A 57,671-nucleotide genomic window follows, 5' to 3' on the forward strand; every position below is an offset into this window, starting at 1 on the left:
ACCCTTGCCTCTGGCTAACACTTCCCCTTGCCGGGTGTGTAGAGGACTTTCACCTCCAAGTCACCAGCGAGGCCACCACAGCCAAGCTGGTTGCGCTTCGCGCAACGCGCCATGCCTGGCGCACATAAAAAAAGGACTCCGAAGAGTCCTTTTTTTCAGCGTAAAGCCAGCGGGTGATTAAACGCCCGAAGCCTTGGCTGCTGCTACGTCCTTGATGGACAGCTTGATACGGCCGCGGTTGTCCACGTCCAGTACCAGCACTTCCACTTCCTGGCCTTCTTTCAGAATGTCGGTCACTTTCTCAACGCGAGCGTCGCTCAGCATGGAGATGTGTACCAGACCGTCTTTGCCCGGCAGGATGTTGACGAATGCGCCGAAGTCGACGATGCGCTCAACCTTACCCACGTAGATCTTGCCGATTTCGGCTTCAGCGGTGATGCCCAGAACGCGCTGACGTGCAGCTTCAGCCGCTTCCTTGGTTTCGCCGAAGATCTTGATCGAGCCGTCGTCTTCGATGTCGATCGAAGCCTTGGTTTCTTCACAGATCGCACGGATAGTCGCGCCGCCTTTACCGATAACATCACGGATTTTGTCGGTGTCGATTTTCATCGCGATCATGGTCGGAGCATTTTCCGACAGTTCGGTGCGGGACTGACCAATGATCTGGTTCATCTGACCGAGGATGTTCAGGCGCGCTTCCAGGGCTTGGCCCAGAGCGATTTCCATGATTTCTTCGGTGATGCCCTTGATCTTGATGTCCATCTGCAGCGCGGTAACACCTTTAGCGGTACCGGCTACTTTGAAGTCCATGTCGCCCAGGTGGTCTTCGTCGCCCAGGATGTCGGTCAGGATGGCGAACTTCTCGCCTTCTTTAACCAGGCCCATGGCGATACCGGCAACCGGTGCCTTCATCGGTACACCAGCGTCCATCAGTGCCAAGGAAGCACCGCAAACGGAAGCCATGGAGCTGGAACCGTTGGACTCAGTGATTTCCGACACAACACGGATGGTGTACGGGAACACGTCGGCAGCAGGCAGCATCGCAGCGATCGAACGACGAGCCAGGCGGCCGTGACCGATTTCGCGACGACCAGCGCCACCCATGCGACCACACTCGCCCACCGAGAACGGAGGGAAGTTGTAGTGCAGCATGAACGGGTCTTTTTTCTCGCCTTCCAGGGTGTCCAGCAGTTGTGCATCACGGGCAGTACCCAGTGTTGCAACGACCAGAGCCTGGGTTTCGCCACGGGTGAACAGCGCCGAACCGTGAGTCTTCGGCAGAACGCCGACTTCGATGTTCAGTGGGCGCACGGTGCGAGTGTCGCGACCGTCGATACGTGGCTTGCCGTTAACGATGTTTTCGCGAACGGTGCGGTATTCGATTTCGCCGAAGGCCGCTTTGACTTCGCTGGAAGAAGGCTGGCCTTCTTCACCGGACAGCTTGGCTACAACCTGATCCTTCAGCTCGCCCAGGCGCGCGTAACGGTCGGCCTTGACGGTGATGGTGTAGGCGTCGGAGATGGCAGCACCGAACTCGGAGCGGATAGCGCCCAGCAGTTCAGTCGCTTCAGCTTGTGGAGCCCAGGCCCATGTTGGCTTGGCAGCTTCGGCAGCCAACTCTTTAACGGCCTTGATCACCGACTGGAACTCGTCGTGAGCAAACAGTACGGCGCCCAGCATCTGGTCTTCGGTCAGCTCTTTGGCTTCCGACTCAACCATCAATACGGCTTCAGAAGTACCGGCAACGACCATGTCCAGGCTCGATGCTTTCTGCTGCTCGTAAGTCGGGTTCAGCAGGTAGCCGGTGCTTTCGTGGAAAGCCACGCGCGCAGCGCCGATCGGGCCATCAAAAGGAATGCCGGAGATAGCCAGGGCCGCCGAGGTACCGATCATCGCAGCGATGTCCGGATCGGTCTTCTTGCTGGTGGAAACGACGGTGCAGACAACCTGCACTTCGTTCATGAAGCCTTCTGGGAACAGCGGACGGATCGGACGGTCGATCAGTCGGGAAGTCAGGGTTTCTTTCTCGGAAGGACGGCCTTCACGCTTGAAGAAACCGCCAGGGATCTTACCGGCAGCGTAAGTCTTTTCCTGGTAGTGAACGGAAAGAGGGAAGAAGCCTTTGCTTGGGTCAGCGGTCTTGGCGCCAACAACGGTCACCAATACGGTAACGTCGTCGTCAACGGTAACCAGCACTGCGCCGGAGGCTTGACGGGCGATACGGCCTGTCTCGAGGGTAACGGTCGACTGACCGAACTGGAATTTTTTGATAACCGGGTTCACGGTGTCCTACCTTCTTTGTGGCTCTTGGGGGAACTTGTCTTCTTGCGAAATTCTTGGGCAATGCCGGGAATCGGCCCGACGCTCGTCCAGGGTAAAACGTGTATCCAGATAAAACTTGAGGCTGGGAGCCTGCCATGGGCCAGCGGGAATCCCACTGACACACGGCAGACAACCAACCTCTAGCGCAATCGCTTATTAGCGACGCAGACCCAGGCGACCGATCAGAGCCTGATAACGACCCAGATCCTTGCCTTTCAGGTAGTCCAGCAGCTTACGGCGCTGGTTTACCATGCGGATCAGACCACGACGGGAGTGGTGATCTTTACCGTTGGCCTTGAAGTGACCTTGCAGCTTGTTGATGTTGTGGGTCAGCAGTGCAACTTGCACTTCTGGCGAACCAGTGTCACCAACAGCTTGCTGATAGTCAGCAACGATTTGTGCTTTTTCTTGAACGTCGAGAGCCATGAGGCAATCCTTTTTTCGGGAAACCACCCAGAGGGTGATCTCAATAGGCCAGGGACAAATCCCTGTATCTAAAAATGAGTAGTGACCGTGCCTATTAACAGCCACCCTCGTCCCAGTTTGCGTAAAAGCTACTGCGCTCGGTAATCCTGCGTCAAAAACCGGCTCGGAATGCTCATTAACAGCAGTTAACTCCGCTTCCTCGCCTGTTTTTTCCTTGTCTTACCTTCGCTCGCTACGCTTTTACCACAAACTGGTTCCGGTCATTCTGACCGAATCAGTCGACGCGGCGCGATGCGCCCGTCTTCGCTCACTTCACCGATACCGATAAAGCGACCGTTATGATCCTGTACCCGCACCATACCGAACTTTGGAGCGTCCGGGGCACGTACCGGTTGGCCGTTGAGCCAGTAAAACGCGCTGTGCTCCGAGAAGTGCAGCAATGGCCAATCCAGCAAACCGCTGTCCGATGGCATCAGGAAGCGATCAACTGCTTCATTGCCGCCTTCGGCGTGTACCGCTTCCAACTCTTCCAGCGTGACCGTCTGGGCCAGGGTGAAAGGTCCGGCTTGAGTACGTCGCAACTCTGCAACGTATGCACCACAGCCCAGTTGCTCACCGATATCCTCCACAAGGGTACGAATATAGGTGCCTTTGCTGCAGTCCACCGACAATCGTGCGGTGTCGCCTTCACTGGCGAGCAATTCAAGCCGCGCAATAGTAACAGAACGCGGTTCGCGCTCCACTACTTCGCCCGCACGTGCCAGCTTGTAAAGAGGCTGGCCATCACGCTTGAGCGCCGAGTACATCGGCGGTATCTGACTGATTTGCCCACGAAAAGCGGGTAAAACGGCCTCGATATCAGCACGACCAACGGTCACGTCGCGAACCTGCAGAACATCACCTTCGGCATCCGCCGTGGTGGTGGTTTTGCCCAGTTGCATGAGGGTTTCGTAACCCTTGTCGGAATCGAGCAGGTATTGCGAGAACTTGGTGGCCTCGCCAAAGCACAACGGCAGCACGCCGGTGGCCAATGGGTCGAGGCTGCCGGTGTGCCCGGCCTTCTCGGCATTGAGCAGCCAGCGAACCTTCTGCAGCGCGGCATTGGAGGTAAAGCCAATGGGCTTGTCGAGCAGAATGATGCCGCTGACGTTGCGACGGATACGTTTGACCTGAGCCACCGCTTACTCCTTGGCGTCTTCAGGTGTGGACGGGTGCTGGCTGTCTTCAGCCACGGCGCGCTCGATCAATGCTGACAGGTGCGCACCACGCACGACGCTTTCGTCGTAGTGGAAGTGCAACTGGGGAACACTGCGCAGCTTCATTTCACGGGCCAACTGCATGCGCAGGAAGCCTGCAGCCGAGTTGAGCACTTTGATGCTTTGCGCGATTTCTTCGCTGTTGTCCTGCCCCATCACGGTGATGAAGATCTTGGCGTGACCCACGTCACGGCTCACTTCAACGGCGGTGATGGTGACCAGGCCAACGCGCGGGTCTTTGACTTCGCGACGGATCAGTTGGGCCAGCTCACGCTGCATCTGATCGCCGATACGTTGGGTACGGCTGTATTCTTTTGCCATGTCTTGTTACCTGTTACTGCCACACGGTGAAACCCGTGGGGTCTGAAAGCGGCAAACGCCCGGCCTGACAAAAGCCAGACCGGGCGTTGCGTTTAGAGTCCGTACGCTGCGCGGGGCATTTGCATGCCCACACGCGGCGTGGCTCCGGAAGTGCGCGAGTTAGAGGCTGCGAGCAACCTGGACCTTCTCGTAGACTTCGATCTTGTCGCCAGCCTTGACGTCGTTGTAGCTCTTGACGCCGATACCGCATTCCATGCCGGCACGTACTTCGGAAGCGTCATCCTTGAAGCGGCGCAGGGATTCCAGCTCGCCTTCGAAGATAACGATGTCTTCACGCAGTACACGGATCGGACGGTTACGGTACACAGTACCTTCGATAACCATGCAACCGGCGATCGCACCGAATTTCGGCGAGCGGAACACGTCACGCACCTCGGCAACACCCAGGATGTTCTCCCGGACATCGCTGCCAAGCATGCCGGTAAGGGCTTTCTTGACGTCTTCGATGATGTCGTAGATGACGTTGTAGTAACGCATGTCCAGGCCTTCCTGCTCGACGATCTTGCGAGCGCCAGCATCGGCACGCACGTTGAAACCGAACAGTACAGCGTTGGAAGCCAGTGCCAGGTTGGCGTCGGATTCGGTGATACCACCGACACCGCCACCGACAACGCGCACTTGCACTTCGTCGTTACCCAGGCCGTTCAAGGCGCCGTTCAACGCTTCGAGGGAACCACGAACGTCAGATTTGAGGACGATATTAAGCGTCTTCTTCTCTGCCTGGCCCATGTTCTCGAAGATGTTTTCCAGCTTGCCGGCGTGAGCACGAGCCAGTTTGACTTCGCGGAACTTGCCTTGGCGGAACAGAGCCACTTCACGGGCTTTCTTCTCGTCAGACAGCACGCTCATCTCGTCGCCAGCGTCCGGTGTACCGTCCAGGCCGAGAATTTCGACCGGGATGGAAGGACCGGCTTCCTTGATTGGCTTGCCGTTCTCGTCGAGCATGGCACGTACACGGCCATAGTTCGAACCGACCAGGACCATGTCGCCTTGGCGCAGGGTACCGTCTTGAACCAGAACGGTTGCAACCGGGCCACGACCTTTGTCGAGACGCGATTCAACCACAACACCGCGACCAGGGGCCGATGGCGTTGCTTTGAGTTCGAGTACTTCAGCCTGCAACAGGACTGCTTCGAGCAGTTCGTCTACGCCAGTACCGACTTTCGCCGACACCGAGACGAATGGCGTATCACCGCCCCACTCTTCGGAAGTCACGCCGTGCACCGACAGTTCGCTACGGATGCGATCGAGATCGGCGCCCGGCTTGTCGATTTTGTTCACTGCAACTACCAGTGGAACACCAGCGGCCTTGGCGTGCTGAACAGCTTCAATGGTCTGCGGCATCACGCCGTCGTCCGCTGCAACTACCAGGATCACGATGTCAGTCGCCTTGGCACCACGAGCTCGCATTGCGGTAAACGCAGCGTGGCCAGGGGTGTCCAGGAAGGTGACCATGCCGCGCTCGGTTTCAACGTGGTATGCACCGATGTGCTGGGTGATACCGCCGGCTTCGCCAGCAGCTACCTTGGCACGACGGATGTAGTCGAGCAGCGACGTCTTACCATGGTCAACGTGACCCATTACGGTCACAACTGGCGCACGGGAGAACGTCTCACCTTCAAACTTCAGGGACTCGGCCAGGGAATCTTCCAGGGCGGTGTCGCTGACCAGGGTCACTTTGTGGCCCAGTTCTTCGGCTACCAGCTGAGCAGTTTCCTGATCAAGCACCTGGTTGATGGTCGCTGGAGTACCCAGTTTGAACATGAACTTGATGATTTCAGCTGCCTTGACCGACATCTGATTGGCGAGATCGCCAACAGAAATGGTCTCGCCGATCTGCACATCACGCACGACAGGGCCGGTTGGGCTCTGGAAACCGTGGGCGTTGCGCTTTTTCAGCTTGGCCTTGCCGCGACCACCACGACGGAAGCTATCGCTTTCTTCGTCGGTAGTACGTGGGGCAACGCGTGGAGCAGGCGCCTTCTCTTTGACCGAAGCGCGATGCGGAGCGTTTTTACGCTCGCCATCACCGCCGCCACTGCGACGATTGTTGTCGTCGGCACGTGGTTTGTCCGGACGACGAGGTTCGTCGCGCTTGCGATCAGCTGCTGGAGCCGGTGCGGCGGCAACCGGAGCGGCCTCACGCACAGCCTCTACAGGAGCGCTAGGCGTGGCGACCGCTTCAGTACCAGCAGGTTGCGCAGCAGCAGGCTGGCGACGCGCTTCTTCTTCGGCGCGACGCTTGGCTTCTTCTTCAGCCTTCTGGCGAGCAGCATTTTCTACTGCGCGACGTTCTTCCAGCTCGCGTTTGCGCTCGGCTTCGATTTCTTCCGGGCTGCGCTGTACGAAGACTTTCTTCTTGCGTACTTCAACGCTGATGCTCTTGCTACCAGCAACACGCAGGGTGCTGGTGGTTTTGCGCTGCAATGTAATCTTGCGCGGTTCTTCCACTTTCGCCTTGTGGCTGCTCTTCAAGTGAGTCAGCAAAGACTGCTTCTCACTATCGCTCACACCTTCATCGGCGGCGGTGTGCGGCAGACCTGCCTCACGCATCTGCTGCAACAGGCGCTCTACCGGTGTTTTGACCTCATCGGCCAGTTGTTTCACCGTGACTTGCGTCATGCACTTCTCTCCTCAGGCCGCGCCTAGTTACTCGAACCAATGGGCTCGGGCGGCCATGATCAACTTGCCGGCACGATCATCGTCAATGCCGTCGATGTCGAGCAGATCGTCAATAGACTGCTCGGCCAGGTCTTCGCGGGTAATTACGCCGCGCACCGCCAGTTCCATCGCCAAATCCTTGTCCATACCCTCAAGCGAGAGCAGGTCTTCGGCCGGATGGGCGTCTGCCAGCTTTTCCTCAGTAGCGATGGCTTTAGTCAACAAGCGATCCTTGGCCCGAGCGCGAAGCTCGTTGACGGTGTCTTCGTCAAAGCCGTCGATGTTGAGCATTTCTTCCAACGGTACGTAGGCAATCTCTTCCAGGCTGGTGAAGCCTTCATCTACCAGCACCTGCGCCAGGTCTTCGTCGACTTCCAGCTCGTCGATGAAGTTGCGCAGGATGTCACCGGTTTCAGCTTGCTGCTTAGCCTGGATGTCCGATTCGGTCATCACGTTCAGGGTCCAGCCGGTCAGTTGGCTGGCCAGACGCACGTTCTGACCACCACGACCAATGGCCTGAGCCAGATTGTCTGCGCCAACGGCGATGTCCATTGCATGGGCATCTTCGTCAACGATAATTGCCGCCACTTCAGCTGGCGACATGGCGTTGATCACAAACTGCGCCGGGTTATCGTCCCACAGAACGATGTCGACACGCTCACCGCCCAATTCGCCCGACACTGCCTGGACGCGCGAACCGCGCATACCAATGCAAGCACCTTGCGGGTCGATGCGTTTGTCCTTGGAGCGGACCGCGATCTTGGCGCGCGAACCCGGGTCGCGGGACGCAGCCATGACTTCGATCAGGCCTTCGGCGATTTCCGGCACTTCGATGCGGAACAGCTCGATCAGCATTTCCGGCGCGGTACGCGACAGGATCAACTGAGGGCCGCGGTTCTCGGTGCGGATTTCCTTGAGTAGCGCACGCAGACGCACGCCGACACGGAAGGTTTCGCGAGAGATGATGTCTTCGCGGGCCAGCAACGCTTCGGCGTTGTTGCCCAGGTCGACGATCACGTTGTCGCGGGTCACTTTTTTCACGGTGCCGGAGATGATCTCACCCAGGCGTTCGCGATAAGCGTCAACGACTTGAGCGCGCTCAGCTTCGCGAACCTTCTGCACGATGACCTGCTTGGCGGTCTGTGCAGCAATACGGCCGAACTCGATCGACTCGATCTTTTCTTCGACGACATCACCGACCTGGGCGCCCGGATGCGTTTGCGCAACCTTGCTCGGCCAGGTTTCGATGGCCGGATCATCAAGATCGGCTTCTTCGACGACCGTCCAGCGACGGAAAGTCTCATAGGCACCGGTGTGGCGGTTGATTTCCACACGCAGATCAACTTCGTCTTCAAAACGCTTTTTGGTAGCAGTGGCCAGGGCCAGCTCCAGCGCTTCAAAAATCACGTTTGCCGGTACGCCCTTTTCATTGGATACCGACTCAACAACCAGCAGTACTTCTTTGCTCATCGTACGCCTCGCCTTTCGCAAGCCATTGGATCCGCGGGATCCGCGTCTCAGTCAAAACTGGGAATAATGTTGGCCTTGTCGATCATATCGATCGGCAACAGGAACTCATGGTCTTCTACCTGCACCACGACATCCTGTTCTTCTACACCGCGCAGAAGGCCCTGAAAGTTGCGTCGCCCTTCAAAGGGAGAGCGCAGCTTGATCTTCACTTGTTCACCGGCAAATTTTGCAAACTGATCAATAGTGAACAGTGGGCGTTCCATGCCTGGCGAGGAAACTTCGAGGGTGTATTCAACGGCGATTGGATCTGCAACATCCAGCACACCGCTGATCTGACGGCTGACAATGGCACAATCGTCCACCAGCACGCCGCCCTCTTGATCAATATAAACGCGCAACATTGAGTGGCGACCTTGAGCCGAAAACTCAATACCCCAGCATTCATAGCCTAGGGCCACGACCACCGGGGCCAGCAAGGCCTGCAACTCTTCTAGCTTGCTCGACACCTGAACCCCCTCGTGCATGTATGTGCATGCTGTGCAAAATAAAAAAATGGGCGAAACGCCCATCCTTGAAACGCCGTCGAACAGCGGCGTTGAAAGTGTCCAGCTAACAAAAAGCCCCTTAAAAGGGGCTCCGCTAAAACTGGTTGCGGGGGCCGGATTTGAACCGACGACCTTCGGGTTATGAGCCCGACGAGCTACCAGACTGCTCCACCCCGCGACAAAGCTGGGGCGGAAGTATACGACCGATCCCTTCCAGGGTCAATGTAACCTTCCACCTACAAGAAAGCCCGCAACAGCGGGCTCTCCTGATAATTGGTACCGAGAAGGGGACTCGAACCCCTACACCCTATGGGCACAACCACCTCAAGGTTGCGTGTCTACCAATTCCACCACCTCGGCAATACAGCGTTTACAACCCTTCTTACTTCTGCTCTTGAGCTGGAGGTACGTCAGTCGCTGGAGTAGCCGACTTTTGCTCTTGAAGCACCGGGACATCATCAGAAGCCGGTTTTGCTTTTGGTACTTCCAACACTGCTGGGTTTGGGAGACCTACTTGAGTCAGCACATGAGCTTTCTCTTTAGCAAAGTAACCTAACCCCAAGCTGGTCATGAAGAAACCGGCGGCAAGTATAGCAGTAAACTTACTAAGAAAGGTAGAGGAACCTTGGCTTCCGAACACAGTATTTGAAGCACCTGCACCGAAAGACGCACCAGCATCCGCACCTTTACCCTGTTGCAACAAAACCAGGGCAACTACGCCCAGGGCAGCCAACAGATGAAAAACGACTACGACTGTTTCCAGCATTTTTTCAGTTTCCCGCGGCGCGACAAATCGCACCGAACTCATCTGCATTCAGGGAAGCTCCACCAATGAGCCCCCCATCGATATCCGGCATGCCGAACAGTTCGACCGCATTGGCCGCCTTCACGCTGCCGCCGTATAGAAGCCGCACACCTTGCGCGACTTCAGAATTCTCTGCCGCTAACTGAGCGCGAATGGCTGCATGCACATCCTGCGCTTGTTGCGGTGTAGCAGTCAGCCCGGTACCAATGGCCCAGACCGGCTCGTAAGCGATTACTGCCTTTGCAAACGCACCAACACCCAGCTCCTCGATGATGCTGCCCAACTGACGCGAGACAACTTCAAGAGTCTTGCCCGATTCACGCTGCTCCAGGGTCTCCCCTATGCACAACACCGGAATCAAGCCACAAGCCTGTGCCGCTGCGAACTTGCGATTGAGTGTCCCATCACGCTCGCCCATCATCTGACGACGCTCGGAGTGCCCGACAAGCACATAGGAACAACCCGCATCAACCAGCTGACTCGGTGAAATCTCACCGGTCAACGCACCTTGCATGGGTTCCACCGCAGAGTTCTGCGCGCCGACCTGAATCGACTTGCCTTTCAAGCCATCAACCACTTGGTTGATATGCAAGCAAGGCGGGAAAACCGCAACATCAACACCGCCAGGCAAGGCCAAGTGACGAAGGCCATTGATCAGCTCAGCGACACTGGCGCGGGTACCGTGCATCTTCCAGTTACCAGCTACCATAGTGCGACGCATGCTGTACCTCGTCGGTCAAAGTGGGCGCAGATGTTACCCAACCACATCATCACTGGCAAGCCGAATTCAGGCGCAAATTTCAGTTACCAGTTTTGCCAGGTCTTCGGCATGGCCGCGAACCTGTGTTTCGTCCTCGCCTTCGACCATGACACGCACCAGCGGCTCTGTGCCGGACTTGCGCAGCAACACGCGGCCACGACCCGCCATTGCGAGGGTCACACGCTCGCAGGCGTCTTTGACAGCAGGGTGCTCGATGGGGTTTTCGCCACCGGCAAAGCGTACGTTCAGCAAAACTTGCGGGCATTTGCGCAGCGCCTGGCGTGCTTGCGCAAGACTCTCTTTGCGACGACGCAAGGACAGCAATACCTGCAGCGCAGCAATAATGGCATCGCCCGTGGTGGTGTGCTGGAAGCAAACCACATGCCCCGAGTTCTCACCGCCCACCAGCCAGTTACGCTCCAACAGTTCGGCGATGACATAGCGGTCACCGACATTGGCGCGTACAAACGGAATCCCCAGCTCGGCCAAAGCCAACTCAAGCCCAAGATTGCTCATCAGCGTGCCAACCACACCGCCTTGCAGCTTGTTACGCTCATGCAGGTCGCGAGCAATGATGAACAACAGCTCATCACCATCCACCACCGCACCGGTGTGGTCGACCATCAACACCCGATCACCATCGCCATCGAAGGCAATACCGAGGTCGGCGTGCTCGGCCAGGACAGCAGCCTGCAGCTGCTCCATATGCGTCGAGCCGCAGTTATGGTTGATATTCAAACCATTTGGCTGGGCCGAGAGTACCGTCACATCGGCACCCAGCTCCTTGAATACACTGGGCGCCACCTTGTAGGTTGCACCGTGAGCGCAGTCGACAACAATTTTGAGACCGGCAAAATTGGTGCTGGTCGGCACGCTGCTCTTGCAGAACTCGATGTAACGGCCCGAGGCGTCATTGATACGCGAGACCTTGCCCAGCTTGCTGGACTCAACCACCGTCATCGGCGCATCCAGCAACTCTTCGATCATCAGCTCGATCTCGTCCGGTAGCTTGGTGCCCTGGCCCGAGAAGAACTTGATGCCGTTGTCATCATGGGGATTGTGCGAGGCACTGATCACGATACCGGCTTCAGCGTGGAACGTACGCGTCAGGTAAGCGATTGCCGGTGTCGGCATTGGCCCCAGCAGCATCACATCGGCGCCTGCAGCAGACAGACCCGCCTCCAGCGCAGACTCGAACATGTAACCCGAGATGCGGGTGTCTTTGCCCACCAGGATGCGGCAAGCGCCCATGCTGCGGAACGCCATACCGGCCGCCCAACCCAGCTTGAGCATGAAATCAGGAGTAATCGGGAATTCGCCGACCCGACCACGAATACCGTCGGTGCCAAAATATTTTTTAGTCATAAGTGCTCCATCATTCTTATTCGGCTGATTCTACCGCGGCCAGCATGCGCACCACATCAACCGTCTCGGCGACGTCATGCACCCGCAAAATACGCGCGCCCTTGGTCACGGCAAGTGCCGCCAACGCCAGGCCACCGTACAGCCGCTCACCCACCGGGCGATTCAGGGCCAGCCCTATCATGCTCTTGCGCGACACGCCGACCAACAGGGGTCGACCAAGTGCGTGCAAGGCTTCCATATGCTTGAACAGGCTCAAGTTGTGTTGCAGGGTCTTGGCGAAGCCAAACCCGGGATCCAGGATAATTTTTTCGGCGGCGATGCCCACCTTGATGCACTCAGCCATTCTTTGCGCAAGAAAACCACTCACCTCACCCACGAGATCATCGTAGTGGGGGCTGTCCTGCATATTGCCGGGCTCACCCAACATATGCATAAGACATACCGGCAGCCCGGTTGCCGCCGCCGCATCCAGGGCACCATCACGCTGAAGCGAGCGCACATCGTTGATCAGCCCGGCACCGAGGCGTGCCGTCTCGCGCATTACAGCGGGAGTGGAGGTATCCACCGAGATGATCACATCCAGTTCACGGGCAATCCGCTCGACGACTGGCGCGACCCGCTCAAGCTCCTCCAACGGGGAAACTACGCGAGCGCCGGGCCGGGTTGACTCACCACCGACATCAATCAAGGTCGCGCCAGCCGCTACCATCGCCTCGGCATGACGCAACGCGGCATCCTGCTGGCTAAAGCGGCCGCCATCAGAAAAAGAATCGGGGGTTACATTAAGAATGCCCATGACATGTGTATGGGCCAAATCAAGAACCCGGTTGCCGCAAGGCAACCGGGTGGAGGACAGCGCAGAAGTCATTTCAAACCTTAGTGGTCAGCTGCCGGGCCGCCGATCGGGGCTTCAGGACGTTCGTTCTGCACCACAGGCGGGGTGCCCGAAGTGCCCGAACCACCTTCCCAATCACGAGGCTCACGCGGTGCGCGACCCGCCATGATGTCGTCGATCTGATCCGCATCAATGGTTTCGTACTTCATCAGCGCATCAGCCATTGCATCCAGCTTGTCGCGGTTATCCGTCAGGATCTGCTTGGCCGTGCCGTAGCACTGATCAATGATGCTGCGCACTTCGGAGTCGATCAGCTTGGCCGTCTCACCCGAGAAGCTGGCAGCTTGACCGCCACCACCACGACCCAGGAACACTTCACCTTCTTCCTCGGCATACATCAAAGGACCGAGTTTCTCCGACAAGCCCCACTTGGTCACCATGTTCCGTGCAATCTGGCTGGCACGCATGATGTCGTTGGAAGCACCGGTGGTCACACCGTCAAAGCCAAGCGTCATTTCTTCAGCAATCCGGCCGCCATACAGAGAACAGATCTGGCTGATCAGTGCACGCTTGGAGAGGCTGTAACGATCCTCTTCCGGCAGGAACATGGTCACACCCAGTGCACGGCCACGCGGAATGATCGACACTTTGTAAACCGGGTCATGCTCAGGCACAACGCGACCAACAATGGCGTGACCAGCCTCGTGATAAGCGGTGTTCTGCTTCTCTTTCTCCGACATGACCATGGATTTGCGCTCGGCACCCATCATGATCTTGTCTTTGGCCAGTTCGAACTCTTTCATTTCAACAATGCGCTTGCCGGTACGGGCAGCGAACAACGAAGCCTCGTTGACCAGGTTGGCCAGGTCGGCACCGGAGAAGCCTGGCGTACCACGGGCAATCACGGCCGGAGCCACGTCATCACCCATTGGCACTTTGCGCATGTGCACTTTCAGGATCTGTTCGCGACCGCGGATATCCGGCAGGCCAACCACAACCTGACGGTCGAAACGGCCTGGACGCAGCAACGCTGGGTCAAGCACGTCCGGACGGTTAGTCGCGGCAATGACGATGATGCCGTCATTCATTTCAAAGCCGTCCATCTCAACCAGCAATTGGTTGAGGGTCTGCTCACGTTCATCATGACCGCCACCCATACCGGCACCACGATGGCGACCCACGGCATCGATTTCGTCGATGAAGATGATGCACGGTGCGTGCTTCTTGGCCTGTTCGAACATATCGCGAACACGGCTGGCGCCGACACCAACGAACATCTCGACGAAGTCAGAACCGGAAATGGTAAAGAACGGCACCTTGGCTTCACCGGCAATCGCCTTGGCAAGCAAGGTTTTACCGGTACCCGGAGGACCGACCATCAGCACGCCGCGAGGAATGCGGCCACCCAGGCGCTGGAACTTGCCCGGATCGCGCAGGAATTCAACCAGTTCGCCGACTTCTTCCTTGGCTTCATCACAACCTGCGACGTCAGCCAGGGTGGTTTTCACCTGGTCTTCAGACAGCAGGCGCGCCTTGCTCTTGCCGAAGCTCATCGGCCCGCCCTTGCCTCCCGCACCACCTTGCATCTGGCGCATGAAGAACATGAACACGGCGATAATCACCAGGATCGGGAAGCTCGCTACCAATAGCTGAGTCCAGATGCTCTGCTGTTCAGGCTGTTTGCCTTCAACCACTACGTGGTTATCCACCAAGTCGCCGATCAGACCGTTGTCCTGAATTGCCGGACGAATGGTCTTGAAGCTGTCGCCATCGTTGCGCTTGCCGGTAATCACGTAGCCATCAACCGCTACGCGCTCGACCTTGCCATCCTTAACTTGCTGGATGAAGTCGGAATAGTTGAGGGTCTGCGGCTCGTTAGGGCTGGAGAAGTTGTTCATCACCGTCACCAGGACAGCCGCGATGATCAACCACAGGATCAGATTCTTTGCCATATCGTTCAATTAACTACCCTCTGAAGCAAGCTCCGCTACTGGCGCGCGCTTCGCATGATATTCACCGGCCTAACTTACTACATTACCTACAACTCTGGCAGGCGCCGTCTGTAACCCTTTGTGAAACTTTGACTACACAATATTCGTAAAGCTTCGTGACGAAAGCGATATAAAAAAACCTATCGCCCTCCTCGAATTCCTCAAAAACGCTCTTCGCTCTCCGCACCTTCGACACCACGGAAGCCGCGGCACAGCAGGTATTGCTCGCGTGACCGGTCTCGCGAAGAGTCAGGTTTGCGCGTTTGTACCTTGTCGAACAATTTGCGAATGTTCTTGTGGTACTCGTCAAAACCTTCGCCCTGGAAGACTTTCACCAGGAAATCACCGCCCGGACGCAAAACCCGACCCGCCAGATCAAGTGCCAACTCGCACAGGAACATGGCTCGCGGCATATCAACGGCCGGTAATCCACTCATATTGGGGGCCATGTCGGAAATCACAAGGTCTACCTGCGAATTTCCCACAGCCTCGAGGATCTCGGCCAATACCGTGTCCTGGGTGAAGTCCCCGTGTACAAAGGTCACATCCGGGATGCTGTCCATCTCAAGGATGTCGGACGCGATTAACCGACCTTGCCCACCAATCAGACGACTGGTCACTTGGGACCAGCCACCAGGGGCTGCGCCAAGATCAATAACGCTCATGCCTGGACGAATCAATTTGTCCTTGTCCTGGATCTCCAGCAGTTTGTAGCTGGCCCGCGAACGGTAGCCGTCCTTTTGCGCCTTTTTGACGTAAGGATCGTTGAAATGTTCTTGTAGCCACTTAAGGCTGGTTTTGGAACGGGCCACGGGCCACCTCGAAAAATAAAACGGGTCGTGATTAACTGGGCGGTCCCGGACTCGCTCGGGTAAACTGGCCGCCGCTTTTTACAAGATCAGACGCAGGGGTCAGATTATGCCGCTCACTCAAGAGCAGAAGAAACAGTACAAATCCATTGGCCACCATCTGAAACCAGTTCTGATTGTGGCAGACAACGGTTTGACTGAAGGGGTGTTAGCCGAACTGGAACGCGCATTGGGCGATCACGAACTGATCAAGATCAAGGTCAACATCCTTGACCGCGAAGCGCGTTTGGCCGCCATTGCAGAACTGTGCAAGGTCGGCAAAGCAGACCTGGTACAGGTCATCGGCAAGATGGCACTGCTGTATCGCAAGAACTTCAGCGTCAACAAGCAGCTGTCGAACGTACACCGCTTCAAGTAATACAAGGGTCACGGGCGTGCTTCGCGCGCCCTGCCGCTCCATCCCGGTGCCGGCTGTATAACCAGCACCAGGCCGGAGAACCCTAGCACAAGATAGCTGAATAGCTGCCAGCGCAACGCTTGCGGCAGCCAAACATGCACCACGCAAAACATTGCGCACGCATACAGCGCCATCAACAGCAGTTGGCCGCGAATATCCCGCCACAAACTCCCCAAACCCTCAGCCTTGACCAGCACCAATGCCTGGAGCGTCACGCACGCTGCCGCAAAACCCACCAGCAGCGCACTCAGCATTCCGTTGAGCTCATCGATCAGCAGCGGCGCCAGGCCAATCAGACCCAACACCGGCAACACACCGATGTGCAACAACCACAGGCCGCCCACCCACAGCATCTGGGCAAGCTGCCAAAGCATGGCGCCCGCACGAAGCGGGCGCCGTCTTTCAGACGTGGCGAACTTCGACAATCTCGTACTCGATTACGCCACCGGGCGTTTTCACAGCCACCACGTCACCCTCTTCCTTGGCAATCAAGGCGCGGGCCAGCGGGGAGCCAACAGAGATTTTGCCGAGTTTGAAGTCAGCCTCGTCTTCACCGACGATGTGGTAAACCACGCGCTCGTCAGTCTCGACGTTGGCGATTTCCACGGTCGTGCCGAAAATCACTTTGCCGGTCTTCGGGATGGTCGTGACATCAATGATGACCGCATTCTGCATACGACCTTCGATATCACGGATCCGCGCCTCGACCATACCTTGCTGCTCACGAGCAGCGTGGTATTCGGCGTTTTCCTTCAAGTCACCCAGCTCGCGGGCCGTACCGATGTCCTGGCTCAGCTTCGGGCGGACGACCTTGGTCAGATGGGCGTGTTCTTCTTCCAGGGCTTTGGCGCCCTGGACAGTCATTGGGTATTTGGTCATGCCTTCAATCCCGCGTGTAGATCCTGCAAGCGACGCACGGTCTTTTCCGGACCGAACTTGAGCGCTTCGCAGATGGCTTCGCCAGCAGCAATGGTAGTGGTGCAGTAGATCTTGTGCTGCAAGGCATTACGACGAATGGAGTAGGAGTCCGCGATCGACTGGCGACCTTCGGTGGTGTTGATGATCAGGGTGACTTCGTCATTCTTGATCATGTCGACCACGTGCGGACGGCCTTCCGTCACCTTGTTCACGCGACGTACTTTCAGGCCGGCAGCTTCGATCAGCTTGGCGGTCCCGGCAGTAGCCACGACTTCAAAGCCCAAGTTGATCAGATCACGGGCCACGCCTGCAACCAGTGGTTTGTCATCATCACGCACGCTGATAAACGCAGTACCGCCGGTCGGCAGCACTTCGCTGGCGCCCATCTGGGCCTTGGCGAACGCTTCACCGAAGGTATCGCCCACGCCCATCACTTCACCGGTGGACTTCATCTCTGGGCCCAGGATCGGGTCCACGCCAGGGAATTTGGCGAATGGGAACACCGCCTCTTTCACGCTGTAGAAGTTCGGAATGATTTCCTTGGTGAAGCCGATTTCCTTCAGGGTCTTACCCGCCATCACGCGGGCAGCGATCATGGCCAGGGACACACCAATGCACTTGGAAACAAATGGCACGGTACGCGAAGCACGCGGGTTCACTTCGATCACGTAGATGTCTTCGCCTTGCAGCGCCAACTGTACGTTCATCAGGCCGACCACGCCGAGTTCCAGGGCCATTTTCTTGACCTGCTCACGCATCTCGTCCTGGATGTGCGCCGGCAGCGAGTATGGCGGCAGCGAACAAGCGGAGTCACCGGAGTGAACCCCAGCCTGTTCGATGTGCTGCATGATCGCGCCGATCACCACGTCGGTACCGTCGCAGACCGCATCCACGTCCATTTCGATGGCGCAGTTGAGGAAGTGATCCAGCAGCACCGGGCTGTCGTTGGACACTTTCACCGCATCACGCAGGTAGCGCTTGAGTTCTTCTTCTTCGTAGACGATTTCCATCGCCCGGCCGCCCAATACGTAGGACGGACGCACCACCAGCGGGTAGCCGATCTTGCTGGCGGCGCGGATGGCTTCATCTTCGCTGCGCACAGTGGCGTTTGGCGGCTGACGCAGGTTCAGGCGCTCAACCATTTGCTGGAAGCGCTCACGGTCTTCAGCACGGTCGATGGCGTCAGGGCTGGTGCCGATGATCGGCACGCCGGCAGCTTCCAGGGCACGCGCCAGTTTCAGCGGGGTTTGGCCGCCGTACTGCACGATCACGCCTTTTGGCTTCTCGACGCGGCAGATTTCCAGCACGTCTTCCAGGGTTACTGGTTCGAAGTACAGACGGTCGGACGTGTCGTAGTCAGTGGAAACAGTTTCCGGGTTGCAGTTGACCATGATGGTCTCGTACCCGTCTTCGCGCAGAGCGAGGGCGGCGTGTACGCAGCAGTAGTCGAACTCGATGCCCTGGCCGATACGGTTCGGACCGCCACCCAGGATGATGATCTTGTCGCGGCCCGACGGCGCAGCTTCGCACTCTTCCTCGTAGGTGGAGTACAGGTACGCAGTGTCAGTGGCGAACTCGGCCGCGCAGGTGTCAACGCGTTTGTAGACCGGGAAGATATCCAGCTTGTGGCGATGGGTACGCAGGTTCTTCTCGGTCACACCCAACAGCTTGGCCAGGCGCTGATCGGAGAAACCTTTGCGCTTGAGGCGGAACATCAGGTCGCGGTCGATGGAGGACAGACCGAGGGTCTTGACCTTCTCTTCTTCCTTGATCAGATCTTCGATCTGTACCAGGAACCACGGATCGATCATGTTCATGCCGAAGATATCTTCAACGGTCATGCCCGCGCGGAATGCGTCAGCCACGTACCAGATACGCTCGGCGCCCGGCACGGTCAGCTCGCGCTTGAGCACGCTCATGCTTTCCGGGTTGCTCAGGTCAAGCTTCTCGTCCAGGCCGCAAACACCCACTTCCAGGCCGCGCAGTGCTTTCTGCAGGGATTCCTGGAAAGTCCGGCCGATGGCCATGACTTCACCAACAGACTTCATCTGCGTGGTCAGGCGCGCGTCGGCTTTCGGGAATTTCTCGAAAGCAAAGCGCGGCAGCTTGGTCACGACGTAGTCGATAGACGGCTCGAAAGACGCCGGCGTAGCACCGCCCGTGATTTCGTTTTGCAACTCGTCCAGGGTGTAACCGATCGCCAGCTTGGCGGCGATGCGCGCAATCGGGAAACCGGTTGCTTTCGATGCCAGCGCCGAAGAACGCGACACACGCGGGTTCATCTCGATCACGACCATGCGGCCAGTGTCCGGGCAGATGCCGAACTGAACGTTGGAACCGCCGGTTTCAACGCCGATCTCACGCAGTACCGCCAACGAGGCGTTACGCATGATCTGGTATTCCTTGTCCGTCAGGGTCTGCGCCGGAGCAACGGTGATCGAGTCACCGGTGTGCACGCCCATCGGGTCGAAGTTTTCGATGGAGCAGACGATGATGCAGTTGTCCTTTTTGTCGCGGACAACCTCCATTTCGTACTCTTTCCAGCCGATCAGGGATTCGTCGATCAGCAGCTCTTTGGTCGGCGACAGGTCCAGGCCACGGGCGCAGATTTCTTCGAACTCTTCACGGTTGTAAGCGATGCCGCCACCGGTGCCGCCCATGGTGAAGGACGGACGGATAATGCACGGGAAGCCCAGCTTCTCGAGAACCGCGTTGGCCTCTTCCATGCTGTGGGCAATGCCGGAGCGCGGGCAATCAAGGCCGATGGACTTCATGGCCTTGTCGAAACGCGAGCGATCTTCAGCCTTGTCGATGGTGTCGGCGTTAGCGCCGATCATCTCTACGCCGAACTTCTCCAGAACGCCCTCGCGCTCCAGGTCCAGGGCGCAGTTCAGTGCGGTCTGGCCACCCATGGTTGGCAGCAGTGCGTCCGGACGCTCTTTTTCGATGATCTTGGCAACGGTCTGCCACTTGATCGGTTCGATGTAGGTGGCGTCGGCCATGTCCGGGTCGGTCATGATGGTGGCCGGGTTGGAGTTCACCAGGATGACGCGGTAACCCTCTTCGCGCAGGGCTTTACAGGCCTGGGCGCCGGAGTAGTCGAATTCGCAGGCCTGGCCGATCACGATCGGGCCAGCGCCGAGAATCAGGATGCTTTTTATGTCTGTACGTTTTGGCATGGGTTTGTCACTCAAATCCGCAGGTCAGTCGGCAAGCCGTCTTGAACAATCGTTGAAGAGCCTGCGGGGGCCACCGAGGTTCGGGGCCGCCCGCAGGCCACTCAGTCAGCGTCGCTTGGCCATCTCATTGATGAAACGGTCGAACAGCGGCGCTACGTCGTTCGGGCCAGGGCTGGCTTCAGGGTGGCCCTGGAAGCTGAACGCGCTCTTGTCGGTGCGCTCGATGCCTTGCAAGGAGCCATCGAACAGCGACTTGTGAATGGCGCGAACGTTGCTCGGCAGGGTTGCTTCATCCACCGCAAAACCGTGGTTCTGGCTGGTGATCATCACAACGCCAGTGTCCAGGTCTTGTACCGGGTGGTTGGCGCCATGGTGGCCGTGGCCCATTTTCAGGGTCTTGGCGCCGGAGGCCAGAGCCAGCAGTTGGTGACCGAGGCAGATGCCGAATACCGGAATCTCGGTTTCCAGCACGTCCTTGATGGCCTGGATGGCGTAGTCGCAAGGCTCAGGGTCACCCGGGCCGTTGGACAGGAACACGCCGTCCGGTTGCAGGGCCAACACGTCGCTCGCAGGCGTTTGTGCAGGCACCACGGTCACGCGGCAGCCGCGCTCAACCAGCATGCGCAGGATGTTGTACTTGACGCCATAGTCGTAGGCCACAACGTGGTATGGCAGATCGGCAGCTTCGATGGTTGCGTGGCTGTCGGTCTTCAAGTCCCAGACAGTGGAGCGCCACTCGTACTTCTCTTTAACGCTGACAACTTTCGCCAGGTCCATGCCTTTCAGGCCAGGGAAACCTTGCGCTGCGGCAATCGCCGCCTCTTCGGAGATATTGTCACCGACCATGATGCAGCCGTTCTGCGAGCCTTTTTCACGCAGGATGCGTGTAAGGCGGCGCGTATCGATACCGGCGATCGCCACAACGTTGTTGGCTTTCAGGTAATCGGACAGCGACATCGTGTTACGCCAGTTGCTCGCAACCAGTGGCAGGTCACGAATCACCAGACCGGCCGACCAGACACGATCAGACTCGACGTCTTCCGGTGTAGTGCCGGTGTTGCCGATGTGCGGATAGGTCAGGGTTACGATCTGTTGGGCGTAGGAAGGATCGGTAAGGATTTCCTGATAGCCGGTCATGGCAGTGTTAAACACTACCTCTCCAACGGTTTGACCGTCGGCTCCAATGGCTTCGCCGCGAAAAATGCTGCCATCAGCAAGGGCGAGTATGGCTGGCTTAGTCAAGAAGACCTCCCGTAAATAAAGCCTGAAAGGGCGATCGCAGGTTGTAAAAAAGCGGAGTGACGTATGGACACGTCACCCCGCTTCTTCACTGAATTATTCTGCGCGCTTTTAGTGGACACACTAAAGCTGTAGCTTACAGAAAAAGGCTTTTTTGGTCCACCGCTAATGAGCCTTAAAGGCAGGGGAATGCGACAGGACGTCGCTTAGCGGGTAAAAACGGGGCCTAAGCATAAGCTTGAGGCCCGGCTTTAGCTACTGATTAGTGCAGATCCAGCACGTCACGCATGTCATACAGACCCGGCTCACGACTTTCCAGCCAGAGCGCCGCACGCACCGCACCCTTGGCGAAGGTCATGCGGCTGGAGGCCTTGTGTGTGATCTCCAGGCGCTCGCCTTCACTGGCAAACAACACCGTGTGATCACCCACCACATCACCACCGCGCACGGTGGCAAAGCCGATAGTGTCACGGGCACGCGCACCGGTATGGCCTTCACGCCCGTAAACAGCGACTTTGGACAGGTCGCGCCCCAGGGCATCGGCAATCGCCTCGCCCATGCGCAGCGCAGTCCCCGACGGCGCATCGATCTTGTGGCGATGGTGGGTTTCGATGATCTCGATATCCGCCTCATCACCCAACACACGCGCCGCCAGGTCCAGCAACTTGAGCGACAGGTTCACGCCGACACTGAAGTTGGCGGCGAAGACAATCGGGATATCCTTGCCCGCCTCAACCAGTAACTGCTTTTGCTCAGCGCTCAGGCCTGTGGTGCCAATCACCATGGCCTTGCCCGCCTTGCGGCAGAACGCCAGGTTTTTCAGCATCACTTCCGGCAGGGTGAAGTCGATCAGCACGTCAAACTCGTCAGCCACCTGCTCCAGGTTGCCCGACAGCGAAACGCCGATGCGACCCAGCGAGGCCAACTCACCGGCATCCGCACCGATCAGCGTGCTGCCAGGGCGAACAATCGCCGCCGTCAGCCCGGAGGCCGGCGAGCGCTGCTGCACCGCCTCGACCAGCGTCTTGCCCATGCGCCCGGCAGCGCCCATTACGGCTATACGTCGCATATTCACGTCCTTACAAGTCGCCGAAGAAGCGCTTCACGCCATCGAAGAAGCCGGTGGTTTTCGGCGAATGGGAGTCATCGCCTTCCAGCGAGCTGCGGAACTCCTCAAGCAGTTCACGCTGACGACGGCCGAGGTTGACTGGCGTCTCTACCGCCACGCGGCACATCAAGTCGCCAGCACCGCCACCGCGCACCGGCGCCACGCCTTTGCCACGAATGCGGAACTGCTTGCCGGTCTGGGTGCCTTCCGGGATCTTGAGCTTGACCCGACCATCCAGGGTCGGAATTTCCAGCTCACCACCCAATGCCGCGTCGACAAAGCTGATCGGCACTTCACAGAACAGGTGCTTGCCGTCACGCTGGAAGATCGAGTGCTCGCGCACATTGATCACCACGTACAGGTCGCCCGTAGGGCCGCCCTGGGTGCCCGCCTCACCTTCGCCCGACAGGCGAATACGGTCGCCGGTATCAACACCCGCCGGCACTTTTACCGAAAGGGTCTTGTACTCCTCGACACGGCCTTCGCCGTGGCAGGAGTCGCACGGGTCGGAAATGATCTTGCCCTGGCCATGGCAGCGCGGGCAGGTCTGCTGCACCGAGAAGAAGCCCTGCTGCATGCGCACCTGACCAATACCGCCACAGGTTGGGCAAGTGATCGGCGAAGAACCTTTCTTGGCCCCCGAACCGTCGCACGGCTTGCAGTTGACCAACGTCGGCACACGGATATTGACCGTGGTACCACGTACAGCTTCTTCCAGGTTCAGCTCCAGCGTGTAGCGCAAGTCGCTGCCACGCTGGGCTCCGCCACGCTGACCGCCACGGCCGCCACCAAAGAAGTCACTGAACACATCGCCGAAAATATCGGAGAAGTTCTGACCACCAAAACCGGCACCGCCGCCACCCATGCTCGGGTCAACACCGGCATGGCCATACTGGTCGTAGGCCGCACGTTTGTTGGGATCACTCAGGCATTCGTAGGCTTCGTTGGCCTCTTTGAACATCTCTTCGGATTCTTTGCTATCCGGATTACGGTCCGGGTGGTGCTTCATCGCCAGGCGACGGTAAGCCTTTTTCAGGTCCGCCTCGCTGGAGCTGCGCTCCACACCCAACACTTCGTAATAGTCACGCTTTGCCATAAGTCTTTGCACTCTTAAGGACGTTCAGCCAGGCCCTCCTGAGCCTTGCCAAACTCGTTGAGCCCCAATACAGGCCCGGACCCAACTCACGTCAATTCAACGATCCTGGTCATAACTACTTTTTAGCCAGGGACCCGGCCAAAGATGCGGTATTTACTGCTCGGAAAGCAGGAGCATTCCCGATCACACCGCCAGCACCCGAACCTTGTCGCATGCTGTAAAAATTCGTATACCCCAGACACGCCAACGCGGGAGCAAGCTCCCGCGCGGCGACATCCTACCAGTCACCGCTGGATAGCGGTCAACCGGGCGACCAACTTACTTCTGGTCTTTGACTTCTTCGAACTCGGCATCGACAACATCGTCGTGCTTGGCTTCGGGCTCTGCGTGCGGTGCAGCGCCTTCTGCCGGCTGGCCTTGCTCGGCGTACATTTTCTGGGCAACCGGTGCGGAGACTTTCGACAGCTCCTCAACCTTGGCTTCGATGGCAGCCTTGTCGTCGCCTTTAACGGCGGCCTCCAGGGCAACCAGAGCAGCCTCGATCGCGGTTTTCTCTTCGGCAGTCACTTTGTCGCCCGCTTCGGAGATCATTTTGCGTGTCGAGTGAACCAGTGCATCACCCTGGTTACGGGCGGCGGCCAGCTCTTCAAACTTCTTGTCAGCCTCGGCGTTGGTTTCAGCATCACGAATCATCTGTTGAATTTCTTCGTCAGACAGACCGGAGTTGGCCTTGATGGTGATCTTCTGCTCTTTGCCGGTCGCCTTGTCTTTGGCACCTACGTGCAGGATACCGTTGGCATCGATGTCGAAGGTCACTTCAATTTGCGGCACGCCACGTGGTGCTGGTGGAATCTCGGCCAGGTCGAACTTGCCCAGGGACTTGTTCTGAGCAGCTTGCTTACGCTCACCTTGCAGCACGTGAATGGTCACAGCGCCCTGGTTGTCGTCGGCCGTCGAGAACACTTGCGATTTCTTGGTAGGAATCGTGGTGTTTTTCTCGATCAGCGCAGTCATCACGCCGCCCATGGTTTCGATACCCAGGGTCAGCGGGCTGACGTCCAGCAGCAGTACGTCTTTCACGTCACCGGCCAATACCGCGCCCTGGATAGCAGCACCCATGGCAACCGCTTCGTCCGGGTTCACGTCTTTACGTGCTTCTTTACCGAAGAACTCGGTGACCAGCTTCTGCACCAGTGGCATACGGGTCTGACCGCCAACCAGGATCACGTCGTTGATCGAGCCAACGTCGATACCGGAGTCTTTCAGCGCGATGCGGCAAGGTTCGATGGTGCGTTGAACCAGGTCTTCAACCAGCGCTTCCAGCTTGGAACGCGAGATCTTCACGTTCAAGTGCTTAGGACCGGTGGCGTCTGCAGTGATGTACGGCAGGTTCACGTCGGTCGACTGAGCGGAAGACAGCTCGATCTTGGCTTTTTCAGCGGCTTCTTTCAGGCGCTGCATCGCCAGCGGGTCACCTTTAAGGTTCATGCCGCTTTCTTTCTTGAATTCGTCAACGAGGTAGTCGATCAGACGAATGTCAAAGTCTTCACCACCCAGGAAGGTGTCGCCATTGGTGGCCAACACTTCGAACTGGTGCTCGCCGTCTACTTCAGCGATCTCGATGACGGAGACGTCGAAAGTACCACCACCCAGGTCATAAACGATCACGGTGTGGTCGCCCTTGGCCTTGTCCATACCGTAAGCCAGAGCGGCTGCGGTAGGTTCGTTGATGATACGTTTTACGTCCAGGCCCGCGATGCGGCCGGCATCTTTGGTCGCCTGGCGCTGGCTGTCGTTGAAGTAGGCCGGAACGGTGATCACCGCTTCAGTCACTGCTTCACCGAGGTAGTCTTCGGCAGTTTTCTTCATCTTTTTCAAGATTTCAGCCGAGATTTGCGGCGGCGACATTTTCTGGCCGTTTACTTCAACCCAGGCGTCACCGTTGTCAGCCTTGGCGATTTTGTAAGGGACCATCTTGATGTCTTTCTGTACGACTTCTTCGTCGAACTTACGACCGATCAGACGCTTCACCGCGTACAGAGTGTTGTGTGGGTTGGTCACAGCCTGGCGCTTGGCCGACTGACCTACGAGGATTTCACCGTCGTTGGCGTAAGCAATGATCGACGGCGTGGTACGCGCGCCTTCAGCGTTTTCGATAACTTTAGCAACGCCGTTTTCCAGCACGGAGACGCAGGAGTTGGTAGTCCCCAGGTCGATACCGATAATTTTGCCCATGATTTACTCTCCCGAAACTTTAATTTGGTTGCCGCAGCAGTGGTGGCTAACTGCGGTAGCACTTAAACGCTTGACTTATAGATGGGGCCGTTACGACTGATTTCAAGCCTGCTCATCAATAGAAGGTGCAACGGGTGCAGGAGCCTTGCTCACCACCACCATCGCCGGACGCAACAAACGACCGTTAAGCTGATAACCCTTCTGGAACACTTTCAATACGCTATTCGGCTCCAGATCATGGCTTTCCTGCATGGCCATGGCTTGGTGATGCTCAGCATTGAACGGCTCACCGCCTTGCGGATCGATGGCTTCCAACTGATAACGCTTCAGGGTGTCCTGGAACATTTTCAGGGTCAGCTCGATTCCTTCGCGCATCGGACGGATGTTTTCGTCGTCCGGGTTGGACAACTCAAGGCCACGCTCCAGGCTGTCGATAATCGGCAGCAAGTCGTTGGCGAATTTTTCCAGCGCGAATTTGTGAGCTTTTTCGACATCCTGCTCGGCACGGCGGCGGACGTTCTGCAGATCGGCGGCAACACGCAAAGACTGATCCTGCGCAGCGGCCAATTGCTCTTCGAGCACTTGCACACGAGTCGCCAGTTCATCACCGGCAGCCGAATTGGCGTCTGGAGTTTGCGTATCCTGCGTCTGTTCGTCAGCCATAGATTTCTCCTTTCAAAATCATGCGCGAACTCAACTCGCGCTTCTGTTCCGGTATATGGGGCCACAATTTTCAGGTTCAAGGGCGCAGGCGTTACCAAAAGTCTCTCGCTTGCCATGGATCAATTCTTGCGCGCTCATTCCGCATTGCGCTTAAAAATCCGCCCATTCAAGCAAATCGAGCTAAGCATCAGGATTGTCAGCCCCAAACAAAACACTGTATAAATAACCAGACCTAAAGCCTGGGAGCGGCCGTCATGCTGGTGCACCTGTCCGTACATAACTACGCCATCGTTGAACATCTGGACCTCGAACTGGATCGCGGGATGAGCGTAATCACAGGCGAAACCGGTGCCGGCAAGTCGATCATGCTCGACGCCCTGGGCCTGACCCTGGGCGATCGCGCCGACAGTGGCGTGGTGCGCCCCGGCGCAGACAAGGCCGACATCCTCGCCACCTTCGACCTGGCTGATATTCCCGAGGCCGAAACCTGGCTGGCCGAGCGCGACCTTAATAATGAAGGCCCGTGCATCCTGCGCCGGGTGATCACGGCGGAAGGCCGTTCACGCGGCTACATCAATGGCACACCCTGCCCGCTTGGCGATTTAAAGGCGCTGGGCGAACTGCTGATCGATATCCACAGCCAGCACGAACACCAGTCCCTGCTGAAAACCGACACCCATCGCCGCCTGCTCGACGAATACGCCGGCGCCACCGACCTGGCGCGCCAGGTGCAGCTTGCCGCCCAGCGCTGGAGGCAAACCCGCCAGGAATTGGAGCGACTCTCCAATTCCGGCGACGAACAACGCGCGCGTCATCAACTGCTCAGCTATCAGCTGGAAGAGCTGGAAAGTCTGGGCCTTGGCGAAACCGAGCTGGAGCAACTGGAACAGGAACACAAGAACCTGACCAACGCCGAAACCCTGCTGGGTATCTGCCGGCAAGTGGTGGAGCAATGCAGCGAAAGTGATTCAGGCAATGTACTCAACGCACTCACCGCCAGCCTCAATCGCCTATCAAGCGTGAACAGCGGGTCGGGCTCCTTGAGCGAGGCCACCACCCTGCTGACCAGTGCGCAGATCCAGGTAGAAGAAGCCGTTGGCGAGCTGAATCGCTTCCTCGATCACTTCGACGCCGACCCGGCGCGCCTGCAAGAAATCGAAGAGCGCCTGGACACTATTTATACCCTGGCGCGCAAACACCGCATTCAGCCGACCGAAGTGGCGACGATGCAGCAAAAGCTGCTGGACGAGATCGAAACCCTCAACGCCAACGACGAGTCGATTGAACGGCTGGGCGACGAACTCGCCTCCTTCGCCCGCCACTACCAGGAAAAGGCCCGCGAACTCAGCGACCTGCGCCAGCAAGCCGCTACCAGCCTGGCCGGTGCCGTGGAGCAGGAAATTCAGCGCCTGGGCATGCCCGGCGGCCGTTTCACCATTGAGCTGCACGCCAACACCAGCAACGAGTTGCAACCCCATGGCCTGGAACAAGTGGAGCTGCTGGTCAGCGCCAACCCTGGCCAACCGCTCAAGGCACTGGCCAAAGTCGCGTCCGGTGGCGAGCTGTCGCGGATCAGCCTGGCGATCCAGGTCATTACCGCCCAGACCTCACGGGTACCCACGCTGGTATTCGACGAAGTGGACGTGGGTATTGGTGGGCCAACTGCGGAGATTGTCGGCCAACTGCTGCGCCGCCTTGGGGAGCGTGGCCAGGTGCTTACCGTGACTCACTTGCCGCAAGTGGCCGCGCAAGGGCATCAGCATCTATTTGTGCATAAAGTACGCGGCAGCGATGCGACGCATACGGCCGTGTCCAAACTGAATAAATCGGAGCGGGTAGAAGAAGTGGCGCGGATGTTGGGCGGTATCGACCTGACGAAAGAGTCCCTGGCTCACGCGAAGAAAATGGTGGTGGCCGCCAAGGCTTGAATCGAGCATTTTTCGCTCAACTTTCTCTCTTCTAGAAAGCACGAAGGCGACCCTAGGGTCGCCTTCTATTGTTTCACAGAGCAAATCTGTGTCGATTTTTACTTTTTCTTACGGATGTACAGGACCAGATTATGGTCCACCAAATCGAATCCATGCTGCTCAGCGATCTGGTGCTGGAGCTTCTCGATTTCCGGGCTGGTGAACTCGATAACCTCATTGGTATCCAGGTCTACCATGTGATCGTGATGACCACCGTCAGCCAATTCGAACACTGCATGACCGCCGTCGAAATTATGACGAACCACCAGCCCTGCGGCTTCAAACTGGGTCAGCACACGGTAAACCGTGGCCAGGCCAACGTCCTCGTTAGACTCCATCAGCGCCTTGTAAACATCCTCGGCACTCATGTGGCGCTGCTCAGCAGAATCGAGCATTTGTAGAATCTTGACTCGTGGCAGAGTCACTTTAAGACCGGCTTTGCGTAGTTCGCTATTTTCAACCATGGTTAGCTTTCTCGCGGATGCTGCTTCGCAGCTTCTCTTAATACGGGTATGATCGGCGTTTACGTTGTCCCAGCCAAGATAGTGGAAGTCGCCCACCGATGCAAAACACCAAGCTCTTGCTAACCAGTTTCACCCTTGTGGGACTGCTCGCACTCGCCGGTTGTTCATTCCCCGGGGTTTACAAAATCGACATCCAGCAGGGCAATGTCGTCACGCAGGACATGATAGACCAGTTACGCCCGGGAATGACCCGACGGCAAGTACGGTTTATTATGGGCAACCCCCTGCTGACCGACACTTTTCATGCCGATCGCTGGGATTATCTCTATAGCATCCAGCCAGGTGGCGGTGAGCGCCAGCAGGAGCGCGTCAGTGTCATCTTCAATGGCAATGACCAGCTCGTGAGCCTGTCCGGTGACTTCATGCCTGGCGTTAGCCGTGATGAAGCCTTGCTCGGCAAGGACAACGGCACCAATGTGACTGCGCCAGCGCAGGAAGCAGAGAAGCCGAAGTTGGAAGTACCGGCCAAGCCAGGCTCCTTGCTGGATCAGATCCAGAAGGACGTCGACGGCGTGCAGACCGTTCCTGTCCCGACGCCACAGCCTCTGGACACCAGCCCGCAGTAATTGTGCGGCGCTCGATAAAAAGCCCGGCATGCCGGGCTTTTTATTGCCTGCCGATTGGCGGCCTTATGGGTTCTGCTGCCGCGCCAAGGCCGCCTTGGCCGCACGCAGCCTGCGCACTTCCTTGGGGTCTGCCAGCAACGGCCGGTAAATCTCGATTCGATCACCTGGCTGCGCAGCACGCACGTTCGCGTCGGCGACCACTTTGCCAAATATGCCCAGCGGGCAATCCGCCAATACCAAGCCTGGAAATTGCTCAGCAATCCCCGACGCCAGCACCGCAGCCCTAAGGCTCGTGCCCGCAGGCACCGTCACCGCCAGCAACACCTGACGCTCCTCAGCGGCGTACACCACTTCAATCTCAACCATGCAGTTGTTTGGCCCGCTGGCAGAATGCATCCACCAGGGTATTAGCCGCCTGGTTGAACAAAGGCCCCAGGGTCGCCCGCACAATCGGGCCGGCGTAATCAAACGAAAGATCCAGGCTGATCTTGCAGGCCTTGTCGGTCAGCGCCTTGAATACCCATACCCCATGCAACTGGGTGAACGGCCCTTCCTGCAGGTTCATCTCAATGGATTTGCCCGGCACCAACACATTGCGCGTTACAAAATGCTGGCTAAGCCCACCCTTGGCCACCCCGACACTGGCGACCATATGCTCATCACTGCTTTCCAGCACGTCGGCGGTTGAGCACCAAGGCAGGAATTCCGGGTAACGCGCTACGTCATTGACCAGGTCGTAGAGCGCCTGCGCCGGATAAGGCAATAAAGCCGAACGTTGAATATGCGTCGTCATGTGAGCGTTACTTCCACTGCTTGAGGCAAACATCGCGAAAGAACAGCCCAATCCGCGAGAGAAAAAAACCAGAGAACTGCCGGTATTGTCCGGGATTCGTCCAACACGCTCAAGCACGCAGGTTGACCGTAGCCGACACGCTCGCAACTCCCTATAATGCCACCCCTATGGCTAAACAAAAGAAACACCCCACAGGGACCATCGCGCAAAATAAAAAGGCGCGACACGATTACTTCATCGAACATCGGTTCGAGGCTGGTCTGGTCCTGGCCGGCTGGGAAGTAAAAAGTCTGCGCGCCAGCAAGCTGCAACTGGTCGACAGCTACGTATTGCTCAAAGATGGCGAGGCATGGCTGCTGGGCAGTCATATCACCCCGCTGACCACCGCGAGCACCCACGTGATTGCCGACCCGGTGCGCACGCGCAAGCTGTTGCTCAACGCTCGCGAACTGGAAAAGCTCGCGGCTGCCGTACAGCAGAAAGGCTATGCTTGTATCTGCCTGTCCTGGTACTGGAGCAAGCACCTGGTCAAGTGCGAGATCGCGCTGGGCAAGGGCAAAAAGGAATACGACAAGCGTGATACCGAGCGTGAGCGAGACTCCAACCGTGAGTTGCATCGCGCGGTGCGCAACAAGGGCAAGGAAGAGTAATCCTTGTGACGGTGTAGCCCCACGCGGGCTACATCCCTTTACGTCGCTCCGCCCGAGCCACGCGCTGAACTTCCTGACGCACCTCTTCCAACACTTCCTGCACATACAGCAGGTGACGTGTTGAGACTTCCCGCGCCTGTTCGGCGCGCCCTTCGATAATCGCCAAATACAAATCCCGATGCTGGCTGATCAGCATGTCGCGGGTTTCTGTGCGCTGCTGGTACATGCCACCGATATTGGTCACCACGTTGCGCTTGAGCAGATCGAACAGGCCACGAATGGTGTGCAGCAACACCGCGTTATGGCTGGCCTCGGCAATGGCCAGGTGAAAGCGTGCATCCGCTGCGCCCTCCTCCAGCCGGCTGACTTCATCGGCGCGGGTGTAGCAATCCTGTAGCGCCTCAAACGCGGCGGTCAGTCGCTCACGGTCGACCTCAGTAGCACGCAATGCTGCGTAATAAGCACAGGACGCTTCCAGGGTCTGACGAAACTCCAGCAAATCCCGCTGAGCCTCCGGGTTATTTTCCAGCAGGTGCAGCAACGGATCACTGAAGGTCGAACCCAGAGAATCCGCCACATAGTTACCGCCGCCCTGACGGCTGACCAACAACCCCTTGGCCGCGAGCTTCTGGATCGCCTCCCGCAGCGAAGGGCGCGACACGCCAAACTGTTCAGCCAAAGCGCGCTCGGCAGGCAAGCGTTCGCCCGACTTGAGCGTGCCCTCGAGGATCATGCCCTCAAGCTGCTCGACAATATCGTCAGACAAACGGCGCTGACGCACCTGATCAAACCCCATAACTCACTCTCCACAAACCCGACCACTCGCCAGGCCCTCTATTCTCGCCTATCGCCGCGCTTGCGGCACCTATCAGAACGGCTTCGATTCACCCAACCAGAACACCTCACCCACACCGCTACGACCAAAGTTTCGTGGGCGGCAAATTGACACACCCCGGCCAAGGCTTTTACTCTAGCCGACAGCGACTGTAAATTGGTATTACCAATTAACCAAGCTGACCAAACAACAACAATCAGGGGCCACCCCATTATGCAAACCTGGCAACAGCTCTACAGCCCACTCGGCAGCCTTGGCCTGTCCGCACTGGCCGCCGTTATCCCGATCGTATTTTTCTTCCTGGCTCTCGCCGTGTTCCGCCTCAAAGGCCACGTGGCAGGCAGCATCACCCTGGCGCTGTCGATCCTGGTGGCAATTTTCGCGTTCCAGATGCCGGTAGACATGGCCTTGGCCGCCGCCGGTTACGGGTTTGCCTACGGCCTGTGGCCCATCGCCTGGATCATCGTCGCCGCCGTATTCCTCTACAAACTGACGGTCAAGAGCGGGCAGTTTGAAATCATTCGCAGCTCGGTCCTGTCGATTACCGATGACCAGCGCTTGCAGGTGCTGTTGATTGGGTTCTGCTTCGGTGCCTTCCTCGAAGGCGCCGCCGGTTTCGGCGCACCCGTGGCGATTACCGCCGCGCTGCTGGTCGGCCTGGGTTTCAACCCGCTGTACGCCGCCGGCCTGTGCCTGATCGCCAACACCGCACCGGTGGCGTTCGGCGCCCTTGGCATCCCGATTATCGTCGCTGGGCAAGTGACCGGCATTGACTCGTTCAAGATCGGCGCCATGGCCGGCCGCCAGTTGCCGCTGCTGTCGTTGTTCGTGCCGTTCTGGCTGGTATTCATGATGGACGGCCTGCGCGGCGTTCGCGAAACCTGGCCAGCCGCACTGGTCGCGGGCCTGAGCTTTGCCGTCACCCAATACTTCACCTCCAATTTCATCGGCCCGGAGCTGCCGGACATCACCTCAGCCCTGGCCAGCCTGGTAGCGCTTACCCTGTTCCTGAAAGTCTGGCAGCCCAAACGTAGCGCTGGCGCACAGATTGCCGGCGCCACCTCCGGCGCGGCGGTCACCGCCAGCGCGGGCGGCTTCGGTCAGCCACGCCAAACCGTCGCCTCGCCTTACAGCCTGGGGCAGATCTTCAAAGCCTGGTCGCCGTTCCTGATCCTCACCGTGCTGGTCACTATCTGGACGCTCAAGCCGTTCAAAGCGATGTTCGCTGCCGGCGGCTCGATGTACAGCTGGGTGTTCAACTTCGCGATCCCGCACCTGGATCAACTGGTGGTCAAGGTCGCCCCGATCGTCACCAACCCCACAGCGATTCCGGCCGTGTTCAAGCTGGACCCGATTTCAGCCACCGGCACCGCGATTTTCTTCTCTGCACTGATTTCGATGCTGGTATTGAAAATCAACCTGAAGACTGGTCTTACCACTTTAAAAGAGACCTTCTACGAACTGCGCTGGCCGATCCTGTCCATTGGCATGGTGTTGGCGTTTGCCTTCGTCACCAACTACTCCGGCATGTCCTCGACCATGGCCCTGGTATTGGCCGGCACCGGCGCTGCCTTCCCGTTCTTCTCGCCGTTCCTCGGCTGGCTGGGGGTTTTCCTGACGGGCTCCGACACTTCGTCCAACGCCCTGTTCAGCTCGCTGCAAGCCACCACGGCGCATCAGATCGGCGTCAACGACACCTTGCTGGTAGCAGCCAATACCAGCGGCGGCGTGACCGGCAAGATGATCTCGCCACAATCAATCGCGGTGGCCTGCGCCGCCACCGGCCTGGTGGGCAAAGAGTCCGACCTGTTCCGCTTTACCCTCAAGCACAGCCTGTTTTTTGCCACCATCGTCGGGCTGATCACGCTGGCGCAGGCCTACTGGTTCACCGGTATGCTGGTGCACTAAAACCTGCGCGTAACAGGGTAAGAATCGACGCCGGACAACGATGCCGGCGTCAGCTATTTCTGGAGGACCGATGAGCCTGCCTGCTGCTTTCCTGAGCGACGTCGCACAACTGATCCCGAAAGATCGTCGCTTCGACGACCCTCTTTCCACCCTCGCCTTCGGCACTGACGCCAGCTTTTACCGACTGATCCCACAGCTGGTGGTTCGCGTGGAGTCAGAAGATGAAGTCGTGGCGCTTTTGCACTTGGCCCAACGCGACCGCGTACCCGTGACCTTCCGCGCAGCCGGCACCAGCCTGTCCGGCCAGGCCATCAGCGACTCGGTGCTGATCGTGCTGGGCGACAATTGGAACGGCCGCGAGATTCGTGGCCAAGGCACACAGATTCGCCTGCAACCCGGCGTGATCGGCGCCCAGGCCAATGCCTGGCTGGCGCCGTTCGGGCGCAAAATCGGCCCGGACCCAGCCTCGATCAACGCCTGCAAGATCGGTGGCATCGTCGCCAACAATGCCAGCGGCATGTGCTGTGGCACCGCGCAAAACACATATCACACCCTGGCCGGCATCCGCCTGGTGCTGGCTGACGGCAGCCGCCTGGATACAGAGGACGCAGCCAGTGTCAGCGCCTTTCGCCAACAGCATGGCGAACTACTGGAGCGCCTGGCCACGCTGGGCCGGAAGACGCGGGCAAATGCCGAACTGGCTGCAAAAATCCGCCACAAATACCGTCTGAAAAATACAACCGGCCTGTCACTCAACGCCTTGGTGGATTTCGATGAACCCCTGGATATCCTCAGCCACCTGCTGGTGGGCTCCGAAGGCACCCTCGGTTTTATCAGCGCAGTGACCTACGACACGGTGATCGACCACCCGAACAAGGCCTCGGCGCTGATTGTGTTCCCGGATGTGGAAACCTGCTGCAATGCCGTGACGGTGCTCAAAACCCAACCTGTCTCCGCCGTTGAACTGCTGGACCGACGCAGCCTGCGCTCGGTGCAGGACAAACCGGGCATGCCGGCTTTCGTACAGCAGCTATCGGAAAACGCCTGCGCGCTATTGATCGAATCCCGTGCCGCGTCGCCGTCACTGCTTCACGAACAACTGGCACTGATCATGGCGTCCCTGGCGGTTTTCCCGGTGGAAAAGCAGGTCGACTTCACCCAGGACCCGCTGGAAAACGCCCGCTTGTGGGCCATCCGCAAAGACACCTTCCCGGCCGTCGGCGCCGTGCGCAAAACCGGCACCACCGTGATCATCGAAGACGTAACCTTCCCGGTCGAGCAACTGGCCATCGGCGTAAACCGCTTGATCGAGCTGTTCGACAAACATCACTACGACGAAGCCATCCTTTTCGGACATGCCCTGGAAGGCAATCTGCACTTTGTCTTCACCCAAGGCTTCAACAGCAGTGAAGAAGTCGCACGCTACCAGGCGTTCATGGACGACGTCGCACAGCTTGTGGCAGTGGAATTCGGCGGCTCGCTGAAAGCCGAACATGGCACCGGCCGCAATATGGCGCCCTTCGTCGAACTGGAATGGGGCAGCGATGCCTACCAGTTGATGTGGCAGCTTAAACGCCTGCTCGACCCCAACGGCATCCTCAACCCCGACGTGGTGCTGAGCGAAGACCCGCAAATCCACCTCAAGCACCTCAAACCGCTGCCCGCCGCCGACGAGCTTGTGGATAAGTGCATCGAGTGTGGTTTCTGCGAACCGGTGTGCCCTTCCAAAGGCCTGACGCTCAGCCCGCGCCAGCGCATCGTGATCTGGCGTGATATTCAGGCAAAGAGACGCGCAGGCGTCGACACCACCGAACTGGAAGCCGCCTACCACTACCAAGGCATCGACACCTGCGCCGCCACCGGGTTGTGTGCGCAACGCTGCCCGGTGGGAATCAATACCGGCGACCTGGTGAAAAAGCTGCGCGCCCGCGACGCCGACCGCACGAAGACCGCCGATTGGCTGGCCAGCCATTTCGCCACGGCCATGCAAGGCGCGCGCTTTACCCTGCATGTGGCCAATGGCGCGCGCATGCTGCTGGGCGCGCCCCGCCTGGCGAAGCTCTCGGCCAAAATCACGCAGCTGTCCAAAGGGCAGATCCCGCAGTGGACCAACGCCATGCCGCAGCCGGAAAAAGCCATCCGCTTCAGCCCGGCAGTGACAGACGAGCGCCCGCGCGTGGTTTACCTGGCCGCCTGCGTCTCACGCGCCATGGGCCCTTCTGCCGACGATAAAGAGCAAATGTCGCTGTACGACAAAACCCGCGGCCTGCTGGAAAAAGCCGGTTACCAAGTCGTGTTCCCCGACAACCAGGACAGCCTGTGCTGTGGCCAGCCATTCGCCTCCAAAGGCTACGCCGAACAAGCCGAACACAAACGCCAGGAACTGATCGGCGCCCTGCTCCACGCCAGCCGTGGCGGCCTCGACCCGATCTACTGCGACACCAGCCCCTGCACCCTGCGGCTGGTGCAAGACCTCGGCGAAACCCGCCTGGACCTCTACGACCCGGTGCGCTTTATCCGCACCCACCTGATGGACCGCCTCGACTTCACGCCACAACAAGCCCCCATCGCCGTGCACGTCACCTGCAGCACCCAGCTCCTGGGCGAAAGCCAGGCCTTGATCGACCTTGCGCGGCGCTGCGCGACCACCGTGGTGATCCCGGAAGGCATTCACTGCTGTGGCTTCGCTGGCGACAAAGGCTTCACCACCCCGGAACTCAACGCCCACTCACTGCGCTCGCTCAAGGACGCGGTGCAACATTGCAGCGAAGGCATTTCCACCAGCCGCACCTGCGAGATCGGCCTGAGCCAGCATGGCGGTATCGACTACCACGGCCTGGTGTACCTCGTGGACCGCGTCACCCAGGCCCGCGCACATGAAACCTGTAAATAAAACAGAACCCCTGCGTGCCGGCGCAGTCATTTGAATAGGCCTCGGCGAACGAGGCTCACCCGTGACCTCGCTGGCTGCCCCGCCTTGGCGCAGCATCGAGCCTTATTTGCTCAAGGAGATACCCCATGAAGCGTACTGCTCTTGCTGGCTTGTTCATCACCGCCGCGATGTTGGCCTCGCCTGTTTTTGCTGCCGGTGACCCGGACCTGTGCAAAATCAACCTGGACAAAATCAACAACGGCCAAGCCCTGCTCGCCACCGACACCAGTGGTAAAAAGGGCGAAATAGACACCGCCGTGTCCCAGGCCAAGGCGGCGCACGCCGCTGGCGATGACAAAAAATGCATCGAAATCACCTCCAAGGCCATTCAAGACCTGCAGAACAGCGAGAAAGGTGGCCAATAAGCGCTGCTGATACGCAGGGCCAACCTTCGGGTTGGCCTTCCGTGACGGTTTGGCGTACACTGCACAGGCTTGTCACTCACTAAGAAACAACGAGTTACAAGCACGGGGCCGTTTAGGATTCGACGCCGGTCGCGAAACTTTAGGTGCATGCCGAGTTGGTAACAGAACTCGTAAATCCACTGTTGCAACTTCTTATAGTTGCCAATGACGAAAACTACGGCCAGGAATTCGCTCTCGCTGCGTAAGCAGCCTTAGCCCTGAGCTTCTGGTACCTTCGGGTCCAGCAATCACCAGGGGATGTCTGTAAACCCAAAGTGATTGTCATATAGAACAGAATCGCCGTGCAGTACGTTGTGGACGAAGCGGCTAAAACTTACACAACTCGCCCAAAGCACCCTGCCCTTCGGGTCGCTGAGGGTTAACTTAATAGAAACGGCTACGCATGTAGTACCGACAGCGGAGTACTGGCGGACGGGGGTTCAAATCCCCCCGGCTCCACCAATTCAACATCTAAAGACGTCCACGGACGTCTTTTTTTGTGCCTGAAATCCAGTGAATACGGGGATTTCAGCGCTTACGGGAGCTTTGGAGGTTTTCTGAGTTCCAGCTGCTTTGGTATCCCAGGTGGTATCCCGGACTACCAAATGCTATTTTCAGGATACCAAAACGGTGCTGGAGGTAGCCCCATGCCTACTAACGCAACCCGCCTCTCCGATCGCCAGCTCAAGGCGGTCAAGGCAACTGGTAAAGATTTCGTCCTCAGCGACGGAGATGGCTTACAGCTTCGAGTTCGCGCGAGCGGCTCAATGATGTGGAATTTCAATTACCGCGAGCCCTTGACCAGAAGCCGTATCAATATGGCGCTTGGTCCATACCCCGATCTCTCGCTACCTGGATGCATTACCTACAAAATCGGGTCGACTCATGCTGTACAGATAAACAGCCTATGTATATATCGAATCCAAATTACCGGTTCCTGCTAGACCGGCTGATAGCGTTTTGATAGCTTCTGGAGTATCCGAGGTCGCAGGGCCACGCGAAGGAACAGATAACGCCCAACCGGCACCTATAGATTTCGGAAGGATACGATGAGCATCGCCTCCCGATGAGTATTCACAAGGCAGGCATGCAGTGATCACGACACCCGTTGGCAAATTCACAGGTACGACTTGGGAAGCGCAGTGTCAGCTTGCATTTAAACTCAAGCATGGCGGCGACGGATATCAGCATATACCCGCCTCGCCTGGTGATTTTGGGATCGAGGGATACACAAAACACACCGGATATGCGTTCCAGTGTTATTGCCCAGAAAGGCTTTATCATCAAGACGAGCTTTATGAGAAACAGCGTACAAAGATCAACGACGATCTGAAGAAGCTCAGAGATTACTCTGATGATCTACAAAAGATTCTGGGCGGCACAAAGATCAAAAATTGGTGTTTTGTCACTCCCGAAATCAGCAGAAACAAGCTGCACTCCTATACCCAGATTAAACAGACTGAGGTCAGGGGCTGGAGCCTTCCGCACCTCGATGAAGATTTCACGATATTGCTCCATGATCATGAGTTCTACATAAAAGAATTCAATCTGCTGCGCACGTCAGAAGGCCTACCCCCATGCTTGGGCTCGCCGACAGAATCGTTGCCAAGAGTGAGCATTTCCCCTGAACCCTATGACGAGAATTTGGAAAGGAAATGTCGCTTACGAATGCCAGGAAGACCCGCTCAAAAAATTGAAAACTTGATCAAACTGACAACTAATAATTTTCTTGATCACGATACATATTTTCAGTCGCTGTATGACCGCTCGCCCCAAACGTATGTAAACGTGGCCCGAATAGTGAATACCTTTGAGCAAGACGTCTTGGAATGGGGACTTACGTCTGACGCAACACCCGAGGAACTCACAACACTGGTAAGGGACAGGCTGATGGAATACCTGACCACTGATCGCCATCTCAACATAGACAAGTCCATGGCAAGTGATGTGGTGCGTAGGACTGTCGCGCGATGGCTTGCGATCTGCGAACTGGACTTCAACGAGTAAATAATGGCTCAGCTCAAATTTATAAGGCGGCCGATTCCGGTGCTCTCGGAGCTTCGCCCTCTCTACAAAATTTCCCAGGCGCTTCTGATATTACATTTGTCCGGACGTGGCGGTAGATCAAGCCTTCCAAAAATCCACCTGCTGAATTGGGCACTCAAGACGCCCGAGCGTATCCGGTCACTAACAATTGGCGCCCAGCAAGGTCAATTGCAACTCCCGATCTGGGGTTTTGATCCTGCAATGGCAATTGCACTTAATCTTGCATTCAGTGAATCATTGATAACGCCCACCACAACAGGATTTGAGCTAACTGCCTCCGGCAGATCTTATGTGGAACTGATACTAGCTGATGACTCCGTACTCAGCGAAGAGAAGGCGGCATTGAAGTTGATCGGAAAAAAAATTACGGAAGATATGGTGAATACCGTGTCCAAGGGATGGGAATAATGATGTACATCAAAGCAATCCATATCGAAATTCAGACGGATAGTGGTCCGTTTGGATTCTTTACCGAATTCAATCGCAACTTGAATATCATCCGCGGCCGAAATTCAGCCGGTAAAAGTACAATCGTGCACGCGATCATGTATGCAATAGGCATGGAAGAGTTACTGGGTGCGCAAAATGAGAATGCACTGACCTATGCCTTGAAGGACTATCTGGAGCACGAAGGACTTAAGCATCAAATCCAGACATCCAGAGTTACAATCGAAATCGAGAGCAACGGCAAGACCATCACCGCAAGACGCAGCGTTAGAGAAAACGGTCTCAGTACGAAGCTTGTACGTATCCAGGAGTGCTCAGGGCTTACCAAGGGTGAAACGGCCCCCACCCTGTACAAGTTCATCCATGACGCAAACAGCGCTCAGATCGAAGAGGGTTTTTTTAGATATTTTGAGCAGTTTCTCGGCTTGCAGCTTCCCCTTGTACCGCGGACAAACAACAAACCAGCAAAGCTTTATTTACAGTATATCTTCGCCGCGATGGTGATTGAGCAGAAACGGGGATGGACTGACTACATTGCAAATCTTCCATATTTCGGTGTGCGAGATGCACGCATTAAGATCGTCGATTTCTTGGTTGGCACCGATGTTTTCGAAACAGATGCCAAACGCGACATATTGGATCAAGAATCCAAGCAGATTTATGATGAATGGCAAATTACTTACCGAACACTTTTGAGTGAAACCCTCAAGCATGGCTTCAAGTTTTCCAACATCTCGAAAACACCAGTAGCGGACTTCAATGCAGAACTAGTCAACTTCCACAAAATCTCTGAAGGCGTGACAGAGAGTATCTTGGAGTATAGGCAACGCAAGATTAATGAACACCAAATTATTGGTATCAAACTCGCTAGCCAGGGTGAAACACCAACACAAGAAATAACTCAAGCAATTGAAAAGCACACCAATGAACTTGAGCGCTTTACAGTTGCTTATGAGACCTGCCTGGGTGACCTCGCCTTATTACGCGTCAATCTAAATAGCAACAGACTCAATACTCGACAGGCGAAAGATGAACTGACAAAAAACCACGCAGCACAGAAGCTGATCAAATTCGGTGCATCGCTCAGCCTGTCAACTGCAAGTAACTCTTGTCCAGCCTGCCATCAATCTATTGGTAACTCTCTCGTAGACCTGCATGAGAGTACACCACACATGGATATCGATACCAATATAGACTACTTGTCTGCCCAACTGCGAATGCTCGAAAGAGAAAATGCTGGAATTGAACAGTCTATCAAAGAGTCGGAAGCGCTGAAGGATCAACTGGCAAGAACACTGTCGGCTTCAAAGTCTGCGCTTAGGGCACTACGATCTGACCTGAACTCCAACTCGTCTGTCTCCAAATCTGGCATCAGGCTGCAAGTGCAAATCGAGATGGAGCTCGAAGGGCTTACTAAGTTTGAGGAAAACTCGGACCGGGCACTCGATGCTTTCGGCTCGCTATCACAACGCTTCCTCGATAATCAAAAAGGCCGGGGCACGATGCCGAGCGATCATTACTCGCCCGCTGACCTAGCTAAGTACTCACTTTTCGAAAGAATGTTCCGCGCCAATATCAGCGCGTTCGACTATCACAGTGCGGCAATCGAGGACATCGAGTTCAACAGAGAGAATCTCCTCCCGTACCTAGCTAAGATTGAGCTCCGAGAGATCAATGGTCAAAGACAACCATTTAATTCCGCAGCCCTCGACTCCTCCACAGCTTCAAACATTGGAAGAAGCGACGACAGTCCTAAAGGCCAGGGCAACATTGCCAGGGAGTCCAGCGCTAGCGACTTTGTTCGTCTGATCTGGAGTTACCTGCTTTCCATTTACCAAACCTCCTCTCACCACACCGTCAATGGCAATCACCTGGGTTTCCTGTTGCTGGACGAGCCGGGGCAGCACTCAATGGCTACCAAAAGCCAACAGGCACTCTTTCAGCTTTTATCATCCGAGAAAGGGCTGCAAAGCATCGTGGCAGCCTCGTTTGATGACAGTGAGGCCACTTACAGAGAGGCAACCTCTAACGTCGATTTCAAGCTTATTCAACTGGGGGACAAGTCTATTTTGCCGCGTTAGTGAGTCATCTTCGGTTCCGTAGACAGGAATTACTGAAGCGTCGGTGGCAAAATCAGATCTCTCTGTGCAGGCACGAGGATGCCACCAGGCGAACTTGTGAGATTCTCGCTCACTTCCAAAGCGATGGCCTCTACCAAATCCGAAGCGGGTTGTACTCTCTGGGTATAGGAAAGGCTAATGAACGCGCTGTAGTCTTCAATGTATGCCTGATCGATTCCCAGAGCAGCGGGATAGGTAATCCTATTCAGTGCATTCATAGCTCGTTCACTAGTAATCTCGTTTTTCTTGACCATCGCGCTAAGAAGCCGTCGGCAGACCTCATAGCTATGCTCACCAGTTTTATGGTTCAACATAGTGAGGACATGCGGATAACGGCCAGAAAGCACTGGATCGATTATTTCAGTGCGTTCACTGCCCTGGATTGCTTTTGCTTGTATTCCTGCGAGCGCGCCGGTGTCAGCTTGTAGGGCGAGCTCGGCCGCGCCAGCTTCGTTTATCCGATAAAACTGAAGATCGAACGGGCTACCCGGGTTGTAGAACGTCGCGGTCAAAGGGCGGTCTTGAAGTCTGCGGTCGGCGGTGATGAATGGGATGTACTCATCGAGCATTTTTTGTGTCACGCGACCGATAGATCGGTTGGTGCACCAAGCAAAGGCTCGCTTTCCGACAGAGGGCTGCTGCTCCCGACAAAGTCTCGCCAGCATCGCCTCGAAAACTAGCCCCTTAAATGCGGGCTCAAGCCGCGTGGTCCGGATTATCCAATCTTGTTGCTGCGCATCGTAGTAAGCGTTCCCACTGACCTTTGCGTCCTGAAGGGTTACGTGACGGTACTGCATGGTTAGCAAACGTTGCTGAATCTCGGGAGGAAGGCTAGGGTCCAGCGCTCTGATAGCCGAAGGCTCGGCAATAATGACCTGAGTTGGCAGGCGCACGATGGCAACGGGTTCTGCACTGTAGAGCGTTTGGTCCATACTTCCGTCCTGCTTTCAACTACAAATTGGGAGCAGGAGATGATGTCACACCAGATAGATGGGCGGGTATCAACTGACGCCGGCGACCACCAATTCGAAGCATCGACAAAACCCGCCTAGTGCGGGTTTTGTTGTTTCTGGAGGCTGGAAACCCCAGCCGGCGGGCCTTCGGAATTTTCCTTCAAGATGTCGCGCCGTTGGTGAACTGGCGCAACCCCCACTACAACGCTAACGTTCCCCCGTCGCTGCTCATCAGCGACCGGCTTTGACAGGCCGAAAAGTGTAACCTTTCACACCCCATGATTTAACGGCATGCTTCACGCATCCCGTCTCGTTCATGGCGGCTGTGCGTGGGGCATCTTCGGGTGCGCCGGGTTCCTACACTTCCGGTCTGTCAACCCGCGTACAGCTGCCACCCAATCCTGTTTGACAGCAGGGGGCGGCAGCTCCTTAAACAGTGTGGGAGCTTCATCATGAAAAAAATCACCCCAAATCCTCCGGCGAGCCTTTTCACGGTCGCTCAAGGCATCGACTCCGAAACCCTGCTGATTCAAGCCAGCGAAACTCTGGCCTCGCTGAACGCTATCACTACTGACCTGGCTTTCGAACTTGAAGGCGAAAACCGTCAGAAGCTATTGGGTAGCCAGCAATTAATCGTGCTGGGGGAGTTACTGATCGAGCGGGTGTTGTCCGTACTTCACCCCACGACCGACACGTCATCGTCCCCGCAGTAGCAAAAATCAAAAGGCCGAGTCGCTACGCAGCAACTCGGCCTTGAGAATCTTCAATCCTCAGCATAACTTCGTTCACTCGAAGTAAACCCGGTCTGAACCCAACGCCCACAGATTACCCCGCCCACCACCGCAACAAAAAAAGACGCCCACAGACGTTTTTTTTGTACCTGAAATCCCCCCCAATCACCCTCGCCCCGTATCTCTACGCACCACCAACATCCCCACAAAAACCACCCCCACCACCCCCACCGCAATCATCAACCCATCCCCACTCACATAAGAAACCACCACCCCCGTAGCAATCGGGCCCAACACACTCCCCAACGTATAAAACATCGCAATCGCCGTCATCGCCGTAGACACCTGATGCTCCCCCACCCGATCCCCCGCCTCGATCACTGCCAAAGTGTTCATGCCGCCAATCGCCCCACCCCACAGAAACACGATAACCGTCGCCAACCAGGGAAGCGGCTGGCTGAACGGGATGGCGAATGTGCCCAGCAGCAAGACCAACCCGCAAACCAATTGACCGATTCTGTAGGAGCTGCGGTCGGCCATCCAGCCGATGGGCAGTTGCAGCAGGGTGCCGCCGATGCCGAAGACTGAGATCAGCAGGGTTGCGGCGGTGAGCAGATAGCCGGCCGAGAGGCTGTAGCCGGCCAGGAATGATACGGATGAGGTTTCGGCGAAGCCGGCGATAAATGCGCCGCAGAGTGCGGTGGGGATGAGGCTGAATAATTTGCCGTGGCGTTTTTCTGCTGGGGTTTGTGGTTGGGTGTCGTAGGGTTTGAGGGTGAGTGCCAGTAGGCCGGAGAGCAGGACGATGGCGGCGCAGGCGTAGTAAGGCGCGGCGCTGCCGACGCCGAAGGCCACCAGCAGCAGCGGGCCGACGGCGATGCCCAGGCCCATGAGGGTTTCGTGTACGCCGATCGCGCGGCCGCGTTGGTCTTTGGAGGCGACGGCGACGATCCAGGTGTCGCAGGCGATCCAACGCAGGATCAGGCCGATGCCGAGGACAAAATTCAGCGCAAAAATCAGCCCCAGGTGGTGGGTCAGGGTCATGCCGATCAGCGCGCCGATGGTTAGCAGCGCACTAAGGATGTTGGTTTTGACCAGCCCCAGGTGGGCGAGCAAACGCGGTACCCATTTGTACAGCAGCAGGATCGCCAGCCAGGAGGCGCTGACGATCACGCCGATCTTGGCCGGCTCCACGCCTTGCTGTTCCAGCGACAGCGAAAGCAGTGGCGTGACGGTGCCGATCTGCACGATCTGCGAGAGTGCCGAGAGGGTGTTGATCTTGGTGAGGGCCAACCAGCGCTGTTTGTCGGTGTATTCGATGCTCGGGCTTTCCATTGGTTACAGGCCTTGGTTAGGCAGCGATAGATCGCCCGAACTGCCAAGGGGCAATGTGGCGATTAGTACCCTGCCAACCTGCCAGGCACCAATATTCTTAATGACTAAGGATATAAAAATCGAGAGTTTCCTTATCCAAAAAGAAGCCGTCTGAATCGCCTCAGGTTTCGTAGGCGCCTCATTCCCATTACCCTGACGGCCTTTATCAGACAACCGGAAGTCAGATACCCGTGCTCAAGCCCCTCGCTGTCATCGCCCTCGCCTTCACGCCCTTACTCGCCAACGCCGCCGACCTCGCGGGCGTGTGGCAGGGCACGCTGGGCAAATCCGCCATTACCGCCTGTTTCAACGGCGCCGACGGCGAGCAGGGCAGTTACTACTACCAGCGCATTCTCACGCCGATCCAACTGACCCAGGCCCACAACAGCGCGCCGTGGGTGGAAGCTGGCAATACCGGGTTGTGGACGCTGGACAAACCCCAGGGCGATACGCTCGCCGGTGCCTGGAGTAAAACCAAAGACGCCAATTCGCTGCCACTGGCCTTGAAACGCATCAGCACCGACGGCTGCGGCAGCGATGCCTACAACGCGCCCATGGAAGCAGCGCCGCTGCCGGTGAAGACCGAGAAGAAAAGCTTCGAAAACCACGCGTATCTGCTCAAGGCCCAAGGCGCGCAGGTCACGATCAAGCTTGAGGGCGACAGCCCGGCGACTCAGAAGATCAACCAGCAACTCGCTGCCCTGGCTGTCAGCGATGAGGCGCAGGCGGACTACTTTCAGGAGCGCCGTGAGTACCTCGGGCGCAACGGCTCGGGCTACACCAGCGAAATCGACGTTGAGCCAACCTATTGGTCGACGCAATTCATCACCGTGAAGTTCTATCGCTGGGCGGCGGGCACTGGCGCGCGGGGCATCAGTTGGGGGCTGCATTCCTGGAACCTGCAAACCGGCGAACCTGTCGACCCGTGGACCTGGCTCGGCGGCCAACAACAATGGTATGACGTCTACTCCGCGCACGTGAAGTTGCCAGCCAGGTTCAGCACCTGGCTGGCCAAACAAACCACCATCGACGAAGGCTGCCCGGCAATCACCGACTACGACAGCTTCGACCTGAGCTTCAACACCCAAGGCCTGCAACTGTCCACACGCGCCACCGGCGACGGTTGCGACAATGAGTTGAGCTTTACCTGGGCGCAATTGGAGCCGGTACTCACCGCGTCAGGCAAAGCGGCATTGCCGCGCTTGAAACTGCCCTGAATACGCGGCTGAACGCGCCTTACAAAAACCCCACACTCGTTCACGAAATGTTAAGAAACGGATACATATACTGACCGATTAACATGGCCGTTCCCCCGAGCGGTCCCCTGCTTCGGTAGCCAGAACCATGATGCGTCCCGCTCCTCTGCTGCTCCTTCTTCTCGCTGGTCTGTTGTTCTTTTTCGCCCTGGGCGGCCATGAGCTGCAAGGCTCCACCGAAGCCCGCGTCGCCGGGATCGCCATGGCCATGCACCTGGACAATGACTGGGTGATCCCGCGCCTGTTTCGCGAACCCTTTCTGGAAAAACCACCCCTGAGCCTGTGGCTGGACGCTGGCGCCATTCGCCTGTTTGGTGGCACCACCTGGGCCGTGCGCCTGGCGTCGGCGTTTGCCGGGTTGTTCAGCGTGATGCTGTTTTACGCGATGCTGCGCAAGTTCGGGCGGCCGCAAACCCTGGCGTTCTGCGCCGCGCTGATCCTGGCGACCATGGCCAGTTACTGGGGCAATGTACGCGGCGTGGGTGAGGACTCGTTGCTCAGCCTCGGCGTGACCACCGCGCTGCTGGGTTTCTACCAGGCCGTGCGCACTGATCGCGAAGGCTCAAGTGTTTGGGCCTGGGCGATGTTTACCGTCGGCATGGTCATCGCCACGCTGAGCAAAGGCGTGCTCGGCCTGGCGATGCCGGGCATTGTGATTTTTGTGTACTTGCTCAGCACCAGCCTGATGGATAAACGCCTGCACCTTGGCGACTGGCTCAAGCCGGCGCTGTTCACGTTGCTGGCGCTGGTGCCACTGGTGATATGGCTGGGCTTCCTGTTCCAGCGCGGTGGTATGCAGTCGGTGGCGGAAGTGCTGTGGACCAACAGCGTCGGGCGCTTCAGCGGTTCCTTCGTTGAGGCCGGGCATTACGAACCGTTCTATTACTACATCGCCAAGCTGCCGGAGGCGTTCCTGCCGTGGAACATCCTGGTGTACCTGGGCCTGTGGCACTTTCGCAAAAGTCTGGTGCGTAACCGTTACCGCCTGTTTTTCAGCGTATGGCTGGTGGCGCAGTTCACGCTGCTGACCCTGGCGTCGAGCAAGCGTGTGGTTTACCTGATGGCACTCACGCCCGCTGCCGCCGTACTGGCAGCCGAATATGCCGGCGTGTTACTGGAGTGGCTTAAAGCCAATAAACCGGCGATTTACCGCTACCACCGCAAGGTGATCGGCGGCGTTTTCACCTTGGCGATTGCCTGCTACCTGACGGCTGCCTTCTGGTTTGCTCCGAAAGCCGACGTGCGCCAGTCGTTTGTGCCGGTGATCAGCCAGGTTCAGGCCTACCAGGCACAAGGCAAAGACGTGGTGCTGTTCCAGCCCAACGAGCGTATCGCCGGGGCCAGCGTGTTCTACCTGCAAGCCTACTTGCCGATCCTGCAAACCGAAGCCGAACTGCGCACTTACCTCACGGCAAAACCTGGCAACGTGGCGCTGCTGGACCGCACTGAGCAACTGAGCGAGAAAGTCACGATCATCAAAGAGATGTCGATCAACCGCCAGCCTTACTACTTCGTCGAGCAGTAAGGCCGGCGCTGGGTATCAGTGCTTGGTGAGCTTGTCCAGATAACCCATGGCGAACGCGGAGATCACGAACGTCATGTGGATGATCACATACCACATCAAATGCTGCGGATCGACGTTCTTGGCGTCCATGAAAATCCGCAGCAGGTGGATGGAGGAAATCGCCACGATGGAGGCTGCCACTTTCATCTTCAGCGACGAAGAGTCCATAGTGCCCAGCCAGTTGAGCTTTTCCTTGTCTTCATCGATTTCCAGCTGCGAGACGAAGTTCTCGTAGCCGGAAATCATCACCATCACCAGCAAGCCGCCGACCAGGGCCATGTCGATCAACGACAGCAGCAACAGGATCACTTCCGATTCCAGCATGGTGAAGATGTTGGGCAGAACGTGGATGATTTCCTGGAAGAACTTCAGCGCCAGGATCAGCAGCCCCAACGAAAGCCCCAGGTAAATCGGCGCCAGCAGCCAGCGCGAGGCGTACATCGTATTTTCGATAAAGCGTTCCATCAGATCTCACACAGCCAGGCTAAAAATGGCCGCGAGTATACCAGCCGCCTCCAAACAGCTGGAACCACGAGAAAACTGATCTGTACGGCATCTGTAAGAGAATTTTTCTGCTAGTGTCGAGCCTCTCACTCGGCTCGATGATGTCGGACAGGAAGATTCAGATGACGGATGTGCGATCCCCTTTGGCCACCCTTGGCCTGTGTGCGGTGTTGCTGATGGCTGGCGGCTGCTCCCCAAAAGAAGAGCAGAAGCAGGCCACCCTCGAAGAGAAAACCGCAAAGTTCGAACAATCGCTGGACAGCATTCAAGACCCCAAACTCAGAGACGCCATCGCCGACCTCGGCGGCTCCCTGCTGTTGCTGGAACGCGCGCGGGTCAAGCTCGCCAACAAGCCCATCGAAGCCGAATACGGCGAAGACACCCTGGCCCTGCTCACGCACTACCCCACGCCCCAGGCCTTGGTCGACACCTATATCGATGGCCTGTTCGTGCTGCGCAAAGCCTCGCACTCCGACTACCTGACCGATTTGCAGCCGGTATTCCCGTTCAGCTTCAACAGCCCCGACCAATTCCCCTTCCCCCACGGCCTGGAATGGCAGTCGGTGACCTTGAGCAACAATAAAGTCATCCCTTTCCAGCCGGAATGGTCGGAAACCGACCCGGGTATCCAGTTGAGCCCCAGCAGCTCCAACCTGACCAACCCCGATGACCTGACCGTCACCTACCCGTTTATCGAAGGCGTCGAGACCGACAACAAGAGCCAGCCGCAGCCCGTCAGCCTCAAAGGCTCGGTTGAGGTGGTCGCGCCGGGCAAGGTGCTGACCTTCGACCTGTCGAAAAAAGACGTGGGCCACAAGCGCACCGAAGGCAATATCACCCTCAACCTGCTGTTGCTGGAGAAGAACTACGCCGAGATTGAGCTGACCAACAGCGAACCGCTGGCGCCGGAAGTCGGCGATGAATCGCCCAACCCCTTGCTGGTGCAGGCCCGCGACAGCACCGGGCAGTACCTGACCCGCTCGGGTTCGATCAACGAAAATGCCGCGCAAGTGGCGTTCTACGAGAAACAACTGGCCGAGATGCAAAAGCAGAAGGCCTGGTCGGATGCCTTTGAAAAACAACTCACCGACGAACAAAAAGCCTTCGAGCACAAACAGAGCAGCCACTATGCCAAGGTGTATTTCAATGGCCTGATCGATACGCTGCAGGTCGATGTCCTGGACTTCTCCACCGCCACCCTCACCCGCAAAGACCTGGACCTGCCGGTGCAGCGCTTCGACAAGAACAGCCTGCAAAGCAGCGTGCAAGCGCTGCCGATGCCGGTCACCGTGTACGACGACAGCGCCGCCAGTTGGCTTAAAGACGCCGGCATGACCGAGGACCAGCTGAAAAAAAGCGTGACCATCACCCAGTCGACCGAAGACGCCAGCGCAGCGAAAATCGTGTTTGACCACCCGTTCACGTTCAATGACGACCTGGTTGGTGCTGATCGCAACAACAGCGACGCGCCCATCACCTTCTTCACGGCGGATGAAAAAGGCGAGCGCGGCGAGCCGATCGAACTGCCCACCGAGGCTTTCGAGTTGAACGCCGGCAGCGGCACGCTCACCTACGACCTCAACCTGTTCCCGGAAACCCCGGCCTTCGTGGTGGGCTCGGTGCCGCTGTTTTTGGCCACCATCGAGAAAAAAACCCTGGATGCGAGCAAGCTGCCTAAAGGCCTGTCGCTCAAGGACAACGCGCTGATCGTCGACCAAAAGGAATTCCCGGCCGACAGCTGGCGCTTCTACGCCAAGGACGCCACAGGCAAGTACCTCAAGGAAATCCTCGGCGTGAGCCACCGCGCCGAGGAGTACGGCACGGCACTGTTTGACGTGCATTACTTCTACGGCCAGCCGAGCAGTCTGGAAAGCTACCAGCGCACCGACCTGGACACCGTGCAATACGGTTTTGAGGTCAAGTTGGATAAGCCCGAGGGCAAGTAACCCTTAGCGGTGGGTAAACGATCGTTCCCACGCTCCGCGTGGGAATGCATCCCCTGACGCTCCGCGTCACCTGCACACGGCTTGACCATGCGCTGACAGCGGGACGCGGAGCGTCCGGGGCGGCATTCCCACGCAGAGCGTGGGAACGATCAGTGGTGGGTATCGATCGTTCCCACGCTCCGCGTGGGAATGCATCCCGTGACGCTCCGCGTCACCCGTGCACGGCTTGAACATGCGCCGACTGCGGGACGCGGAGCGTCCGGGGCGGTATTCCCACGCAGAGCGTGGGAACGATCAGTGGCGGGTATCGATCGATCGTTCCCACGCTCCGCGTGGGAATGCATCCCCTGACGCTCCGCGTCACCCGTGCACGGCTTGAACATGCGCCGACAGCGGGACGCGGAGCGTCCGGGGCGGCATTCCCACGCAGAGCGTGGGAACGATCATCACAGCGCCAATCGCTCTCGCCCGCCGTTGAGTTGTCGCAGATGGGCCTGCAGGTGCAGGCACCAGATCTGCGGGTCATCGGCCAGCGCGTAGCCATGCAACGTCAGGCTATCGACGATGGAGCCCAGAATGGTTTCTGCCACAAAAGGCCCATGAAACGGGCCTTGGGACTTGACGGTGGACGGCTGCTCGCCGGTCATGCCGGCAGCAAACAACAACGTCCACATCCCGTTATCCCCCGCGAGAGGGCGAATGGAGCATTCGATACGGGTGACCAGGCCCAGGCATTGGCGGGTAAGGCAAAGGTTGCGCGGCATGGCGGCGACCCTCGGTAGATCGGTGTTCAACCTCAATCACGCGGCGAGGCTGTCTCTGTCCTGCGACTCCTGTGGATATCCCTAAAAGTCAGAATAGAAGAAAACCAGTACAAACCAAGGTCGTAGGGACCAACGGGCGTTGGTCCCTGAGAATGGAGTCAATTTAGTGGCGAATTTACCGATATTGTAGATACACCGCTGATCCAATGTGGGAGCGGCGGTGCGACGACTCGACTTGCTCGCGAATGCGGTCGGTCAGACACATTGACACTGACTGACACACCGCCTTCGCGAGCAAGCCCATTCCCACATTGACTGCACTGCGACGAAAGATCAGGTTGGCTTGGCTTCGGCCAACGCCTGCTGCGCCAGCTCCTTCTCCGCCTCCTTCAAATCATCCTCACTGATCATCTCGGCAATCGCACGCAACCGCTCAACCACGCGCGCATTCACCGTGCCTTCGGGGAATTGCCCTTCTTCGTCCGGTTCACCGGCAGGCTCGCCCACCAACAGGCTCAGCGCCTCGTCGGCCTGGCGCACGGCATAGATATGGAACTGCCCGTCGCGCACGGCTTGCAGCACCTTCTCATCGAGCATCAGCGTGGCCACGTTGGCCTGCGGAATGATCGCGCCCTGCTCGCCGGTCAAGCCGCGTGCTTCACAGAGGCGGAAGAAGCCTTCGATCTTCTCGTTGACCCCACCCACCGCCTGCACTTCACCGAACTGGTTGATTGAGCCGGTGATGGCAAAGCACTGCTTGAGCGGCGTTTTCGACAAGGCCGAAATCAAGGTGCACGCCTCGCCCAGAGACGCACTGTCGCCGTCCACGTAACCGTAGGACTGCTCCAACGCGATACTGGCCGAGATCGCCAGCGGGAATTCCTGGGCATAACGACTGCCCAGGTAACCGGTGAGGATCATCACGCCCTTGGAGTGGATCGGCTGGCCGAGGTTAACTTCGCGCTCGATGTCGACAATACCGCTGCCGCCCGGGTACACCGTGGCGGAAATCCGCGCCGGTACGCCGAAGGCCGAATCGCCGACTTCCAGCACCGTCAGCCCGTTGCACTTGCCCACCGCCGCACCGGCGGTGTCGATCAGGATGACCCCGGCAAGCATGTCGTCGAGAATCCGCGCCGATACCCGCCCGGTGCGCGTGGCCTTGGCCTTGAGCGCCCGTTCGATATGGCCGGCATCCGTCATCTCGTCGCCCGCCAGGTGGCGGATAAAGTCCGCCTCGCTGACCAGTTGGAACAAGTCGCCAATGCGCGCCGACAAACGGCCCTGATGCTCTGCCAACCGAGCGCTGTAAGTGGCCAACCGCGCCACTGCGTCCGAGGTCAGCGGCGCCATGCCTTCTTCCGACGTGCGGGTTTTGAGCAACTGGGCGAACTGTTCCAGGCTCTCGTCGACCATCGGGATGTCTTCGTCGAAGTCCACCAGCACGCGGAACATCTCCTGGAAGTCCGGGTCGGCGTCCTGCAACGCGTAGTACAGCTGGCGCGAGCCAATGATGATGACCTTGACCTGCAACGGGATCATCTGCGGGTTGAGGGTCACGGTGGCCAAACGGCCCAGCTCGCCCAGCGGCGATTCCATCTTCAGCTTGCGCGACTGCAAGGAGCGCTTGAGCGCGTCCCACACAAACGGCTCGCTGAGCATTTTTTCGGCTTCCAGGATCAGGAAACCGCCATTGGCACGGTGCAACGCGCCCGGACGCAACTGGCGATAGGTGGTGTAGAGCGCGCCTTGGTCGGTGCTGTATTCGATACGGCCGAACAGGTTGTCGTAGGTCGGGTGCGGTTCAAACACCACCGGCGCGCCACCGTTGACCGGGTGGCCCGCCACCAGGCTTGGGCAGTATTGCTCTTCGAGCAGCTTGCGCGCCTGGGCGTCGGTCTTGGCGTCATCCACCAGTTGCTCGACCACGGTTTTGAGCAGGTACACCTGCATGGCTTGCAGGTAACCGCAAACGGCTGCGTTCTCTGCGTACTTCTCCGACAAAGGCGCCAGCAAAGGTTGCAGGGCCAGGGTGATGGTTTCTTCGTTGAATTGGCGCAGTTGGTTGTTGGACTCACGCTTCCACTGCGGCAGGCTGGCCAGTTCTTCGTTGAGGCGCTCTTCCAGCTCGGAAATATCCGTGTGGAAGCGCTCGCGATCGACTTCCGGCAGTTGCGAGAACTCGGCTTCGTCCAGCGCCTTGCCGTCGAGCATCGGCGTGAAGGCGACGTTGGAGCTGTCGCGGTACAGCGCCACGTCTTTTTCCAGTGCCAGACGCTCGATCACGTCCAAGGCTTTGTCGTAACGCTGGTTGAAAGCGCGGTCGATGGCGCTTTTGCGCTGTTGATAGGTGGGGTGCTCGAACACGGCCGGGAACGTGGCGACAAGGTTGTCGACCAAGCCGTTGATATCGGCAATGAACGCCGCCGCAGCGCCGCCGGGTAATTCCAGCGCACGCGGTTCGCGCGGCTCATCAAAATTGTTGACGTAGACCCAGTCCGACGGGGTCTGCAGGCGCTTGCCTTCGGCCTTCAGGTAGCGTTTGACGAACGAAAAGCGGCCGGTACCGGGCTCGCCCATGACAAACACGTTGTAACCGGGGCGTGGCATCGCCACACCGAACTGCAACGCTTCTACTGCGCGTTCCTGGCCAAGCACACCGCGAAAGGGCTCCAAATCATTGGTGGTCGAGAAGCTGAACTGTTCAGCGGAGAAAGGGCGAGTCAGCGCTTCGGGCGCTAGACGCAAGCTGGCAGCAACAGGATCAGGCATCGGGCTTCCTTACATCAGGCGGGGCAGATGACGGCATTCTGGCTCTCGCTTGCGCGCTCTGGCAAGGCGAGCCTGTGGGAAAGCATAGACACGGGATGCGTCTTACAAAAAAATCGCTGCCACGCTCGACAACCACACCGATTGTTTTATAAAAAATAACGGAACCCTGGGAACGTGCCTAAACTCCAAACTGCGCGGGTTGGACTAATAACTGGCCCCTAGGGCGCTGCGACGCGCCTGAACCCTTGTCCATTGGTTTGCACACAAAGAGAACAAAGCTATGAAACGGATCCTTCTTGGTACTCTCTTCACCGTTGTCTCCCTCAATGCAATGGCTGAATCACCAGGTGGCCCGAACTGCGGTTGGGGCAACATGTTGTTCGAAGGCCAGCGCGGTACTCCAGCTCACTTCCTCGCTTCCACCACCAACGGCACCTCGGGTAACGCCACCTTCGGCATGACCTCGGGCACCAACGGCTGCAGCACCAACAGCGCCCTGACCTACGGCGGCAAGTCCTGGATTGCCATGAATGGCATGATGAACGAGCTGTCCGAAGACATGGCCAAAGGCAACGGCGAAGCGCTGACCACCTACGCGGTGGTACTGGGCGTTGCACCGGAAGATCGCGAGCACTTCGCGGCCGTGACCCACGAGCACTTCCAGCAGATCTTCAGCAAAGCTGACGTGACCGCCGACGACGTGCACAACAACACCCTGGCTGTACTGAAAAGCGATACCCGCCTGGCCAAATACGCCACCCAGGCTTAAGCTCGACTTGCCCGCGCCTTTTGAGGCGCGGGTTTTATTTTCTGGCTTTATTTTTGGTTCTATTTTTGGGCCCGCCTCCCCTTTGGGTCTCACTACTTCCGACTTAAGTTGCCCTTATGCTCAAACGCTTTGCCTGGCTGGCACTCTTCGCCTGCGCCCCGCTGTACGCGGCGCCGCATATTGATGACCAACGTTTGCAGCAACTGGCCAACGATCCGTTCTGGCTGTCTTTGGGCCATTACGAAGCCGGCAAGCTCAAAGGTTGGCGCAGCTATGTCAGCGACAAAAAGTTCTTCCTCGCCCCCGATGGCGCCCACCACCCGGACCAGGAACTACAGGCCACCGTGGAGGCGCTGTACGCCCCGGCCAGCCTCGGTGAAAAACACGCCCAATGCGTTTACCCCGCACGTACCCGATGGCTCAAGAGTCAGTTGAACCTGACCGATTTGCCTGCACTGGAGTGCAAGGAATTCACCCAATGGTTCAAGGACGTCGCACCCCACAGCGCGGTGATGATCTTCCCGGCGGCCTACCTCAACAGCCCGTCGTCGATGTTCGGCCACACCTTACTGCGTATCGACCAGGCTGACGTGCAAAGCAACAACACCGCGCTGCTCAGTTATGCGATCAACTTCGGTGCCTATATAGAAGGCTCCGACAACAGCATCCTCTACGCCTGGAAAGGCCTGATGGGCGGCTATCCCGGCCTGTTCGCGCTGGTGCCGTACCAGGAAAAACTTTCGGAGTACCGCAGCCTCGAAAACCGCGACCTGTGGGAATACCGCCTGAACCTCACCGAAGTCGAGACCAAACGCATGGTCGAGCACGTATGGGAGCTCAAGCAGATCCAGTTCGATTACTTCTTCTTCGATGAAAACTGCTCCTATCGCCTGCTGGAGTTGCTGCAAGTGGCGCGCCCGAGCCTGCGCCTGACCGAGCAATTCCCGCTCACGGCGATCCCGACCGACACCGTCAAAGCCGTGAAAGAAGCGGGTTTGGTGGAGAAGATCGACTACCGCCCATCCCGCGAGCGTGAACTGCTCGAACGCGCCAAACCCTTGGATAGCGATGAGCAGCAGTGGGTGCTGAAAATCAGCGATGACCAGAAGCAATTGCAGGAACCGGCCTTCAAAGCCCTGCCCCGCGAGCGTCAGGCGCTGATTATCGACGCCGCCTATCGCCTCGGCCGCTACCGAGCCAATGGCCTGGAGCGCGACACCGAACGCTCGCAGCGCAGCTTCGAACTGCTGCGCGCGATCAACCAGAACCCGGCGCCCGACCTCAAGATTGAACGCCCCGGCCTGCCCGAAGACGGCCACGAGTCGCGCACCTGGCAAGCCGGCATCGGCACCCGCGGCAGCAAAACCTTCGGCGAATACGGCCTGCGCATGGCCTACCACGACCTCAACGACAACGCCGAAGGCTTCCCGCTGGGCGCGCAGATCGAAATCCTGCAAATGAAACTGCGCCAGTACGAAGGCAACCACTGGCAGCTGCAGCAACTGGACCTGGCCACCATCCGCTCCCTGACCCCGCGCAATGCGCTGTTGCAACCGTGGTCCTGGCAAGTGACCGGCGGCCTGGAGCGCGTGCCGGGCAAACACGACGACGAAACCCTGGTTGCCCACGTCAACGGCGGCGCCGGCGGCACCTGGCAACTCACCGACGACATGCTGGGTTTTGCCCTGGGCACCGTGCGTGTCGAGCATAACAACGACTTCAGCGAAGCCATCTCCCCGGCTGCCGGGTTCAACACCGGCGTGCTGTGGAAAAATCCGCTGGGCAATCTGAGCCTTGAGGCCAAGGGTGACTTCTTCACCAATGGCGAAGTGCGGCGCAGCATCAGCCTGAACCAGCAGTGGGAATTGTCGCGCAACCTGGGCCTGCGCTTGAGTGCCCAGCGTGAGTACAGCCACCTTTCCACGCCGGTGAATGAAGTGATGCTTGAAGTGAAGTGGTATCACTATTAACCACCCCAGATCGTTCCCACGCTCCGCGTGGGCACGCATCCTGTGGCGCTCCGCGTCACGCCTTTAAAGCGGACGCAGAGCGTCCAGGGCGGCGTTCCCACGCAGAGCGTGGGAACGATCAATGGCGGAGTGTCAGTTGTTGATTTTTTAGCTGACCCACCGTCATCGCAGGCAAGCCAGCTCCCACAGTTTTTTGCGCCTGGCTTGAGTACTGCGCCCGCCGCAGCTCAAATGTGGGAGCGTATATCCCTGTGGCGAGGGAGCTTGCTCCCGCTGGACTGCGCAGCAGTCCCGATCTTTTGGGGCCGCTTCGCGCCCCAGCGGGAGCAAGCTCCCTCGCCACAGGGCAGCGCCTGGCTTTAGGCGGCGGGCGTCATCGCCTGGGTGAGGTCGTCGACGACGGCTTTGCCCATTTCACACAGGTAATGCGCGGCCCAGGCGTATTGCTCGCCGCGCACGTCCATGGCGGCTTCCATAGCGAGTTTCTTTGAGTAAAAAAGCAGGGTGGAGGCGTGTTCCAGGGCTTGCTCGATGGGCATGCCGGCATTGATGCGGAACAGCGGCTTTTGGTTTTCGCCGTAGTCGCCAAAGGTGACGACGCCGAGGGTGGTGATTGAGGACAGGGGTGGATCGGGGACGACTTTAGACATGGTGTACCTGCTAAGTGAGATAAAGGACCACCAGAGCACGTCGCTAAACATGAAAGGGTGGCAGCTGTACGCAGGTTAGCGAACCGGTCACCTAGACACCCGGCAGATCCGAAGATCTCCCGCGCACAGCCGCCATAACACGATATCGACAGGTATAAAAACCGCCTGCCAAGTGTGTAAAGAGGATGAGTCTCGATGGTTCGGGTCGCTAAACCCGGCCGCTGTTTTCACAGCGGAGCCAGGAGACTAGTGCCCCAAACCCTAAGGCACAATAGGCCAGCGATTCTCTAGGAAACGTCCTGCAAGTTAAAGGGAATCGTCGTTAATGGCCCTTTAATAGATCGTTCCCACGCTCCGCGTGGGCATGCATCCTGTGACGCTCCGCGTCACGACCTTAAAGCGGACGCAGAGCGTCCTGAGCTGCATTCCCACGCAGAGCGTGGGAACGAGCGCTAACCCTTTAACTCAACACTTTTCTCACCGCCCTTTCACGCCTCCCCGACAAATCCCTGACTAGACTTCCCCTATCAGCCGTAAAGCGGCCAGGGAGTACGCCATGTGGCGGTCTGCGGTAATGCTGTGTGCGCTAGTGTGGTTGTCGGGTTGCCAGTCCACCCATCAGGATTTAATCGCCAAGGGTTATCCTCCGGCCTTTGCCGATGGCTTTGACGACGGTTGCAGCAGTGGTCGCCAAGCGGCTGGTGT

General features: G+C 57.8%; 48 protein-coding genes, 2 tRNA genes, 1 other RNA gene and 1 pseudogene (1 of these 52 running past the window's edge). 19 read left to right on the forward strand and 33 right to left on the reverse strand.

Features of this window, described 5'->3' with window-relative positions; translation table 11 throughout:
* Positions 1-177: 177 nt before the first annotated feature.
* From pnp to rlmE, 15 genes are all read right to left on the reverse strand, one after another.
* Positions 178-2,283 carry a polyribonucleotide nucleotidyltransferase gene (gene pnp / locus ACTD9P_RS04390; RefSeq protein ID WP_056858281.1) on the reverse strand — a complete coding sequence of 702 codons (2,106 nt, stop codon included), beginning with the start codon at positions 2,281-2,283 and terminating at the stop codon, positions 178-180.
* 195 nt (positions 2,284-2,478) lie between these two features.
* Positions 2,479-2,748: a 30S ribosomal protein S15 gene (rpsO, locus tag ACTD9P_RS04395; RefSeq protein ID WP_003176135.1), complete on the reverse strand. Its 270-nt coding sequence runs from the start codon at positions 2,746-2,748 to the stop codon at positions 2,479-2,481.
* 260 nt (positions 2,749-3,008) lie between these two features.
* Positions 3,009-3,926 carry a tRNA pseudouridine(55) synthase TruB gene (truB, locus tag ACTD9P_RS04400; RefSeq protein ID WP_017139248.1) on the reverse strand — a complete coding sequence of 306 codons (918 nt, stop codon included), beginning with the start codon at positions 3,924-3,926 and terminating at the stop codon, positions 3,009-3,011.
* A 3-nt stretch (positions 3,927-3,929) separates the two neighbouring features.
* Positions 3,930-4,325, reverse strand: a complete 396-nt coding sequence (gene rbfA, locus ACTD9P_RS04405; protein WP_003176137.1) for a 30S ribosome-binding factor RbfA — start codon at positions 4,323-4,325, stop codon at positions 3,930-3,932.
* Positions 4,326-4,484: 159 nt separating this feature from the next.
* The gene (infB, locus tag ACTD9P_RS04410) at positions 4,485-7,007 is read right to left on the reverse strand and encodes a translation initiation factor IF-2 (protein ID WP_065911181.1); all 2,523 of its coding nucleotides are present in this window, start codon (positions 7,005-7,007) and stop codon (positions 4,485-4,487) included.
* A 27-nt stretch (positions 7,008-7,034) separates the two neighbouring features.
* A complete protein-coding gene (gene nusA / locus ACTD9P_RS04415; RefSeq protein WP_071485563.1) occupies positions 7,035-8,516 on the reverse strand; it encodes a transcription termination factor NusA in 1,482 nt (493 codons plus the stop codon).
* A 47-nt stretch (positions 8,517-8,563) separates the two neighbouring features.
* Positions 8,564-9,022, reverse strand: a complete 459-nt coding sequence (gene rimP / locus ACTD9P_RS04420; RefSeq protein WP_438866889.1) for a ribosome maturation factor RimP — start codon at positions 9,020-9,022, stop codon at positions 8,564-8,566.
* Positions 9,023-9,162: 140 nt separating this feature from the next.
* Positions 9,163-9,239, reverse strand: a tRNA-Met gene (locus tag ACTD9P_RS04425).
* Between the two features lie 96 nt (positions 9,240-9,335).
* Positions 9,336-9,421, reverse strand: a tRNA-Leu gene (locus ACTD9P_RS04430).
* A 22-nt stretch (positions 9,422-9,443) separates the two neighbouring features.
* Positions 9,444-9,827 (reverse strand): preprotein translocase subunit SecG, encoded by a 384-nt coding sequence (gene secG / locus ACTD9P_RS04435; protein WP_438866835.1) that lies wholly within the window; start codon positions 9,825-9,827, stop codon positions 9,444-9,446.
* A 4-nt stretch (positions 9,828-9,831) separates the two neighbouring features.
* Positions 9,832-10,587, reverse strand: a complete 756-nt coding sequence (gene tpiA / locus ACTD9P_RS04440) for a triose-phosphate isomerase (RefSeq protein ID WP_043051841.1) — start codon at positions 10,585-10,587, stop codon at positions 9,832-9,834.
* A gap of 66 nt (positions 10,588-10,653) precedes the next feature.
* Positions 10,654-11,991: a phosphoglucosamine mutase gene (gene glmM / locus ACTD9P_RS04445; RefSeq protein ID WP_138813810.1), complete on the reverse strand. Its 1,338-nt coding sequence runs from the start codon at positions 11,989-11,991 to the stop codon at positions 10,654-10,656.
* Positions 11,992-12,007: 16 nt separating this feature from the next.
* Positions 12,008-12,859, reverse strand: a complete 852-nt coding sequence (folP, locus tag ACTD9P_RS04450) for a dihydropteroate synthase (RefSeq protein WP_438866836.1) — start codon at positions 12,857-12,859, stop codon at positions 12,008-12,010.
* Positions 12,860-12,867: 8 nt separating this feature from the next.
* Positions 12,868-14,778 carry an ATP-dependent zinc metalloprotease FtsH gene (gene ftsH, locus ACTD9P_RS04455; protein WP_032865933.1) on the reverse strand — a complete coding sequence of 637 codons (1,911 nt, stop codon included), beginning with the start codon at positions 14,776-14,778 and terminating at the stop codon, positions 12,868-12,870.
* Between the two features lie 200 nt (positions 14,779-14,978).
* Positions 14,979-15,629, reverse strand: a complete 651-nt coding sequence (gene rlmE, locus ACTD9P_RS04460) for a 23S rRNA (uridine(2552)-2'-O)-methyltransferase RlmE (RefSeq protein ID WP_017139255.1) — start codon at positions 15,627-15,629, stop codon at positions 14,979-14,981.
* 106 nt (positions 15,630-15,735) lie between these two features.
* On the opposite strand from rlmE, the gene ACTD9P_RS04465 reads away from it, so the two are divergent.
* The gene (locus ACTD9P_RS04465) at positions 15,736-16,044 is read left to right on the forward strand and encodes a YhbY family RNA-binding protein (protein WP_017139256.1); all 309 of its coding nucleotides are present in this window, start codon (positions 15,736-15,738) and stop codon (positions 16,042-16,044) included.
* Between the two features lie 8 nt (positions 16,045-16,052).
* Here ACTD9P_RS04465 and ACTD9P_RS04470 read toward each other — a convergent pair whose 3' ends face one another.
* The 8 genes from ACTD9P_RS04470 to grpE all read right to left on the reverse strand — a co-directional run bounded on the left by ACTD9P_RS04470 (position 16,053) and on the right by grpE (position 26,521).
* Entirely contained in the window at positions 16,053-16,457 is a 405-nt protein-coding gene (locus tag ACTD9P_RS04470; RefSeq protein ID WP_053258077.1) for a hypothetical protein, read from the reverse strand.
* A gap of 28 nt (positions 16,458-16,485) precedes the next feature.
* The gene (gene greA, locus ACTD9P_RS04475) at positions 16,486-16,962 is read right to left on the reverse strand and encodes a transcription elongation factor GreA (protein WP_200431509.1); all 477 of its coding nucleotides are present in this window, start codon (positions 16,960-16,962) and stop codon (positions 16,486-16,488) included.
* Positions 16,959-20,180 carry a carbamoyl-phosphate synthase large subunit gene (gene carB / locus ACTD9P_RS04480; protein WP_064454179.1) on the reverse strand — a complete coding sequence of 1,074 codons (3,222 nt, stop codon included), beginning with the start codon at positions 20,178-20,180 and terminating at the stop codon, positions 16,959-16,961. The genes greA and carB overlap by 4 nt, the downstream gene beginning before the upstream one ends.
* 105 nt (positions 20,181-20,285) lie before the next feature.
* Entirely contained in the window at positions 20,286-21,422 is a 1,137-nt protein-coding gene (gene carA / locus ACTD9P_RS04485; protein WP_038843802.1) for a glutamine-hydrolyzing carbamoyl-phosphate synthase small subunit, read from the reverse strand.
* Between the two features lie 259 nt (positions 21,423-21,681).
* Positions 21,682-22,488, reverse strand: a complete 807-nt coding sequence (gene dapB, locus ACTD9P_RS04490) for a 4-hydroxy-tetrahydrodipicolinate reductase (RefSeq protein ID WP_438866837.1) — start codon at positions 22,486-22,488, stop codon at positions 21,682-21,684.
* A 10-nt stretch (positions 22,489-22,498) separates the two neighbouring features.
* A complete protein-coding gene (gene dnaJ, locus ACTD9P_RS04495) occupies positions 22,499-23,623 on the reverse strand; it encodes a molecular chaperone DnaJ (RefSeq protein WP_138813803.1) in 1,125 nt (374 codons plus the stop codon).
* 318 nt (positions 23,624-23,941) lie between these two features.
* Entirely contained in the window at positions 23,942-25,858 is a 1,917-nt protein-coding gene (dnaK, locus tag ACTD9P_RS04500; RefSeq protein ID WP_438866838.1) for a molecular chaperone DnaK, read from the reverse strand.
* Between the two features lie 102 nt (positions 25,859-25,960).
* On the reverse strand, positions 25,961-26,521 hold the full coding sequence (gene grpE, locus ACTD9P_RS04505) for a nucleotide exchange factor GrpE (protein ID WP_017139264.1): 561 nt from the start codon (positions 26,519-26,521) through the stop codon (positions 25,961-25,963).
* A 254-nt stretch (positions 26,522-26,775) separates the two neighbouring features.
* On the opposite strand from grpE, the gene recN reads away from it, so the two are divergent.
* Positions 26,776-28,449: a DNA repair protein RecN gene (gene recN, locus ACTD9P_RS04510; protein WP_438866839.1), complete on the forward strand. Its 1,674-nt coding sequence runs from the start codon at positions 26,776-26,778 to the stop codon at positions 28,447-28,449.
* 98 nt (positions 28,450-28,547) lie between these two features.
* Here recN and fur read toward each other — a convergent pair whose 3' ends face one another.
* A complete protein-coding gene (gene fur, locus ACTD9P_RS04515) occupies positions 28,548-28,952 on the reverse strand; it encodes a ferric iron uptake transcriptional regulator (RefSeq protein WP_017139266.1) in 405 nt (134 codons plus the stop codon).
* A 98-nt stretch (positions 28,953-29,050) separates the two neighbouring features.
* On the opposite strand from fur, the gene ACTD9P_RS04520 reads away from it, so the two are divergent.
* The gene (locus tag ACTD9P_RS04520) at positions 29,051-29,578 is read left to right on the forward strand and encodes an outer membrane protein assembly factor BamE (RefSeq protein WP_438866840.1); all 528 of its coding nucleotides are present in this window, start codon (positions 29,051-29,053) and stop codon (positions 29,576-29,578) included.
* 63 nt (positions 29,579-29,641) lie between these two features.
* Here the strand turns inward: ACTD9P_RS04520 and ACTD9P_RS04525 are convergent, their stop codons facing one another.
* Positions 29,642-29,944, reverse strand: coding sequence for an RnfH family protein (locus tag ACTD9P_RS04525; protein ID WP_438866841.1), 303 nt, complete (start codon positions 29,942-29,944; stop codon positions 29,642-29,644).
* Complete coding sequence (locus ACTD9P_RS04530; protein ID WP_056858270.1) at positions 29,937-30,371, reverse strand: type II toxin-antitoxin system RatA family toxin; 435 nt, start codon at positions 30,369-30,371, stop codon at positions 29,937-29,939. The genes ACTD9P_RS04525 and ACTD9P_RS04530 overlap by 8 nt, the downstream gene beginning before the upstream one ends.
* Positions 30,372-30,538: 167 nt before the next feature.
* Between ACTD9P_RS04530 and smpB the strand changes: the two genes are divergently transcribed.
* Entirely contained in the window at positions 30,539-31,021 is a 483-nt protein-coding gene (smpB, locus tag ACTD9P_RS04535) for an SsrA-binding protein SmpB (RefSeq protein WP_003176160.1), read from the forward strand.
* Positions 31,022-31,049: 28 nt separating this feature from the next.
* On the opposite strand, the gene ACTD9P_RS04540 is transcribed toward smpB, so the two are convergent.
* On the reverse strand, positions 31,050-31,817 hold the full coding sequence (locus ACTD9P_RS04540; RefSeq protein WP_017139269.1) for a GntR family transcriptional regulator: 768 nt from the start codon (positions 31,815-31,817) through the stop codon (positions 31,050-31,052).
* Between the two features lie 252 nt (positions 31,818-32,069).
* Between ACTD9P_RS04540 and ACTD9P_RS04545 the strand changes: the two genes are divergently transcribed.
* The 8 genes and pseudogenes from ACTD9P_RS04545 to ACTD9P_RS04580 all read left to right on the forward strand — a co-directional run bounded on the left by ACTD9P_RS04545 (position 32,070) and on the right by ACTD9P_RS04580 (position 41,674).
* The gene (locus ACTD9P_RS04545) at positions 32,070-33,764 is read left to right on the forward strand and encodes a lactate permease LctP family transporter (protein WP_438866842.1); all 1,695 of its coding nucleotides are present in this window, start codon (positions 32,070-32,072) and stop codon (positions 33,762-33,764) included.
* A 70-nt stretch (positions 33,765-33,834) separates the two neighbouring features.
* A complete protein-coding gene (locus ACTD9P_RS04550; RefSeq protein WP_438866843.1) occupies positions 33,835-36,657 on the forward strand; it encodes an FAD-binding and (Fe-S)-binding domain-containing protein in 2,823 nt (940 codons plus the stop codon).
* A gap of 125 nt (positions 36,658-36,782) precedes the next feature.
* A complete protein-coding gene (locus ACTD9P_RS04555) occupies positions 36,783-37,061 on the forward strand; it encodes a PA2433 domain-containing protein (RefSeq protein WP_438866844.1) in 279 nt (92 codons plus the stop codon).
* Positions 37,062-37,165: 104 nt separating this feature from the next.
* Positions 37,166-37,562, forward strand: a transfer-messenger RNA (tmRNA) gene (ssrA, locus tag ACTD9P_RS04560).
* 185 nt (positions 37,563-37,747) lie between these two features.
* A pseudogene (locus tag ACTD9P_RS04565) lies at positions 37,748-37,951 on the forward strand (integrase arm-type DNA-binding domain-containing protein); the annotation flags it as partial.
* A 241-nt stretch (positions 37,952-38,192) separates the two neighbouring features.
* Entirely contained in the window at positions 38,193-39,107 is a 915-nt protein-coding gene (locus ACTD9P_RS04570; protein WP_438866845.1) for a hypothetical protein, read from the forward strand.
* Between the two features lie 3 nt (positions 39,108-39,110).
* Positions 39,111-39,554 carry a hypothetical protein gene (locus tag ACTD9P_RS04575; RefSeq protein WP_438866846.1) on the forward strand — a complete coding sequence of 148 codons (444 nt, stop codon included), beginning with the start codon at positions 39,111-39,113 and terminating at the stop codon, positions 39,552-39,554.
* The gene (locus tag ACTD9P_RS04580; RefSeq protein WP_438866847.1) at positions 39,554-41,674 is read left to right on the forward strand and encodes an AAA family ATPase; all 2,121 of its coding nucleotides are present in this window, start codon (positions 39,554-39,556) and stop codon (positions 41,672-41,674) included. The genes ACTD9P_RS04575 and ACTD9P_RS04580 overlap by 1 nt, the downstream gene beginning before the upstream one ends.
* Before the next feature lie 29 nt (positions 41,675-41,703).
* Here the strand turns inward: ACTD9P_RS04580 and ACTD9P_RS04585 are convergent, their stop codons facing one another.
* On the reverse strand, positions 41,704-42,645 hold the full coding sequence (locus ACTD9P_RS04585) for a hypothetical protein (protein ID WP_438866848.1): 942 nt from the start codon (positions 42,643-42,645) through the stop codon (positions 41,704-41,706).
* A 473-nt stretch (positions 42,646-43,118) separates the two neighbouring features.
* Between ACTD9P_RS04585 and ACTD9P_RS04590 the strand changes: the two genes are divergently transcribed.
* A complete protein-coding gene (locus ACTD9P_RS04590; protein ID WP_438866849.1) occupies positions 43,119-43,379 on the forward strand; it encodes a DUF6124 family protein in 261 nt (86 codons plus the stop codon).
* Positions 43,380-43,562: 183 nt separating this feature from the next.
* On the opposite strand, the gene ACTD9P_RS04595 is transcribed toward ACTD9P_RS04590, so the two are convergent.
* Positions 43,563-44,732: an MFS transporter gene (locus ACTD9P_RS04595; RefSeq protein ID WP_438866850.1), complete on the reverse strand. Its 1,170-nt coding sequence runs from the start codon at positions 44,730-44,732 to the stop codon at positions 43,563-43,565.
* 230 nt (positions 44,733-44,962) lie between these two features.
* On the opposite strand from ACTD9P_RS04595, the gene ACTD9P_RS04600 reads away from it, so the two are divergent.
* Positions 44,963-45,988, forward strand: coding sequence for a hypothetical protein (locus ACTD9P_RS04600; protein WP_438866851.1), 1,026 nt, complete (start codon positions 44,963-44,965; stop codon positions 45,986-45,988).
* Between the two features lie 127 nt (positions 45,989-46,115).
* Complete coding sequence (locus ACTD9P_RS04605) at positions 46,116-47,552, forward strand: ArnT family glycosyltransferase (RefSeq protein ID WP_438866852.1); 1,437 nt, start codon at positions 46,116-46,118, stop codon at positions 47,550-47,552.
* A gap of 15 nt (positions 47,553-47,567) precedes the next feature.
* Here ACTD9P_RS04605 and ACTD9P_RS04610 read toward each other — a convergent pair whose 3' ends face one another.
* Positions 47,568-48,056, reverse strand: coding sequence for a TIGR00645 family protein (locus ACTD9P_RS04610; RefSeq protein ID WP_438866853.1), 489 nt, complete (start codon positions 48,054-48,056; stop codon positions 47,568-47,570).
* 161 nt (positions 48,057-48,217) lie between these two features.
* Here ACTD9P_RS04610 and ACTD9P_RS04615 point away from each other — a divergent pair, with 161 nt between their 5' ends.
* Positions 48,218-50,041, forward strand: coding sequence for a hypothetical protein (locus ACTD9P_RS04615; protein WP_438866854.1), 1,824 nt, complete (start codon positions 48,218-48,220; stop codon positions 50,039-50,041).
* Between the two features lie 446 nt (positions 50,042-50,487).
* Here ACTD9P_RS04615 and ACTD9P_RS04620 read toward each other — a convergent pair whose 3' ends face one another.
* Both ACTD9P_RS04620 and ACTD9P_RS04625 read right to left on the reverse strand, forming a co-directional pair.
* Entirely contained in the window at positions 50,488-50,805 is a 318-nt protein-coding gene (locus ACTD9P_RS04620; protein WP_219269342.1) for a PA4575 family protein, read from the reverse strand.
* A 333-nt stretch (positions 50,806-51,138) separates the two neighbouring features.
* Positions 51,139-53,577, reverse strand: coding sequence for a Lon protease family protein (locus tag ACTD9P_RS04625; RefSeq protein ID WP_438866855.1), 2,439 nt, complete (start codon positions 53,575-53,577; stop codon positions 51,139-51,141).
* A 280-nt stretch (positions 53,578-53,857) separates the two neighbouring features.
* On the opposite strand from ACTD9P_RS04625, the gene ACTD9P_RS04630 reads away from it, so the two are divergent.
* Positions 53,858-54,346 (forward strand): DUF3015 domain-containing protein, encoded by a 489-nt coding sequence (locus tag ACTD9P_RS04630; RefSeq protein WP_017139294.1) that lies wholly within the window; start codon positions 53,858-53,860, stop codon positions 54,344-54,346.
* A 116-nt stretch (positions 54,347-54,462) separates the two neighbouring features.
* Positions 54,463-56,316, forward strand: a complete 1,854-nt coding sequence (locus ACTD9P_RS04635; protein ID WP_236447513.1) for an Lnb N-terminal periplasmic domain-containing protein — start codon at positions 54,463-54,465, stop codon at positions 56,314-56,316.
* A 359-nt stretch (positions 56,317-56,675) separates the two neighbouring features.
* Here ACTD9P_RS04635 and ACTD9P_RS04640 read toward each other — a convergent pair whose 3' ends face one another.
* On the reverse strand, positions 56,676-56,966 hold the full coding sequence (locus tag ACTD9P_RS04640; protein WP_236369520.1) for a DUF3077 domain-containing protein: 291 nt from the start codon (positions 56,964-56,966) through the stop codon (positions 56,676-56,678).
* A 556-nt stretch (positions 56,967-57,522) separates the two neighbouring features.
* On the opposite strand from ACTD9P_RS04640, the gene ACTD9P_RS04645 reads away from it, so the two are divergent.
* Positions 57,523-57,671 carry the start of a hypothetical protein gene (locus ACTD9P_RS04645; protein WP_200431485.1) on the forward strand. Its footprint extends 205 nt past the window's final position, so only the first 149 of its 354 coding nucleotides appear in the window; its start codon is at positions 57,523-57,525; its stop codon lies off the right edge, out of view.

It is taken from the genome of Pseudomonas onubensis (genome assembly GCF_965653655.1).
Classification (GTDB): domain Bacteria; phylum Pseudomonadota; class Gammaproteobacteria; order Pseudomonadales; family Pseudomonadaceae; genus Aquipseudomonas.

Excerpts from the sequence above, each read along its gene's own strand:
- rpsO (WP_003176135.1), bottom strand. The coding sequence starts at position 2,748 with ATGGCTCTCGACGTTCAAGAAAAAGCACAAATCGTTGCTGACTATCAG.
- rbfA (WP_003176137.1), bottom strand. The coding sequence starts at position 4,325 with ATGGCAAAAGAATACAGCCGTACCCAACGTATCGGCGATCAGATGCAG.
- infB (WP_065911181.1), bottom strand. The coding sequence starts at position 7,007 with ATGACGCAAGTCACGGTGAAACAACTGGCCGATGAGGTCAAAACACCG.
- nusA (WP_071485563.1), bottom strand. The coding sequence starts at position 8,516 with ATGAGCAAAGAAGTACTGCTGGTTGTTGAGTCGGTATCCAATGAAAAG.
- secG (WP_438866835.1), bottom strand. The coding sequence starts at position 9,827 with ATGCTGGAAACAGTCGTAGTCGTTTTTCATCTGTTGGCTGCCCTGGGC.
- tpiA (WP_043051841.1), bottom strand. The coding sequence starts at position 10,587 with ATGCGTCGCACTATGGTAGCTGGTAACTGGAAGATGCACGGTACCCGC.
- glmM (WP_138813810.1), bottom strand. The coding sequence starts at position 11,991 with ATGACTAAAAAATATTTTGGCACCGACGGTATTCGTGGTCGGGTCGGC.
- folP (WP_438866836.1), bottom strand. The coding sequence starts at position 12,859 with ATGACTTCTGCGCTGTCCTCCACCCGGTTGCCTTGCGGCAACCGGGTT.
- ftsH (WP_032865933.1), bottom strand. The coding sequence starts at position 14,778 with ATGGCAAAGAATCTGATCCTGTGGTTGATCATCGCGGCTGTCCTGGTG.
- ACTD9P_RS04465 (WP_017139256.1), top strand. The coding sequence starts at position 15,736 with ATGCCGCTCACTCAAGAGCAGAAGAAACAGTACAAATCCATTGGCCAC.
- ACTD9P_RS04470 (WP_053258077.1), bottom strand. The coding sequence starts at position 16,457 with ATGCTTTGGCAGCTTGCCCAGATGCTGTGGGTGGGCGGCCTGTGGTTG.
- greA (WP_200431509.1), bottom strand. The coding sequence starts at position 16,962 with ATGACCAAATACCCAATGACTGTCCAGGGCGCCAAAGCCCTGGAAGAA.
- carB (WP_064454179.1), bottom strand. The coding sequence starts at position 20,180 with ATGCCAAAACGTACAGACATAAAAAGCATCCTGATTCTCGGCGCTGGC.
- dapB (WP_438866837.1), bottom strand. The coding sequence starts at position 22,488 with ATGCGACGTATAGCCGTAATGGGCGCTGCCGGGCGCATGGGCAAGACG.
- dnaJ (WP_138813803.1), bottom strand. The coding sequence starts at position 23,623 with ATGGCAAAGCGTGACTATTACGAAGTGTTGGGTGTGGAGCGCAGCTCC.
- dnaK (WP_438866838.1), bottom strand. The coding sequence starts at position 25,858 with ATGGGCAAAATTATCGGTATCGACCTGGGGACTACCAACTCCTGCGTC.
- grpE (WP_017139264.1), bottom strand. The coding sequence starts at position 26,521 with ATGGCTGACGAACAGACGCAGGATACGCAAACTCCAGACGCCAATTCG.
- recN (WP_438866839.1), top strand. The coding sequence starts at position 26,776 with ATGCTGGTGCACCTGTCCGTACATAACTACGCCATCGTTGAACATCTG.
- fur (WP_017139266.1), bottom strand. The coding sequence starts at position 28,952 with ATGGTTGAAAATAGCGAACTACGCAAAGCCGGTCTTAAAGTGACTCTG.
- ACTD9P_RS04520 (WP_438866840.1), top strand. The coding sequence starts at position 29,051 with ATGCAAAACACCAAGCTCTTGCTAACCAGTTTCACCCTTGTGGGACTG.
- ACTD9P_RS04525 (WP_438866841.1), bottom strand. The coding sequence starts at position 29,944 with ATGGTTGAGATTGAAGTGGTGTACGCCGCTGAGGAGCGTCAGGTGTTG.
- ACTD9P_RS04530 (WP_056858270.1), bottom strand. The coding sequence starts at position 30,371 with ATGACGACGCATATTCAACGTTCGGCTTTATTGCCTTATCCGGCGCAG.
- smpB (WP_003176160.1), top strand. The coding sequence starts at position 30,539 with ATGGCTAAACAAAAGAAACACCCCACAGGGACCATCGCGCAAAATAAA.
- ACTD9P_RS04540 (WP_017139269.1), bottom strand. The coding sequence starts at position 31,817 with ATGGGGTTTGATCAGGTGCGTCAGCGCCGTTTGTCTGACGATATTGTC.
- ACTD9P_RS04545 (WP_438866842.1), top strand. The coding sequence starts at position 32,070 with ATGCAAACCTGGCAACAGCTCTACAGCCCACTCGGCAGCCTTGGCCTG.
- ACTD9P_RS04550 (WP_438866843.1), top strand. The coding sequence starts at position 33,835 with ATGAGCCTGCCTGCTGCTTTCCTGAGCGACGTCGCACAACTGATCCCG.
- ACTD9P_RS04555 (WP_438866844.1), top strand. The coding sequence starts at position 36,783 with ATGAAGCGTACTGCTCTTGCTGGCTTGTTCATCACCGCCGCGATGTTG.
- ACTD9P_RS04575 (WP_438866846.1), top strand. The coding sequence starts at position 39,111 with ATGGCTCAGCTCAAATTTATAAGGCGGCCGATTCCGGTGCTCTCGGAG.
- ACTD9P_RS04580 (WP_438866847.1), top strand. The coding sequence starts at position 39,554 with ATGATGTACATCAAAGCAATCCATATCGAAATTCAGACGGATAGTGGT.
- ACTD9P_RS04585 (WP_438866848.1), bottom strand. The coding sequence starts at position 42,645 with ATGGACCAAACGCTCTACAGTGCAGAACCCGTTGCCATCGTGCGCCTG.
- ACTD9P_RS04590 (WP_438866849.1), top strand. The coding sequence starts at position 43,119 with ATGAAAAAAATCACCCCAAATCCTCCGGCGAGCCTTTTCACGGTCGCT.
- ACTD9P_RS04595 (WP_438866850.1), bottom strand. The coding sequence starts at position 44,732 with ATGGAAAGCCCGAGCATCGAATACACCGACAAACAGCGCTGGTTGGCC.
- ACTD9P_RS04605 (WP_438866852.1), top strand. The coding sequence starts at position 46,116 with ATGATGCGTCCCGCTCCTCTGCTGCTCCTTCTTCTCGCTGGTCTGTTG.
- ACTD9P_RS04610 (WP_438866853.1), bottom strand. The coding sequence starts at position 48,056 with ATGGAACGCTTTATCGAAAATACGATGTACGCCTCGCGCTGGCTGCTG.
- ACTD9P_RS04615 (WP_438866854.1), top strand. The coding sequence starts at position 48,218 with ATGACGGATGTGCGATCCCCTTTGGCCACCCTTGGCCTGTGTGCGGTG.
- ACTD9P_RS04620 (WP_219269342.1), bottom strand. The coding sequence starts at position 50,805 with ATGCCGCGCAACCTTTGCCTTACCCGCCAATGCCTGGGCCTGGTCACC.
- ACTD9P_RS04625 (WP_438866855.1), bottom strand. The coding sequence starts at position 53,577 with ATGCCTGATCCTGTTGCTGCCAGCTTGCGTCTAGCGCCCGAAGCGCTG.
- ACTD9P_RS04630 (WP_017139294.1), top strand. The coding sequence starts at position 53,858 with ATGAAACGGATCCTTCTTGGTACTCTCTTCACCGTTGTCTCCCTCAAT.
- ACTD9P_RS04635 (WP_236447513.1), top strand. The coding sequence starts at position 54,463 with ATGCTCAAACGCTTTGCCTGGCTGGCACTCTTCGCCTGCGCCCCGCTG.
- ACTD9P_RS04640 (WP_236369520.1), bottom strand. The coding sequence starts at position 56,966 with ATGTCTAAAGTCGTCCCCGATCCACCCCTGTCCTCAATCACCACCCTC.